The organism is Arthrobacter sp. Y3221087, from assembly GCF_059089905.1.
Window position 1 is genome coordinate 1 of sequence record NZ_JBNHFE010000007.1, and the last position, 55682, is coordinate 55682.

Below are 55682 nucleotides of genomic sequence, written 5' to 3' on the forward strand. Positions count from 1 at the left end.
TTTTAGGGGTTTGGCCGCCCGCGGTAACCAGCTCTTCGCTGTCTCCCTCGCGGCGACTCAGAAAACAATACACCCCCACCCACCCCACCGCAACCCGACCCCACCACCCCACCAAAACCCCGGAAACCCGCGCCAAAACCACCCACCAACCCACCCAGACAACCCCCCGCCGTCGTAAATACTTCCTGTGCGCTGCAGCACAGTGGACGGCTGGGATCGGAGCCGATTGAATCGGGCACGGATAGTGGGGCGGGAGCCTGTGCCGGTAAGCAGGATTGAGGGGAAAGGGGAACCGTGATCGGAATTCTTAACCGGCTGGTAGGGCTCATTAAAGACCACCTGACTGAGGAGCTGGACATTGCCGGCCTGTCGGGCAGTCTCGGCACCAGCGAGTACCACCTGCGGAGGATGTTCTCGTCATTGGCAGGCATGCCGTTGTCAGAGTATGTGCGGCGGCGCCGGATGGCAGTTGCCGCGGCCGATGTCCTGGGCGGCGGCGACCTGCTGGGCATTGCGGTCCGCTATGGCTACGGCTCAGCGGAGGCATTCAGCCGGGCCTTCCGGGCCGTGCATGGTGCCGGCCCTGGCGAGGTCCGCCGGAACGGCGGCCCCCTTCGCACACAACCGCAGCTCAGGTTCCGCCTGACCGTAGAAGGGAACAACCCATGGACACCCGCATCGCAGACAAGTCCGCCTTCCGGCTCGTGGGCCACTCAGCCCGCGTTCCGCTCATCCACCACGGCGTCAATCCGTACATCCAGGAGCACATCAATTCCTGGCCTGAATCCGAACATCTCCGCCTCAAGGCACTGGGCGGAGGGCAGCGACCGCCGCCGACTGGTTCCCCTCCAACCCGTGGCGGCTGAGGCCCGGGCCCTCCATCGTGGGCATACTGGACCGCGCCCCCGACTTCAGCACGGCAACCTGCGAACTATGGCTGCCGGTGGAACGCGCCTGACGAAAAGCGCCGTAGACCATAGCATTTTCCGCAGGACAAACCCGGAAGGTTCAGGCTGCCCAGCCCACTTTCCGGAGCCAGTCCTTGAGCAGCGGCAGGACAACAGAGCTCTGCATCGCCCCGAGATGGTCCAGGCCCGGCAGGACCTGGACGTCCCAGCCGGCTTCGACGAGTTCATGCTCATGCGCGGCCAGCGGGTCACCGATCCGCACCTGCACGCCGCCCCACTGCGGCGAGTAGTCAATCCGGTCTTCGGCTCCGGCGAACGCCAACCGGGGCAGGCCGGCCGGGACCAGCGCCGCGGCGTCGTCGAAATCCTGGAGAACCTCATAGAGGGTGAGGAACTGGCGCGTCTGGTCCTCGTTGGCTTGGATGGAGGCCGAGTCCCAGTCCCCTGGTTCAACCTCCGCGGCGGGCACGGGCAGCTCCCCCGTTGCCCAGGCGGCCGCGTCCCGTACCGCTGCCTCGTGGGCAGCCCGGGTCACGGCCAGCATGCTCTTGTACGGTCCTTCGAGGGGAGGGAACCCTCCCATGGCAAGCGCACCCAGCCGGTCAGTCCGGAGAGCGAGCTGGAGACCACACAGTCCCAGCCAGGAGTAGCCGTAGTAGGCGAAAGTGGCTGCCCCCGCGGCGTCGGCGATGGCAAGCAGGTCGGCGGTCACATTCTCCGGGGTCAGCGTGTCCGGGGCCGGGAAGGCCATCCGGTGCGCCTCGTAGTCCACGGCGATCACACGGTTCGCCGCGGAAAGCCCCTGGACCAGGTTCGGCCCCAGGTCCGGATCAGCGCCCCACTGCCGGATGGTTTCGGCTTCCTCCGGCGAATGCCCGGCAAGTGGCACCGGCAGCAGGAGGTCCGGCCCGCCTCCCTGGATGGTGACGGGAATGGTGCTGCCGTCATGCAGTACAGCAGCGGCGGTTGGTGCCATGGCTACTCCCTTGGTTGAGGACCGGCGGTACTCGCGGACGTACCCCTACTCCCCCATGCCGGGATGCACCGGAACATAGTCCACCTTGTTGCCGGGGTTCTTGCGCCCGGACTTTGTCCGGTCGTATCCCCGCGCGTCCAGGCCGTTCTTCGCCCTGAACTCCGCCAGTGCCGCGTCATAGGCCTTGTTGAGTGCCTGCCCGGAGAACTCCCCCGTGCTGCCGTCAGCGAAGGCAATCCTGATGCGGACGCTGGCCGGGTAGTGCCGGGTCATCCGGACGAAGCCGTCCGCGTCCTGCTGAAGAGTGATCAAGGGGAACCTGCTTTCGTCGGTGGACCGGCCTCCAGTTTGACGCAGGCAGAGGCCGCGTGGATACAGCGGGCCGGCAGTTCCGTCAGCAGGTAGGCGGACGATAGAGTCACCGCATGCAGATGCGCCTTGAAGTTGTCCAGGTGCCGGTGTCGGATGTCGACAAGGCAAAGTCGTTCTACGTGGAGCAGATGGGCTTCGTCCTTGACCACGATGTTGAACACATCCCCGGAATGCGGGTGGTACAGCTGACTCCACCCGGATCGGCAGCGTCGATCGTCATCGGCACCGGCATGACCGCCATGGAGCCAGGCACCCTCGAGGGCCTTCAACTGGTAGTTCCAAACCTCACCGCCCTCCGCGGCGAACTCCGGGCCCGAGGCGCGGACATAAGCGACATCCGAAACATGGGCGGCGTGCTGTTTGCACATGTCAGCGATCCGGATAGCAACCGCTGGGTCCTGCAGGAGGAAACGCCGTCGGACATCCGCGAGGCGCACCACTCCTAGCCTCAAGGCAGCCCTGGTCGTGCTGCTCACAAATGTTTGCCCTGCGCAACCATCCAGGAGCATAATCATTAGCAGAACTAATTAGCACTGCTAACGATTACCGCCCAGGAGGCGCACCCGACCAGATGACCGCCAGCCAAACGAAAAACCACGCCCAGGCAGCCCCCACCTCCCCCGACACCCTCGCCATCGACCTCCGCACTGCCGTGATGCGCACCTCGCGCCGGCTCCGCGTCGAGGCAACCGGCGAGGTGATCACCCCCGGCCAGTACACCGTCCTGGCCCTCCTCAACGGCGACGGCCCCAGCACCCTGCGCGCCCTCGCGGACAGCGAGCACGTGCAGGCCCCGTCCATGACCCGGATCGTCAACGCCCTCGCGGACCAGGGCTTCGTCACCAGGGCGCCGCATCCCGACGACGGCCGCCAGGTCCGCGTGGACATCACCGACGCCGGAAAGGCAGTCCTCGCGGAGGCGAGGGAGCAGCGCACCGCCTGGCTGGCGCAGCGCGTGGCCGGACTCAGCGAAGAGGACCGCGGTATCCTCAGCCGCGCCGCCCGCATCATGCAGGAGATGAGCGGCCGATGAGCGCCATGTTCCGCGCCCTCGAAAACCGCAACTACCGGATCTGGGCCGGCGGCGCGCTGGTGTCCAACATCGGCACCTGGATGCAGCGGATCGCCCAGGACTGGCTGGTCCTGACCGTCCTCACCAACCACGACGGGGCCGCCGTCGGCATCACCACGGGCCTGCAGTTCCTGCCCATGCTGCTGCTCGGCCCGTACGGCGGCGTCCTGGCCGACCGCTACCGCAAACGCAGGATCCTGCTCTGGACCCAGCTGGCCATGGGCATCACCGGCCTGGCCATCGGGCTCCTGGTGGTGACCGGCACCGCCGAACTCTGGCACGCCTACCTGGCGGCCCTCTGCCTGGGCATCGCCAGCGCCATCGACGCCCCCGCCCGGCAGGCCTTCGTGTCCGAACTTGTGGGCCAGGACAACATCTCCAACGCCGTGGCCCTGAACTCCGCCTCGTTCAACACCGCCCGGCTCACCGGCCCGGCCATCGCCGGCGTCCTCATCGCCTGGGTGGGCACCGGACCGGTCTTCCTGCTCAACGCGGCCAGCTACGCCGCCGTCATCATTTCGCTGTTCCTGATCAACACCTCCGCGCTGGTCCCGACCGTCCGGGCCGAACGCGGCAAGCACCAGGTGGCCGAAGGCGTCAACTACGTCCGGCGACGCCCGGACCTGATGCTGATCATGGTCCTGGTGGGGATCCTGGGCGCGTTCGGCATGAACTTCCCCATTACCAACGCGTTGATGGCCACCACGGAGTTCGGCGTGGGACCGGGGGAATTCGGCCTCCTCGGCTCCATCATGGCGGTGGGCACGCTCGCCGGCGCACTGCTCGCCGCACGCCGGTCCGGCCCCCGGCTGCGGTTCCTGCTGGGCGGGGCGCTGGGCCTTGGCGCCTTCACGCTCCTGGGCAGCGTGTCGCCGTCGTTCTGGCTCTACGCCGCCGTGCTGATCCCCGTGGGCCTGGCGTCCATCACTTTCCTGAACAGCTGCAACACCAGCATCCAGCTCTCCGTGGAGCCGCAGTTCCGCGGCCGGGTGCTGGCGCTCTACCTGGCCGTCCTGCAGGGCGGCACGGCGGTGGGCGCGCCGCTGATGGGCTGGATCGGCAGCGAGTTCGGCGCGCGCTGGTCCGTGGCGGCGGGCGGCATCGTGGTCCTGCTGACCGGGCTTGCGGCGGTGGTCGTGGTCAGCCGCAGGAGCCGGCTGACCTTCCGCGGCGCCCTCCGGATAGCGTTCACTGGCAAGCGTGAGCCTGCCATCTAACCTTGGCTGCCTCAGCCAAGCGCTGAATTCCGGCTGGTGGAGGGCCTTGACGATGGCCCGGCGTCCTTGGGTATAGGGGTTATTGTCCACTCCCGGTTTAGGTATAGGGGTTATTGCCCATTGCCTGAAATTAGGTACAGACGATCGTTGTGCGTTCTTCCGCTCCAGGTCTACCCTGTGCGTATCTGGAATTAGCCATCGTTGTTTCTGGGGATCGACGCTGGCTTTAACCAGCTGGACACATCGAAGCCCCAATAGAAACAGCCAAGAAAATGCAAGCTAAGTCCGATGGCTTAGTAAGGCCCCCGTCCTCGCCGCAAGCGCCGCACCGAGTCGGCTCGATAATTCCTGCTGCGCTTGGGCCGCCTGCAATGACGGCTATCCAGAGCAGCGTTCATTAGGCGTGGCCAATCCGCGGTTGCGGCAGTGCCCGACTTTCCAGTTTTTCCTCACACCGGAATTGTGTCGCGTGGAATAACTGTTTTAACAGGAATTATCGTTTTGATAGGGGCCGGGCTGATGTTCTGGCGTAAATTCATGGCGGCTGCTTCGTCCATTTTGGTTGGAACCGCTATTCTCACTCCGCTATCGGCCCACGCCGCAGCGACCACCTCACTGGCCATGGACGCCTTTGTACAGGCGGACAGGGCAGCCACCAACTTTGGGACCAGCATTCGTCTGTCCACCGAGGGCAGGGCATACATCTGGCGGAACACACTACTACGCTTCAATATCCAGGTTCCCGCTGGCGAACGCGTTGTCTCAGCCAAGCTCCGGTTATTCTCGGAGGCCTCCGCATCTTCCAGTGAGTTCGTGGATATGTTTACTACGTCTGGCGGCTGGACCGAACGAGGCGTCACCTGGAATAACGCCCCGGCTCGAGGGATATGGCTGGGAAAGGTTGGCGGGTTCGCAAACGGCTCTTGGGTGGAATGGGACGTTACCAAAGGCGTAAGCCCAACGGGTGGCGAACAGAACTTCAAGCTGGAAAGCAACGCACAGAAGTGGATCGGCTTCAAGTCGAAGGAGTCTCCGGATTCCGCCCGGCGTCCAAAACTGGTGGTGACCATGGGACCCGCTACGGCACCGCCAACCGAGGCGGCGGTAGTCCACGGCTGGGGCGCGCCGGTGGCTGGTGATGAATTCAATTACGCGGGCGGGCCGGACGCCACGAAGTGGATTGTCTACAACAGCCCCGGCCACGCGGGTAACGGTATACGGAGCCCGCAGCAGGTTACCGTCGACGGTTCCAAGATGGTCATGAATGGGACCCCGGATGGCACGACCGCAGGAATGGGCGCGAGGTTTGCAAACCAGAAGTACGGGCGGTGGGAAGTCCGCGCGGCCGGATCAGGTGACAACGAATACCATCTGGTATCCATCCTGTGGCCCGACAGCGAGAATTGGCCGTGCGACGGCGAAGTTGACTACGCGGAGACCACCGGCGACTGGAACGTCATACAGTTCTTCCACCACTATGGCTGTTCGAACTTGCAGACGCAGGCGATCAGGCCTATTGATGTCAGCCAGTTCCACAATTACGCGGTCGACTGGTCACCGAGGGGGATCGTCGGTTATGTCGATGGAGTGAAGTGGTTTGAGGACTACGACCCAACACATCAGCCTCCCGGCCCGATGCACCAAACCCTGCAACTGGACTGGTTCCCGGACAGCACTGCCAATGGCGCCGGTGAGATGCGGGTGGATTGGGTCCGCGTGTATGCGGCAGCCGCAACCGCCTAGAAGAGCCGGGCACGACGGCGACGCCGGACTTCCGCATCCCCGCACCCTGGGAAGGGGTGCCGGGGAGGGAAGTGCCGGCGTCGTACTGCTTTGTGTACCCGAACCTACATGGACGAGATGTTGAGGATGTTGCCCTCGCTGTCCAGGAACCAGGCGCCCTTGCCCACGTCATCCATGGTGGCGACGCCGTTCTCGGTCTTGAGGCCGGGCTGGTCATACTCTTCGAAGACCACGCCGCGGCTCCGCAGTTCCTCAACCTCGCGGTCGAAGTCCTGGGCCACCCAGCCCATCTGCGTGTTCTTTGCGGTGCCGGCATTGTCCGTCTGGTAGATGAAGAACGTGCTGTTGCCGCACTTGTAGAGCAGGTTGTCCGGGCCCATCTCCTGGACGGGTTCAAGGCCCAGCTTGTCGCGGTAGAACTCCCGGGCCCTGTTGATGTCCTTGGCGGGCAGTACAGCCATAACGTCCAGATCCTTGAGCATGGTCGAATCTCCTTGCTGCGCATTGATGGCGATGCTCTCCCCCTGTGCCGGCCGTGCCGTTTCCGGACAGGCCGCGTGCCCGCCCTTTGCGCCGACTGCCGGGGCGGCCACCTGGGATCCGAACCGCTGCGCCAGCCATCATCAGCGCGGGAGTCCCCGAAGCTTACGAAGCCATTATGGAACCGAATCAGCGCCAGCGAAATAGGGCAAAATGTGGCCATCGGTGTTTCGGCTCAGGGGGTCTTGGCGTGGATAAATCGGTCCCGCTCGAACGCATGGTTTTCTTCAGCGACGCGGTGTTCGCCATCGCCCTCACGCTCCTGGCGCTGGACCTCAAGCTGCCCATGGGCATCCCGCCGGAACGCCTGGCGGCCGAGCTGGCGGGCGCAATTCCGGAACTGCTGGCGTTCGCGCTTTCGTTCCTGATCATCGCGCGGGTGTGGATGTCCCACCACAACGACTTCTTCCGCATCCGGGACTTCAACCCGCAGCTCGCGTGGCTGAACATGCTGCTGCTGTTCTTCATCGTGATGCTCCCCGCGCCCACCGCCGTCCTCAGCGACTATGGCGGAAACCCGAGTCCATGGCCCAGCGTGCTGTACGCCGCCACCATCTCCGGCGTCTACCTGACGCTCGCCGGCATGTGGACCTACGCCTGGCGCAAGGGCCTGACCGATGACACGGTGGACGACGTCGAGCACCGGCGTGTGTTCCTGGCCAGGCTCACGGCCCCCGCGGTGTTCCTGCTCAGCATCCCGGCAGCGTTCGTGCTGGGCAGCAATACCCCGTTCCTGTGGTTCCTGATCATCCCCGCTGCCCTCCTGATCCGGCGGCTCACAGCTCGCCGCTCTCCGGCCGCCGCCCAGTAACGGCGCAGTAACGCCTGCCGCGGCATAATGCGGCAGTGAACGAGGGCCTGCACCGCTTGGCCGCCCCAGCATGGGCGGCGGTCCTCGCGCTGCTTCTGCCCGCCTGCTTCGCCAGCGATGACGACGGCGGGATCCCGGCTTCCGGAGGCTCCGCAAGTTCCACAGGCGCCACGGCTTCTTTGAGCCCTTCTTCCGCTCCGTCCCCAAACCTGCCACCCCCACAACCGCCGGGTCCCCCGGTGCCCAACCAGCCACCGGCGCCGGAGGCCGTGGTGCTCGACTGGCTGCCCGTCGGCCCGGTGGGGCGCGGCGACCCCGTCTGGTACGTGGACCTGAAAGGCCTGAACTGCACCACCCAGGGAGATCCCGCCACAGCAACCACCATGCTGGAGCTGGCACCGACGCTGTGCCAGGGCCTCAACGGCGACCAGGCCGCCTGGGCAAGTGGCGCCGCGGCCCTCGCCACGATCCCCGCACCAACCCTGGCAACGTCCGACTGCTGGTCCATGGCTGCCTACGAAGTGCTGCAGAACATTGCCGGCTTCCGCCGGCAGAACCCGGCCGTGCCGTTCACCCTGGTCCCGAGGCAGGGCACGGCCTGCCCCGCGGACCTCAAGTTCCTCGAGGACGATATGCGGAACTCACCGCCCGCCCCCGTGTGCGCCGGCGCGGCGCTCGTCCTGGTGGGAACCCTTGAAGGCCTGCCGCCAGGGTCGATCCGGTCCGTCAGCGTGGGAACGGCCATCGCAGCCGTGGGGTTCCGGAACAGCCCGGACGATTTCAACTATCCGCCCGGCGACCTTTACTTCCTGGCCCCGCCCATTGAAGCGGCGGGCCCCGTCACGGTCAGCGTTGCCGTGGCCGACGCCGACTATCCGGTGCAGGGGACCGTCACCCTGGACTACGCGGACCCACGCACGTGCCTGCCGCCGTCGGGCACCGCACCATGACCGAGGGCAGTGGCGGTGAGCGTTCCTCCTGGTCGCGCGCCTTTGGCGTGGTCGCCGCCGTCGGCCCGCCGCTCACGGTGGCAACGGCGCTGCTCTTCTACTTCGGCTGGGCCCGCGCGGATGCCCAGGCCGCCCACATGGGCCTGAACGTGAGCCTGTTCGGGTACTCGGTGCAGGATTACCTCCTGATCAGCATCAACGCGCTCTTCGTGCCGCTGGTGTCCATCCTGGTCCTGGCCGTGGTGTGGCTGGCCCTCGACCGCTGGCTGCGCCGGTGCATCGCGGAGGACCGCGGCCGGGCGGCCATCGTCCGGGCGGCCGGCATCGGCGCCCTGCTGAGCGGGCTGCTGGTGGGCACCAGCCTGCTGCTGGCCATCGCGGAGCGTGCCAGAGCAGCGCTTTACACCCCGTACCTGATGGCGTTGGGCGTGCTGGTGGCCACCTGGTGCGTCCATCTTCGCCGGCTGGGCCGGACCGGCACACGCCCGGACCTCACCGCCGAGCAGCGCGCGGTGGAAACCACCCTGGTCCTGAGCATCGTGACCCTGCTGCTCTTCTGGGGAACCGCCGACTTCGCCCAGGCACTGGGCCGGCGGCTGGCAGTGGACTACGAGCAGGGGGTGCAGTACATGCCCCGCGCCGAGGTGTATTCACCCAAACCGCTGGGCATCGGCTCGGCCGCGGTCAGGGAGGTGAACGTTGGCACCGCGGACGCGGCCCTCTACCGGTACGACGGGCTGCGCCTGCTGGTGCTGAGCGGCGGACGCTTCTTCTTCCTCCATGACGGCTGGACGCCGCAGAATGGAACGGTGATCGTCCTGCCGGACGACAACTCCGTCCGCATCGAATTCAGGAGATGATCCTGGCCATGGACTACGCCAAGGACCCACGCGTTGACCAGTACATCGACGCCCTCCCCGAGTGGCAGCAGGCGGTCTGCCGGCAGGTCCGCGACCTGGTGCATGCCGCGGATCCCGGGGTGGAGGAGACCATCAAGCGCACGGTGCAGCCCTACTTTGTGCTGAACGGCAATATCTGTGCACTCCTCGCGGCCAAGGACCACGTCAACGTGTTCCTGTACGACGGCGGCCTGGCCCCGGACCCGCAGCACATCATCACCGGCGGCCACCGCAACCAGACGGGGCGCACCATCGCGTTCCACAAGGCCGATCCCGTGAACGGGGAGGCCCTGCTGGACATCTTCCGGGCGGTGATCGCGGACAACCGGGCCGGCGGCTGGCGGAAGCTCAAGGGCCGGGCGTAACGGCGCCGTTCCGGCGCTGGTACCGCAGCAGGACCACCCCGTTGCCGAAGCTGCGGCTCTCCACCAGATCCAGGTCCGCGGTGAAGTCCGGCGACTGGAACACCCGCCGGCCCTGGCCGATCACCACGGGGTTGACGTAGATCCGGAACTCGTCCACCAGGCCGTGCCGCATGAACGTTCCGGCAAGGTCGGCGCCGCTCATGATGAGGTCGCCGCCGGCTTCCGCCTTCAGTGCCTGGATTTCTTCAGGAACGACGCCGGCAAACACCTTCGCGTTCGGGCCCGCCGTGGTGAGGGCGCGGGAGAAGACGAACTTGGGCAGGCGGCGCCAGATGCCCGCGAACTCGACCATGGCCGGGGTGCTCTCCGGATCCTGGTCAGCCGTCGGCCAGACTTCCTCCATCAGCTGGTACGTGACCCTGCCTTCGATAATCCCGCCCATCGCCCCAATCTCGTCATTGAAGTGCCGGAGCAGCTCCTCGTCCACCCGGTGCCAGCTGATGTCCCGGTCCGGTCCTTCGAAGAACCCGTCCACGGATACGGCGTTGGACAGGATGATCTTTCCCATGGGATCCCTACTTCCTGATTTCCGCCTGCCGCAGCCCGACAATGTCCTCCACCACGTCATCCGGAATGGGATGCTCCGCGGTGAAGCGGATGGTTCCCTTGGACAGCGAAAAGCCCGCCAGCCGGCCGGCCACTGCCTCCACCGCCTCGGGCGAGAACGGAAACACCGAGAGGTGCTTGGCGGCGGCCACCACTCCCAGCAGCGGCTTTCCGTCCAGCTTGAGGGCGGGCATGCCGTAGCTCATGCCCTCAGTGGCCTCCGGCACCAGTTGCCGGGCAATTTCAATGACGTGCTGCAGGCACTCGCGTTCCGCCTCCGGCAGGTCCGCCAGTGCATCGTCGACGACGCCCACGGCCGCCCTAGCTCTTCTTCTTGGCTGCCACGGCGGAGGCCAGCGATGCCAGCCCGCGTTCGAAGTCGGACCCCACCATCTTGTCCATATTGACGAAGAGGGAGAACAGCTTTGCCGGGAGGCCCTTGTTTTCACCGGTCATCACCCAGCTGACCTCGGTGCCGCCCGGCGCTGGCGTGAACGTGAAGGTGGTGGGGTTCAGCGCCTTGAAGGGCTTGGTGAATTCCAGCCTGACATTGATGCGGCTGGACGGCACCGACTCGACGATCTGCATGTTCCCGCTGCCGGCCTTGCGGTTGCCGCTCCACTCGTAGCCTGCTCCCACGCCGGAGTCCGGGCCGAAGTAGCGCCGGCTCATGCCGGGATCCACGGCCTCCCAAGGGGACCAGGTTGTCCACTGATGGAAGTTGTTGACCAGCGGGAAGATATCTTCGGGGGCGGCAGGAATGACGGCACTGCGGCGGACTTCATATGAGGACATGGCCCCAGCTTAGGAGCCGGGGCCACGCCTGGATAGGTCAACGGAGAACTACGTTGGCGGGTTCCTTGCCGTCCAGCAGCAGCCCGATCTGCTTCCTGATCAGCCGGACCATCCGGGGGAACATTGCCGAACTGGCGCCGCCCACGTGCGGGGTGATCAGGACGCCCGGGGTGGTCCAGAGCGGGTGGCCGGCCGGCAGCGGTTCGGGGTACGTGACGTCCAGCGCCGCGCGCAACCGCCCGGACGAGGTTTCCGCCAGAAGCGCGTCGGTATCGGCCACCGGCCCGCGGGCCACGTTCACCAGCAGCGCGCCGTCCGGCATGGCAGCCAGGAACTTCGCGTCCACCAGTTGCTGGGTCTGCTCACTCAGCGGGACGCTGACCACCACGATCTCGTGCAGCGGCAGCTGCTCATACAGTGAATCGATGCCGTAGACCGTTCCGCCCTCGTCCTCGCGTGCACGGCTTGCCATCCGCGTGACCTCGGCCTCGAATGGCAGGAGCCGGGCCTCAATGGCCTTGCCCACTCCCCCATAGCCCACCAGCAGCACGCGCCGGTCCGCCAGGCTGGCCCGCTGGCTGTTGTCCCAGGTGCCGGAGGCCTGGTTCCGGACGAAGTCCGGGATCCCGCGCTGGCTGGCGATCATCATGCCCAGGGCAAGCTCTGCGGTCGAGGTCTCATGGACACCGGCCGCGTTGGCGAAAACGCAGCCGGACGGCAGGACCTCAGCGACGCCGTCGTATCCGATCGACTGGCTCTGGACAAGCCCGACGTCCACGCCCTCCAGCGCGGCAAGCGCCGCCGGCTTGCCCATGTATCCCGGGACGAGCAGGTCCAGCCGGCCCTCCGGGGCAGGGCCCGTCAAGTCCCAGAGCACAAAGTCGACGCCGTCCGTGGGCTCGAGCGCGTCCAGCAGCCTCTGGTCGGGCAGGCACACCCGCAGCCGCGCGCTCACGCGGCAACCATCAGCTTCACGCCGGCGGCGCTCAAAGCCGTTTCGATTTCCCGCGGCGGCGGCGCGTCCGTCACCAGCACGTCCACCGCGTCGAAGCCCGCCAGCCGGGCCAGCGCGTACCGCAGCATCTTCTGGTGGGTAGCCACCACCACCACCTGTTCTGCCGAATCCATAAGGGCGATCTTAGTGGCGCGCTCAACGTCCCTTTCAATGTAGAACGCCTCGTCATGGATACCGCTGACGCCGATGAAGGCCGTCTTGGCACGCAAGCCGGCGGCGGCCGTGACCGTCATGGGGCCGTTGAACGCCTGGCTGTCCAGGAGCAGCTCTCCGCCAAGGCAGATGGTCCGGGCGGACGTGAGCTGCAGGCAGCGCTGGATGGCCGGAGCCGAGTGGGTAATGATGGTGCCGGTGAAGGACGCAGGCAGCTCGTGGGCGATCTGGTACGTGGTGGTCCCGGCGTCCAGGATGATGGCGTCACGCTCACCGATCATGGACAAGCACACCCGGGCCACCCTGAGCTTGGCATCGGCGTCCTCCCGGACCCGGGCGGCGAAGTCAGCGTTCTGCCCGTGCCCGTGGACGGCACTGACACCGCCGTGGACCACCCGGACCAGCCCCAGCTTGGCCAGCACCCGGGTGTCCCGGCGCACCGTCATGTCCGAGACGGCAAACCTCTCTGCCAGGTCAGTGGTGGAAATGAACCCCCGCCGGCCGAGCTCGTCCAAGATGCTGCGCTGGCGGGACGTCAGCGGCGCCTCTTCCCGTGCGATGCTCATGGCCCCTTCTTTCCTGCCTAGATCCCGGACACCAGCCTGGCCCGGTGTTGCAATTCCAACACCAAATCTACTTAACGACCTACCCCGGCACCGGCATTCGCAAGCTCAACGGGGCGCCCTTCCGCGATGGAGCGCTCGGCGGCCAGGCCCATCCGGACCGACTGCAGGCCGTCGGCAACGGTGACTTCCACCGGGCCTTCGCCCAGGATGGCCTTCCGGAAGCCCAGGTGCTCGTAGTAGGTGGAGCCGTGGTGCGCGCCGGCGGCCAGCACTGCCTCGTCCACCGGGACCTCGTGCTTTTCCGGGCCGAGCGGTGAGCGCGGGCTGAATTCCACGGTGGCTTCGGCTTCGTCACCGGGGATCCAGTGGTTGGCCGCCACCGGGATCAGGGTCTCGATCTTGGCCGCGTCACCCACGATGGAGATGCGTTCCTGGAACTTGGACCCTTCGGCGAACATGGACAGCTCCAGCAGGGCGCGCTTCCCGCCCTTGAAATCCACAATCACATAGGCGTTGTCCACCATGTCCGAGACCCGGCCGTCGTACACCTCGTCCATGTGGTTCACATCGTGCCCGCCGCTGGCGTAGACGCGGGTGGGTTCGTCCTGCAGGATCAGGCGCATCAGGTCGAAGAAGTGGCAGCACTTTTCCACCAGGGTGCCGCCGGTGCGCTCGGCGAAGCGGTTCCAGGCGTCAACCTTGTGCAGGAATGGGAAGCGGTGCTCCACGATGGACAGCATGTAGATGTTGCCCAGCTTGCCGTCGTGGGCGGCCTGAATGACCTCCTGCACCGGCGGCATGTAGCGGTATTCCATGGCCACCCACACCGGCGCGGTGTAGTCCGCAGCCAGCCGTTCGAGTTCGTCCGCCTGCGCGGCGGTGGTGCACACGGGCTTTTCCACCAGTACCGGCAGGTTTTTGCCGCTGGCGAAGATGTCCTTGAGGATTCCCAGGTGGGTGTCATTGGGGCTGGCGATCACCAGCGCATCCACGAGTCCCGAGGCGAGCAGGTCCTGGTGGGAGGCGAAGGCCTGCACCTCATATCCGATCTCCCGCGCGGTCTCTTCCAGGGAGGACGGCGTGGGATCGGAGACTGCGGTGATGCGGCTTCCCGGGATCAGTGCAAGGTTCCGGACATGTTCGCGGGCCATGTGGCCGGCCCCGATAAGGCCATAACGAATGGTCCGGACCGTTTCCGCAGAAGGCAATGACATGAGTTGCTCCGTTTCTCTACGTTGAGTGGGCGGGACCGCGGCGTTGCATCCCAAACAGAACTATACAGAAAGTGTTGTTATTCCAACATAGCGTGTGTATATTTCTTCAGTACCAGCCGAAACTACAACGAGGTGGAACGTGCCCCAACCGTCAACTGGAACCCTGCTCTTCGTAGGCTGTGCCACCCTTGACTCCATCGCCCTGGTGCAGGATTTCCCCGCAGCAGACAGCCGTACGGTGGCGTCAGACTTCGCGACGGCAGGCGGTGGCCCCGCTGCCACGGCGGCCGTTGCGGCGGCGCGGGCCGGAGCCCGGACAGCCTTTGCGGGCGTCCTGGGCACCGACGAGGAAGGCGACCGGATCGTGGCCGGCCTCGAGGCCGAGGGCGTGGACACCTCCGCCGTCATCCGCGACCCCGCCGTCAAGACCGGCGCCAGCGTGATCGTGGTCAGCCGGGCCACCGAAAGCCGCGCCATCGTCACCCGCCCTGTCCCGCCCGTCAGCTTCCCCGCCGGCAGCCGCTTCGCCGAACTGCTGGCTTCCGCATCCTGGGTGCACGTGGACCACCTTGGCTGGAACGCCGTGGCGGGCGTTGGCGCGGACGGACTCAAGATCAGCGTGGACGCCGGAAACCCCATCCCGTCCTTCAGCCCGCGGGGCGTCGCACTGTACGTCCCCACCATCGAAAGGCTCCGCGCCACGTACGGCGAGGACTTCTCCCCCGGGGACCTCCTGGGGAAGGCGATCGACGACGGCGCCTCCGCCGTCGTCGCCACCGCCGGCTCCGAAGGCGCCTGGGTCCTGGAACGCGGCGGCGAGCCGGTCCACGTTCCCGCCACCCCGGCCACCATCGTGTCAACCCTGGGCGCCGGCGACGTGTACCACGGTGCCCTCCTCGCCGCCGTCGCAGCGGGCCTGCCCCTGGTGGACGCCGCCGCCTTCGCCGGCCGCACCGCCGCAGCATCCTGCGCGGGGCTGGACGGCCGTTCCATGATCCCCCGCCAGGCCATCAGCCCTGTCCCTGCTTAACCATCGTTCCCAGCACAACGCCTAGCTGAAAGAAGCAGCCCATGAGCCCCACAGACCTTTCCCCGCTGCAACGCCCGTCCGGCGCGTTCGCCATGCTCGCCGTGGACCAGCGCGAAGCCATGCGCAACATGTTCGCCGAGCACACGGACCAGCCCGTCACGGACGAGGACCTCCGGAACTTCAAACTCGAGGCCGCCCGCATCCTCACCCCCTACGCCTCCGGCATCCTGATCGACCGGCAGTTCGCCCTGGACCAGGCCATCGAGGCAGGCGTGGTGGACTCGAACTGCGGCCTCATCGCCTCCGCCGACCACTTCGAATCCGCACACGGCGAACTCGTGGGCGAGGTGACCATCGACCGGCTGGTGGATCCGCACAAGTACGCGGCCCTGGGCGTGAAGGCGCTGAAGCTGTTGGTGCTGTACCGCCCCGACGAGCCCGCCGAAGGCCGGGTGGAGATGGTCCGAGAGTTCGTGGAGCGCTGCAAGTCCGCCGGCCTGATCAGCATCATCGAACCGGTCTCCCGCAAGCCCCTGGCCGGCGGCGACTTCGACTGGAACGCCGGCATCCTGGCCGCCGCCAAGGAACTGGGCAGCCTGGGCGCCGACCTCTACAAGGCCGAGGTCCCCTACAAGGGCCAGGCCTCCGAAGCCGAAGTCCGCGCCGCCTGCGCCGAGCTCACCAAAGCCATTGACGGCCCCTGGGTGGTCCTGTCCTCCGGGGTCCCCGAGGACGTGTTCCCGGACGCCGTGCGGTGGGCCTGCCTGGAAGGCGCCTGCGGCTTCCTCTCCGGACGCGCCGTCTGGGCCTCCTGCATCGGCGCCCCCGACGTCGTCGAGTCCCTGTCCACCGACGCCGTCCGCCGGCTGCAGCGCCTCTGCGCGGTGGTCGACGACGTCGTCTCCACCCAGCGGACGCATGCATGAGCACACCCGCCGACCTCCAGGGGATTCCCGTCACCGTCGGGTGACCCCCTTCCAGCCAGCAAATAAGGCACAGCAACACTCAACGAGGAGACTATTGTGAGTCAGATTTCACGCAGGCAGGCCATCGCCGTCCTTGGAGCCCTGGGGTTCGGCGCCACCGCGGCAGCATGCGCCGGACCGGGCGGCTCCACCACCCCCGGCGGCGCCACCGGCCCGGCCGCACCGGCCACCGGCGACATCACCGGCAAAGTGTCCTTCGCCCACTGGCGCGGCGAGGACAAGGCAGTGTTCGACGAACTGATCAAGCGGTTCGCGGCGATGCACGACGGCGTGGAGGTGGCCCAGGACATCTCCACCTCCAACGACTACAACGCCCAGGCGCTGCAGAAGCTGCGCGGCGGCTCCATCGGCGACGCGTTCGCCACCTTCCGCGGCGCACAGTTCAAGAACTTCACCGAGGCCGGCATCTACACCGACCTCAAGGGCAGCAAGGCCGTCTCCAACTACGAGGACAGCCTGCTCTCCGCCGGAAAGTCAGGCGACAACGTCCTGGGCCTGCCCTACCAGGTGGTGTTCCCCATGCCCATGGCCAACGTGGACCTGTTCGACAAGGCCGGCGCCGACCTCGCCCCCAAGGACTGGGACTCCTTCCTGGCCATGTGCGAGAAACTGGCGTCCTCCGGCGTCGTGCCCATCTCCTGGCCCGGCGGCGACGTGGGCAACGGCGGGCAGCTGTTCAACTGCATGATCGCCAACAACGGCCCGGTGGATGACATGGCCGCCCAGATTGAGCAGGGCAAGCTGAAGGTCACCGACGACTGGTTCATCAAGATGCTCAACCAGTACAAGGACCTGGTCCCGTTCCTGCAGCCCAATGCCACCGGCACCGCCGTGGAGCCGGCGCAGAACCTGTTCTCGCAGGGCAAGGCCGCCATGCTGGCCACCGGTTCCTACCACATCGCGGCGGTCCGCGGCCTGGGCGCCCAGTTCCCCATCGAGCTGGTGTTCCCCAACACCTCGGACGGCAATGCCAAGTACGAAGGCGTCTACAACGCAACGTTCATCCTGGGCGTCAACTCCGCCAGCAAGAACCAGGCGGCCGCCGCGGCGTGGATCGACTTCCTGTCCGAGCCGGAAAACGCCGCCTACTACGCCAACGAGACGGCACAGCACGTGTCCGTGAAGGACGTGGAGTACACCAACCCGGACCTGAAGCGCCTGAGCCCGTGGCTGGAGAAGAACAACGCCCTGGCCGCCCGGTTCCAGTTCCTGAACCTGGACGTCCGCAACGCGGTGGAAGCCAGCGCCACGGCCGTCATCTCCGGTACCAGTCCGGAGCAGGCAGCCGAGGCCGCCCAGAAGATTGTTGACGAGCGGCTATGAGCACCCACACCGGAACGGCGGCCAAGCGGAAGACGCCGCGCCGCCATACCGGCGCCGACGCAGCCAAGGTGCGCCGCCGGTCCCCCACCCGGGTGAATCCGGCGCTGTACCTGTTCCCGCTGCCCGCCGTCGCCGTCATTGCCTTCTTCCTGGTGATGCCCACGCTGCAGGCTTTCCAGTACGCCATCACGGACTGGAACGGCTTCTCCGCGGCCTTCAACTACGTGGGGCTGGACAACTTCGTCCGGGCGTTCACCAGTGACTCGCTGTTTATCAACGCGATGACCAACAACCTGAAGTTCATGCTGCTGGTGGTCATCGCGCAAACGGCGTTCTCGCTGGTCCTCGCCCTGCTCCTGACGAAGAATTCCCGCGGCAGCATCCTGCTCCGCGCCCTGTTCTTCTTCCCCACCATCCTGTCCTCCGTGTCCGTGGCCTTCATCTGGAAGTTCATCTACGACCCCAACTTCGGCCTGGCCAACTCGGCCCTGGGCGCGGTGGGCCTGGACGCCCTGCAGGGTTCCTACCTGGGCAACAACGCGCAGGCCCTGTACTGGGTGGCCGTCACCCAGGTGTGGTTCCACGCCGGGCAGATGATGGTGGTGTACATCGCCGGCCTGCAGTCCATCCCGCGTGAGCTTTACGAGGCCGCGGAAATGGACGGCGCCGGCCGGTGGCAGCAGTTCAAGTCCATCACCTGGCCGTTCGTGGCCCCCGCAACCGCCATCGTGGTGGCCTACACCACGGTGCAGTCGTTCAAGGCCTTCGACCTGATCCTGGGCATCGCGGGCAACCCGCCCAAGGGCTCCCTGGACATCCTCTCCACCCGCATCTACAGCACCTTCGCCAACTCGGAGTTCGGCTACGCCGCCGCCCAGTCGATCATCTTCATGGCGATGATCGCCCTGGTCACCTGGCTCCAGCGCCGGCTGCTCCGGCTGACCCCGAAGGGGGAATGACAGCATGCTCGCCTCAATCAGCCGCCGTGCCATCCTTGGCATCTACGCAATCATCATCATCGTCCCGCTGACGGTAGTGGGCTTCGGCAGCTTCAAGTCCACCCAGGAGCTCTTCGCCGGACCGTTCAGCCTGCCGCAGTCCCTGTCCCCCGCCAACTACGCGGAGGTGATCGGCGGCCAGGACCTCGGATCGTCCTTCATGAACAGCGTGATCGTCACCGCCATATCCGTGCCGGTCACCCTGTTCCTGGCCAGCCTGGCCGGCTACGCCATTTCCAGGTTGAAGGGCTTCATGTCATGGGCCATCTTCGGCTTCCTGGTCCTGGGCATGGCCATCCCCGCGCAGGCCAACATGGTGCCGCTGTACGTGCTGTTCGGCCGGCTGGGGCTGCTGGACAGCCTGGCCGGCCTGATCCTGGCCAATGTAGTGTCCACGCTGCCCATCGCCGTCTTCATCTTGGGGGGCTTCATGCGGACCCTGCCCAAGGAGCTCTACGAAGCATCATCCATCGACGGGACCGGGCCCTGGAAGACCTACGCCTCCATCGCCCTGCCGTTGTCCGCACCGTCCATCGCCGCCGCCGCGATCTTCCTGTTCGTCATCCACTGGAACGAGCTGCTCTACCCGCTGCTGTTCATCCAGTCCCCCGGCAACCGCACCCTGCCGCTGGCGCTGCTGAGCTTCCAGGGCGAGTTCCAGACCGACTACCCGCTGCTCTTCGCCGGGGTCATCCTGGCCTCCCTTCCCGTGGTGGTGGCGTACGTCTTCCTGCAGCGGTACTTCGTTGCAGGCATCACCGCCGGCGCCAGCAAGGGCTGAGCACCCCGGTCTCCTGCCCGCCCAACGAAAGGCATCATCCGTGAATTTGAAATCAGCCGGCCACCTGGTGAACGGCACCTGGCACGCCGCCGGCGGCACGAAGGACGTGACGGACCCCGGCAACGGCAGCACCGTGGGCGAGGTGGCCTGGGGCACCGGCGAGGACGCTACCCGGGCCGCCGACGCCGCGGCGCAGGCGTTCGGGTCCTGGTCCCGCACCACGGCCCGGAACAGGGCCGACCTGCTGCGCAACGCCGCCGACCTCCTGGCCGAACGCCGCGACGAACTCGCGCACACCCTGGCCCTCGAGGCCGGCAAGCGGCTCCCCGAGGCCCAGGGCGAGGTGGACTTCTCCGTGGAGTACTTCCGCTGGTTCGCCGAGGAAGTCCGCCGCGCCACCGGCACCATCAGCCCGCCCGAGTTGCAGGGCCGCCGCCACCTCAGCAGCCGGAAGCCCATCGGCGTGGCGCTCAGCCTCACGCCATGGAACTTCCCAGTGTCAATCCAGGCCCGCAAGCTCGCCGCCATGCTCGCCGCCGGCTGCACCGTGGTGGGCCGGGTGTCCGAGAAGGCGCCGCTCGCCGCCACCGGCCTGTTCGAGGTCCTGCACGACGCCGGGTTCCCGGCCGGCGTGGTCAACCTGGTCCACGGCCCCTCCCGCGAGATCACCGCGGCCCTGCTGTCCCACCCTGCCGTGCGGGCCGTCAGCTTCACCGGATCCACCGGCGTGGGCCGACAGATCATGGCCTCCGCCGCCGAACGCGTGGTCCGGCCATTGCTGGAACTGGGCGGCAATGCCCCGTTCATCGTCTTCGAGGACGCGGACCTGGACGCCGCCGTCGAAGGCGCCGTGCTGGGCCGGCTCCGCAACACCGGCCAATCCTGCGTGGCGGCCAACCGCTTCCTGGTCCAGGACAGCATCGCCGACGAATTCGCGGCACGGCTTGGTGCGCGCTTTGATGCCATGAGCATCGGGCACGGCGTTCCCGACGGCGGTGCGCCGGTCCCGGACCTGGGTCCGGTCATCGACGCGGACCGGGTGTCCGCCGTGCAGGCACTGGTGGACGACGCCCTGGATCGCGGTGCGCGCCGCGTGACACAACGGACCGACGTGCCGGGCCAGGGGTCCTTCCTGGCTCCCACGCTGCTGGCCGATGTTCCCGACGACGCCCCGCTGGTTGGCGAGGAAGTGTTCGGCCCGGCGGCCGGCGTCGTCACCTTCGCCACGGAGGAAGAGGCAATCCGGAAGGCCAACGCCACCGAAATGGGCCTCGCCGCGTACGTCTGGAGCGGCAGCCCGAAGCGCGGCTGGGAGATCCCGGAACAGCTCGAGGCCGGCATCGTGGGCGTCAACGACCCCCTGCCATCCGTGGCCTTCGCACCCATGGGCGGCGTCAAGCAGTCAGGCCTGGGCCGTGAAGGATCAAGCCTGGGCCTGGAGGAGTTCGAGGAGGTCCAGTACGTGGCCTGGAGGCCGTAAGTGCTGACCACCGGGCTGGTGCTGGGCGCCGTGGTGGTGGGTGCCGGGATGCAGCGGATCACCGGCATGGGCTTCGCCCTGGTGGCCGCCCCGTTCCTGGTCCTGCTGCTGGGCCCGGTGGAAGGCGTAGTGCTGGTGAACGTCTGCAGCGCTGTGACGGCCGGGGCCATCATCTTCCGCGTGGTCCGGGACGTCGACTGGCAGCGGTACCTGTGGCTGGCGGCCTCGGCGCTGCTCGGCATCATCCCGGCGGCATTCCTGATCCGGCTCATCCCGCCGGCGGTCCTGGAGATCTCCATCGGGGTGATCCTCGCCGTCGGGCTGACCGTCCTGCTGGTCCTCAAATCCGCCACCCTTCCGCCGCGGCGGCGCTATCTCCTGGCCGCCGGCGGCCTGAGCGGCTTCATGAACACGGCAGCCGGCGTGGGCGGGCCGGCGGTCAGCATGTACTCCATCGCCACCCGGTGGCAGCACAAGTCCTTCGCTGCCACCATGCAGCCGTACTTCTTCACGATCGGCGCGCTGTCCCTGGTCTCCAAGGTGGTGACTGCGCCGGCCACCTTCCCTGCCCTGCCCTGGGGCATGTGGGTGGGCGTCGCCGTCGCCTGCCTGGCCGGACTGGTGCTGGGCGACGCCGCCGCAAGGTTCGTCCCCGCCCGCGCGGCGCAGATCCTGCTGATCATCCTGGCGTACCTGGGGGCGGCCGCCACCATCATCCGCGGCGTGCTCGACGCCGCCGGGTGACCCCAACGATTTCACCTGCACCTGTATCAGAGAGAGGAAATAACATGACGTGGCTGAACAGTGCCGCTCACGCACGATGGCTCGAGGCCGAGACCGACCGGCTGATCAATTTCGCCGTGGCGTCGAAGGTGCCCACGGGATTCGGCTGGCTCGACAACTACGGCAAGGTGTTCGCCGACAAGCCGACCCATCTTTGGATTACCGCGCGGATGGTCCACAGTTTTTCCGTTGCTGCCCTGCTGGGACGGCCCGGCGCGGGGACCCTCGTGGACCACGGCATCGCGGCGCTCAACGGGGGCTTCCATGATGACGAGTTCGGCGGCTGGTACGCCGAGATCAACGAAAACGGCCCGGTGAACGACATCAAGTCCGGCTACCAGCACTCCTTCGTGCTCCTCGCCGCTGCCAGCGCCGTGGCTGCAGGGCGCCCCGGCGGGCAGGAACTGCTGGACAAGGCGCTGCAGGTAGCCGACACGAAGTTCTGGGACCACAAGGCCAACATGTGCTTCGACTCCTGGAACCGGGAGTTCACCGAAACGGAGGCGTACCGCGGCGGGAACGCGAGCATGCACTCGGTGGAGGCGTACCTGATCGTGGCCGACGTGACCGGGGAAAACCGCTGGCTTGAGCGGGCCCTGCACATCGCCGAGGTGCTCATCCACCAGTTCGCCCGCAACAACAACTACCGGGTGTTCGAGCATTTCGACCCGGACTGGAACCCGATGCCGGAGTACAACACCGATGACCGGGCCAGCCAGTTCCGTGCGTACGGCGGCACCCCCGGACACTGGGTTGAGTGGGCGCGGCTGCTCCTCCACCTCCGTGCCGGGCTCGAAGCCCGCGGCCTGGCGGTCCCGGACTGGCTGCTGGAAGACGCCCGCGGCCTGTTCGACGCCGCCATCCGCGACGCCTGGCAGCCGGACGGCCACCCCGGCTTTGTCTACACCGTGGACTGGGAAGGGAAGCCCGTAGTCACCACCCGCATCCGTTGGGTGCCCGCGGAGGCAATCGGAGGGGCTGCGGCCCTGTACATCGCCACCGGGGAAAAGCAGTACGCGGACTGGTACGAGCGCATCTGGGACCATGCCGGCGACTGGTTCATTGACTACGAGCACGGATCCTGGAAGCAGGAGCTCGACGAGAACGGCAATGTCACTTCCACCGTCTGGTCCGGCAAGGCGGACATCTACCACCTCTGGCACTGCCTGGTGGTCCCCCGCCTTCCGCTGGCGCCCGGGCTCGCCCCGGCCGTGGCCGCAGGCCTGCTGGACGCCCGGATCAGTGCGAACGAGCCGGCCAGGGAACCTGCCGGCCGCTAAGGGCGGAGCCCCGCCGCTGTCCCGGGGCTCCGCCTACAGCCGGCGCTGCCGGAACATCGGGAACTGTCCGCGCACCCGCTCCACCGTCTCCGGCAGGACCTCAACCACCCGGACGCCGGGCTCCAGGCCAAGGTCCGCCTCTGTCACGCCCATCGGGTCCACCAGCACGCTGCGGCCCACCGAGACCGGCGGAGCCTGGCAGACGCCGGCCACGTAGACGCTGTGCTCGATAGCCCGGGCCGCGTTGAGGGCCAGCCACTGCCCGGTCTTGTGCGTGCCCGGCACCCACGACGAGGGGACCAGCAGGACGGCCGCGCCGGCGTCGGCCAGGGCCCTGGCGAGTTCCGGGAACCGCAGGTCGTAGCAGGTCAGCAGGCCGAACCGCAGCCCGCCGGATTCAAAGACGACCGGCTCCAGGGACGGGCCGGGGCTGATGAACCGGGATTCGTCGAAGCCCTGCGCGTCGAAAAGGTGGATCTTGCGGTAGGAAGCCAGCCGGCCGCCGTCGGCCCCGAACGCCACCAGGGTGTTGTAGGCCTTGCCCGGATCCTCCGAGGCTTCCACCACGCCCGCCACCAGCGCGATGCGGTGGCGGGCGGCGGTGGCGGCCAGTTCCCGGCAGACCGGGCCGTCCAGCGGCTCGGCCACCGCCGGGAACGTGGCGTCCACGATCTTCTTTTCGTAGGTGGCGTACTCCGGGAAGGCCACCAGGCCGGCGCCGTCCGCGGCGGCCTGCGCGGCGAAGCTGTCGATCGCCGCGAGGTTCGCCGCAATGTCCGTGCCGGATGCCAGCTGCCCGAGCGCTATCTTCACGCCTGCCCTTCCCGTTGCACTCCCGGAGGCCCGTGCTAGACCCCCGCCTCCACCGTGGCCTTCTCGGTGCTGGCCATCTCCGGCGGCGCAGCCCGGAAGCCGCGCGTGATCAGCGCCAGGACCAGCGCACCCAGGATGAGCCAGGAGACTCCCAGCGTAATGGCGTTGCTGTCCAGCCGGGAGAGCAGGTAGGTGCAGATGACGGCGCCGACAACCGGGACCGCCACGTAGGACAGCGGGTTCAGGTTCTCCCCGGCCCGCCGCCGGCGGAGGTAGTGGAACACCACCGAGACGTTGACCAGCGTGAAGGCGGTGAACGCTCCGAAGTTGATGAACGACGTGGATGTGGCCACGTCCAGGAACAGTGCGATCAGGCCGACGGCGCCGGTGGCCACCAGGTTCAGCACCGGGGTGTGGAACTTCGGGTGGAGCCTGCCGAAGACCGCCTTGGGCAGGACGGAGTCGCGGCCCATCGCGTAGAGCAGGCGGGAGGCGCTGGCCTGCGCGGCGAGGCCGGAGGCAAACTGCGCCACCACCAGGCCGGCCAGGAACACGGCACCGAACAGCTGCCCGCCGATCTGCAGGGCGATGGAACTGGCCGCTGAGGCCGAGTCCTCGAACACGCCGCCCGGGTGGACCAGCTGGGTCACATAGGACACCGCCACGAAGATGCCGCCGCCGATCAGGGCGATGAGCATGATGGCCCGGGGCACGGTGCGGCGCGGGTTCACGGTCTCCTCGGTGAGCGTGGTGACGGCGTCGAAGCCCAGGAAGGAGTATGCGGCAATCGCGGCGCCGGCCGAGATGGTGGCGAAGCTGGCGGTGTCGTTGAAGAACGGCTGGCTGCTCACCAGTCCCCCGGCGCCGGAGGTGGACACCACGTTGCCGATGGCAAGCGCCACGAAGAACACCAGGACCAGCAGCTGGAACGCCATCAGCACGTAGTTGGCCTTGTCCGCCACCTTGATGCCCAGGATGTTCAGCAGCGTGGTGATCACGATGAAGCCCACAATCCAGACACCGATGGGGATGCCGGGGAACTGCGCGCTCAGGTACGAGCCGCCGATCAGCCAGATGACCATGGGCAGGAACAGGTAGTCCAGCAGCACCGCCCAGCCCACCATGAACCCGACCCGGGAATCGATGGACCGGCGGACGTACGTGTAAGCGGAACCAGCCACGGGGTGGGCCACGGCCATCCGGCCGTAGCTGTGCGCGGTGAAAAGCATGGCGGCCATCGCCACCAGGTACGCGGACGGGGTGGCGCCACCGGTGGTCTCGGCGATGAGGCCGAAGATGGCCAGGACGATCAGCGGGGTCAGGTACGCCAGGCCGAACAGCACCAGCGAGGGCAGCTTCAGCGTGCGGGTGAGGGTGGTTGTCACGGTGTTTCCTTAGGGCTTGTAGGACGGCGGTGTCCAGGTGGCCGGGTTGATCCGGCCCTGATAGACGGAAAGTTCGACGGCGGCCTCGCCGTCGCGGAACTGGGACCAGGGCCGGTTTAGGTTCTCCGTGCCGTGCGTGCGGACCTGCTCGACGGCGGCCAGGTCCAGGTCCGCTGCGAGCAGGACCGGGGCGTCGTCGGGGGCCTCGACGATAGTGTTGCCCTCCGGGTCCACGATGATGCTTCTGCCCATGCCGGTGGGGCCCGCGCAGTTGACGCTGACCATAAACACCTGGTTCACGATGGCATTGGCCTTGGCGAGGATCAGTTCCTGTTTGCGGTCCGGGGTGGTGGTCTTGACCACGTTCAGGATGATGTCCGCGCCCATCCACGCCAGCTGCCGGGACACCTCGGGATACCAGGCGTCGTAGCAGATGTTCAGCCCGACGCGTCCGATGCGGGGCAGGTCCACGGTGGTGAACCGGTCGCCGGGATCGTAGGGCTCGAACGGGCGCCACGGGAAGATCTTCCGGTAGTAGCCGGCGAGCTCCCCCTCCGGGGACAGCACCAGCTGGGTGTTGAAAAGTTGGCCTTCGGGCCCGCGCTCGCAGACGCTGCCTGGCACGAGCCAGATCTTCAGGTCGGCGGCGAGTTCCTGCAGCTCCTTGACGCGCGTTCCGTCCAGGGGCTCGGCCGAGTCCCGCAGGACCTCGGTGCGCTGCTGGTCCGGAAAGGAGTCACCGAAGAGGTGAAGTTCGGGGAACACCAGCATTTTGGTATCGGGCTTGGTGTCCAGGGCTGCCTGGACCTCTGCGGCGAAGGCGGATATTGGTTCGCCGATCAGCCGGGGCGGGGCCTGGGCGGCGAGGAGGGGAAGGACGCGGTGCATGGTGTTCTCCATGGAAGGGGCTGTGATCTGCACTATATTAGATCAGAATGATCAAATAAACGGAAGGGGGCAGGTTTGGACCGTAAAGTAGCGGGTATGACGCCCCACATGGAGGAGACTTCCGCCATCGGTTCACCCGCGCTCACCGGTATGGACCGCCGGAGCGCGATCGATGCGGTGCGGCTCCGGATCGGCATGGCCATCTCACTGGAGCTGCTCAAGCCGGGCGAGCGGCTGCCCGATCAGGAGGACGTGGCGCTGGGCCTCTCCGTCAGCCCCATCACCGCGCGGCGGGCACTTGCCAGCCTCGCCGAACAGGGCGTGCTGGTGCGCCGCCGGGGCCGCGGGGGCGGAACCTTCGTAGCCGACCATCCGCCGCGCGACGTCCTCGCGGAGCTTTCGGCCTCCCCCGCCGAGTCCCAGGCGGTCAACAAGCTGGTGGACCGGCGAATGCTGTTCGAATGCGCAGTCACCCACTACGCCGCCATCAACGCCACCGTTGAACAGCTGGACGAGCTGGAACGGCTGACCCGGGACATGGCCGCGGCAGCCAACTGGTCCGACTACCACCAGTCGGACGAGCAGTTCCACCAGCTGGTGGGATCCTCCTCGGGGCTGGGGACCGCCGTCGGGGTCTACCACGAGACCCTCGCGGAACTGTACGACTACTTCATCCCCTACCCCATCGACCTGCTGCACAAGTCCAACCAGGACCACATCGAGCTCGTCAAGGCCCTCCGGAACGGCGATGTCCCGGCCGCGGTGGAGGTCTCCCGGCGGCACGTGGACATCCTGCACCGGACCATGTTCATGGGGCTGGCAGGCACGGCCGGGACGTAGCCGGGGAGGCGCGCAGGAGGACCTTGTCATGTACGTGACAGCGGTCCCGGTCCTGTAAATTTAAGGAAGGAATTTGTCCGGCCAGCAACGCCGCGTTCCACTCCCTCCCCCTTGAATGGACCCCCTTCGCATGCCTTCCGCGATGCCCGCGCCTGCCCCTGCCCGATTCCCCTATGCCGCGATGGCGGTCCTGGCCACCATCGCCTTCACGGCCATCACCACGGAGCTCCTGCCCTCCGGCCTGCTGCCGCAGATCAGCAGCGGGCTGAACGTATCCGAGCCCGTGGCCGGCTACCTTGCCGCCGCCTACGCCGCCGTCATTGTGGTCACGGTGGTTCCGGCCGCGCGGCTGCTGGCGGGGATCCCCCGGCATGCCCTGCTGGTGGGCCTGGTGGTCACGTTCGCGGCCAGCAACGCCTGGGTGGGCCTCGCCCCGGATTTTACGACGGCGATGATCGCCCGGATGGTGGGCGGACTGGCGCATGGCCTGCTCTGGACCACCATGGCGCCGTTCGTCACGAGGGTGGTTCCGGCGGACAAGGTGGGCAAGGCCCTGGCCATCGTATTCAGTGGCAACAGCCTGGGGCTGGCCATCGGCGCGCCGCTGGGTACCGCGCTCGGCGGGTTCCTCGGCTGGCGGGCCGGATTCCTGGTGCTGGCGGGATTCGGCCTGGTCCTGGCGGTCCTGGCTTTCTTCCTCCTGCCGCGGGTCCAGCGGATCTCCGACGCCGCCCGGCCCTCCATGCGCCGTGCCGTCACCCAGCCCGGGGTGAAGGCGGTAGCCACCGCCTGGCCGCTGCTGGTCCTGGCGCACTTCGCGCTGTTCACCTACATCGCCCCGTTCGTGCGAGAGGCCGGCCTGCCGGACTACGCCATCAGCCTTTCCCTGACCGTCCTCGGCGCCTCGGGCCTGCTGGGCATCTGGGTGGCGGGCCTCACCGTGGACTCACATCCGCGGCGATCGCTGATCATCACGACGGCGGCAATCGCCGCATCGATGTTCCTGTTGCCTTTGGCTTCGGGCAACCTTCCGCTGGCCCTTGTGCTGATGACGGTCTGGGGCGCGGGGCTCGGGGCAATCGGCATCTACAACCAGGCGGCCATCCTTCGCGCCGGCGGCGAGTACCAGGAGGCGGCCAACGGACTGACCGTGCTCACCATCCAGCTGGGCATCACCGTCGGTGCACTGTATGGCTCCGGTGCCTTGGTTACCGGCGGCCCGCTGCTGGTTCCGGTTGCCGCAGCACTGCCGGTGGTGGCGGCGCTGGCCATCACACTTGCCGGCAAGCGGCACGCTTACCCGCCGGGACCGCGGGAGCAGGTGTGGCTGGAGCCCCGCCCGGTGACGGCGGCCAAGGTGAAGGATCCCGCCTAGGCCAACACCTCCGCCGTCGCCAGCAGGATACTGCGCTGGCTCCCGTAGTGAACGCGCAGGGAGCCGGCCAGATCGTGCAGCCAGCCGGGGCCAGCCGGGTTGATGTCCAGAACATGGGGAGCCTCCAGCAGCTGCTGCGCGGCAAAGTCTGCCCGGGGCAGGACCAGTTCCCGCGGCCCGAGCCCGATGCCTGACGCGCACTGGTAGCCGTCGAGGAAGGCCGCGAGGAGCTCCGGATATTCCGGGAATCCGGGCTGCGGTCCCAGCAGGTCCCGCGCCGCCGAGGCCACATCCGCCGCAGCCGTCATTACCCTGGCTTCGTCGAAATCGAAGCCTGTAAATCCCCTGTCGGTCCAGCGGAGGTTGTCCAGTTCGAAGTCGCCATGGCCCATCACCAGCGGCACCGCCGGACCGGCGGCCATGAGCCCGGCCAGGCGCTTCGCCGCCTCCTCCAGTTCCGGATCCGCCATCACGGACGCGGCTTCGGCCAGGGCGTCGAACGGTGCCGGCGCCTCCGGTTGAAGTGGAACGGCCAGGGGGCCCGCGGCGTCCTGGAAGGCTCCCAGCGCCGCGCCCCAAGCCGCGGCAGCACCGGCGTCGATCCCTTCAACGTCCAGCTCATCGCCGTCCACCTTGCCTGCCACGCTGGCGTACATGTCTCCGAGCGGGGTGCGCACCAGCTCCAGGGCGGCGCCTGCCAGGGAGGGGAAGGATTGGGCGACGGCGGCACCGGCAGCCGCCAGACGCGAATGGAACCGCGAGCCGCGGGCAAGTCGGCCTCCTGCAGGCTCTGTTGCCGGCGCGAACCGCGCGTACAGGACCCCCCGGGGATCGGCTCCCGGCGGGGCAACGAACACGTGGGCCGCGGACGAACGCCAAAAGCGGAGCGTGCCCTCGGGCATGCCCCACCGCTCACCCACGGCATCGGCAACCGGCGAGCGCCATTCGTGATCTACGGTGTCCCGCAGCGCTGCGATCTGGCTCAGGGGCAACATGGAGGCAATTTTGCCATGAGGCACGGAGCTCAGGCCGACAGTTTGGCCACCAGTTCGCCGCGGCTGCCCACCCCAACCTTCCCGTAAATCGCCTTCAGGTGGTCGTGCACGGTGTACGGGGAGATGAACAGGTGCCCGGCTATGGCAGCGCTGGAGCTGCCGGACATGAGCTCCAGGCAGACCTCCTGTTCGCGGGGCGTCAGGCCGTAGGCCGAGAGCAGCAGGGTGAGCACCTGGCGGGTGGACGCGGGCTCCACGGTCACCACCATCTGCCGGGGGTCGTCGCCGGTGATCAGCCGGCTGGCCTGCAGGACCACCCAGCTGCCGCCGGCGTCCCGCATGCGGGCCCGGGCCGTGCCGGAGGGCGCGGCTTTTGCCTGTGCGACCACCGCGAACAGCACCATGCTGAACTGGCCGGGGGCGGCGTCGTCCAGGTCCTTGAGCCACGAGACCGCGGCCGGCGTCGCTGCCCGCAGCTCGCCGTGCTCACCGGCCAGGACAATCACGGGTCCGTCGGGCTGCCACAGCTGGTTGCGCACCCGGGCCGCGACCCGGGTGGCGGCGGCGAGCGCGGCGGTGACGGCAGCCAGGAATTCCACCTCGCGGTCGCTGAAGTCCCGGCCGCCTTCCCGGAACAGGCTGCCCACGCCCCAGCACGACTGGTCCACCCGGAACGTTCCGCGGAGCTCATGCACCAGGCCAATGGGACGCAGCAGGTCGTTCACCCGCACGCTGCCGGCCACTTCATGTCTGGGGGCGTCGGAGATCCGTGCCACCGGAACGGGACGCAGGGCGAGCCGGGCGAAGGTGTTGGGTTCGGTGCCCTCATATTCGGACTGGGCGAAGCGGATAGCGTACTCTTCCGTGACGGGCCAGGGCCGCCAGTTGGTCACAGAGTTCATCACCATATTTTCAGGGTCGACGCCGGCCCAGCAGGCCTGGTCGAAAGGCACCGACTGCCGCACCAGCCCGAGGGCGGCGCGGTAGAGGTCCGCCAGATCCAGTCCGCCGGCGGCAAGCACCGCGATTTCGCGGCGGGCACGCTCCGCGCGCTCCTCCCACATAGAACCAGTATCCGCCGCAGGGGACGGCCTGCAATCCCCTGTTTTGGGGATGGGACCATGCGCTGGCTGCGCCTACCCTTCGAGCATGAACGTGGTGTCCCAGGTATTCGCGGTGCTGGCTGTGGTGGTCTACGTCGGCGTGTTTCCGATAGAGAGTTTCCTGCTCTGGCGGAAACCGTGGGCGCAGAAGTTCCTGAGCACGCCGCCGGAAAACGTCCCCGCCGTGATGATGTGGGCCATCCCCACCGGCTACAGGAACCTGGTGGTCGCGCTGGGCGTGGTTGCCGGACTGGTCGCGGTGAACATCGGTGAACTGGTGGTGGGCTACACCCTGGTGGTCTACTGCTGCCTCAACATGGTGCTCACCGCGCCCACCATGCTGCTGGCGGACCTGCAGGGACACTATCCGAAGAAATGGGAGAGCGTCCCTGGAACGCTGGCCGCCACGCTGCCGGCCCTGCTCGCCCTGGTTTTCCTGCCCCTTGGGCCATAGGCGTCCGGCACCGGGCACACGCTATTGACCGCCCCGGGGGGCCGCCAGATACTTGGAGTGCCGTTGCCAATCGTGCCCGTTCAAGGTGCGCACTCCACGTTCATCCCGGCCGGATCGGTGAGGACCCGGCACTGTATCCGGCGAGGTCAGACCATGGAACAAGGCCGTTCAGAAGACCAGATCACCCAGGCACTGGAAGGGTTGCGCAGCCAGCTCAGCGGCAGCCTGCTCCAGCCCGGCGACGCCGGCTACGAGGACGCGCGCCGGGTCTGGAACGGCATGCATGACCTGCATCCCCGGGCCATCGCCCTGGCCGGTTCCGTGGCGGACATCGACCCCGTCCTGGCCGCAGCCCGCAGCACCGGACTGGTGCTGGCCGTCCGGGGCGGCGGACACAATGTGGCCGGGCACGGCAGCGTGGAGGGCGGCCTGGTCCTGGACCTGAGCAGGCTGCGTGAGGTTGCGGTGGATCCGGTTACGCGCCTGGTCACCGTGGAGCCGGGCGCAACCCTGGCGGACGTGGACAGGGCGACGGTGGAGCACGGCCTGGCGGTCCCCATCGGGGTCATCAGCGCCACGGGCATCGCCGGACTCACCCTCGGGGGCGGCGTCGGCTGGCTCACCCGGAGCAACGGGCTGGCGCTCGACAACCTGAACTCGGTGCACATCGTCACGGCCGCCGGCGACCACCTCCGCGCGAGTGAGCATGAAAACGCTGAGCTTTTCTGGGGAGTGCGCGGCGGCGGCGGCAATTTCGGCGTCGTTTCCTCCTTCACGTTCCGCGCCCGGCCGCTTCCCCAGCCCGTCCTGGGCGGGAACCTCTTCTATGCTCCCGAGCACTGGAAGGACGCCCTAGCCGGTTTCGAGGCCTGGACCCGGGACCTGCCGGACGAGATGAACCCGATTGTCAGCTTCATCGCTTTTCCACCCGAATTCGGACTGGGCGACGCCGTCTGGATGGTCATCGGGTGCGCCTGGGCGGGCACCGACCACCAGCCCGGACTGGACCTCATCGACCAGTTGCGGAAACTCGCGCCGCCGGACCAGGAGGAGGTGGGCCCGGTTTCCTGGATCGAGTGGCAAAGCGCCATGGACAGCCTCTTCCCCACCGGCTCACGCGGCTATTGGAAGAACGTCTCCTTCTCCCGGCTGGACCGGGAAGTCATCGACGTGGTGGCAGGTATTGCCTCTCAGGTGCAGTGGCGGGGCACCGGGATCGACATCCACCTCCTGGGCGGAGCCTTCAGCCGGGTGCCGGAGGAGTCCACCGCCTACCCCAACAGGTCCTCGAGGTTCCTGCTGAACGTCTACGGCTTCTGGTCCGACGCGGACGACGACGTACGCCTCACCGAGTTTGCGCGGCAGGCACACGCACGGATGCAGCCCTTCGCGGAACAGGGTGAATACCTGAACTTCCTGGGCGGCGAAACCCGCCAGGACCCGGACGCCGCACGCCTGACCTACGGTGCGGACAAGTACGGGAACCTCATCGGCCTCAAGCAGCGGTACGATCCCGGCAACCTCTTCAGCCGGAACCACAACATCCAGCCCCGCCAGCCGTCCACCACCCCCTAGTTGAGGCCCCGCGGGACGGGAAGAGCGATGGAACCCCTTGATATGTGACCATTTGGTCACCTATTATGAAGGCATGGACGACGTGTTCAAAGCACTCGCCGACCCCACCCGCCGGGACCTCCTGGATGAGCTGTTCCGGGAGGATGGCCAGACCCTGAGCGCACTTGAGGCACGGTTCGCCATGACCCGGTTCGGGATCGCCAAGCACCTCCGCCTGCTGGAGGATGCGGGCCTGGTGGTGACCCGCCGTCGGGGACGGGAAAAGCTGCACTTCCTGAACCCGGTACCCATCCGCCTGGTCCACGACCGCTGGGTGAGCAAATACGCAGAACCATGGGCCGCTGGCCTCAGCGACCTCAAATCCAGATTGGAAAGTCCCATGGAAAAGATCTTCGAGATTTACATCAAGACCACGCCCGAGCGGCTGTGGGAAGCCATTACGGACAGCGACATCCGCAGCAAGTACCAGTTCGGGAACACCATTGAGTCAGACTGGACGGCGGGCGGTCGCTTCGTGATGAACAACGTCAAGGCTGACGCACCGCTGGGTGAAGGCGAAAACCTGGAAGTGGACCCGCCCCGCCGGCTCGTCCAGACCATGCGGGCGCTGTGGGGCGAGGACGTCAAGGCCGAGGGGACCTCCAAGATCACCTGGGAGATCGAACCCGTGGGCGACTCATGCCGGCTGACCGTCACCCACAGCGACCTCCGCGAAGGCGCCAACGAGCAGCTCTACGGCGGCTGGCCGATGATCCTGTCCGGCCTGAAGACCTGGCTGGAAACGGGACAGAAGCTCACCACGCCCGGCTCGCTGATGTACACCTAGGGCTCGACGACGGCGGCGTTCCGGTACGGCAGCCGCAATCTTCGCAGGGACGCGGCGGGCTCAGGTCCGCCGCGTGCCGTCCCACCTGCGCTGGCGCAGCTTCCGGCTGGCCACCAGGGAGCCGCCCATGAACAGCACGCCCAGGACCACCGCGGCCACCCCAACGTAGAACCAGCCGCCCCGGGTGAAGATCATCAGCGCAACACCGATGATGCCCAGTCCCTTGGCGGCGATATCCAGGTACAGCTGAACCTTCGGAGAGTCCATACGTCCACGATAATCCCGGCGTGCTAGTTCCTGAGGCTTCTGTCCAGGAACGCGAGCGTCTGGGTCCATGCGTCGGCCGCAGCTTCGGCGTTGTAGGTGTACCTGTTGGTGTCATTGAAGAAGGCATGGCCCGTCTCCGGATACACCACGGTTTCAAAATCCACGCCCGCTGCCGCCATCCGCCGCTTCAGCCCGGGCAGATCCTCCATCAGGGCAGTGTCCTTCCCCCCATAGAACGCCAGGACCGGACAGGCGATGGCACCCAGCTCCGCGTCGTTGAACTCAGCGTGGCCGTAGAAGGGAACGGCCGCACGCAGCCTGGGTTCGGCTGCGGCCAGGGAAAAGGTGTAGGTCCCGCCCAGGCAGAAGCCCGTCGCGGCCACGCGGCCGGACAGTCCCGGCACACCGTCCAGGTGGTCGAAACAGATCCGGAGGCCGTCAACCGCGTGCTTGGCATATTCCGGCGAGCGCATTGGCGCCATGTGCTTCCGCATCCGGGGCTGCGCGTTGCTGCGCTGTTCGGGGTCGAACACCGCTTTTTGAAGCTCCCCGCTCAGGTCCGGCACGCCCCCGGCTCCGGACAGCAGGTCCGGCGCGACCACCAGGTAGCCTTCCGCGGCATACCGGTCCGCGACGTCCTTGATGTGGTCCACCAGGCCCCACACCTCATGCACCACCACCAGGCCGCCCTTGGGTGTTCCCGGGGGCTCAGCCACATAGGTCTGCACCGAGGTTGCGGCGTTTCCCAGAGTCATCATGTTTCCCATGGGGCCAGCATGGCACGGCGTCCAAACGCTTCCTAGGGGTGGCGCTGGGCCTCCCGCTGCCGCCACAGCAGGCTTACGCAGAACGTCACCACGCACAGGACCAGCATGGCGAGCACCATTCGCGCCCAGCTTTCCTGGTCCACCCCGCCGGCCGCGAAGACGCCGATCATCACGGTGGCGGTAATGGCGCCCACGTACCGGCACGTCTGGTAAATGCCCGCCGCCACTCCCCGCTCCTGCGGCCGGGTGGACACGAACATGCCCTGGTTGGAGGCAATCCCCACCGTCCCGTAGGGCACGCCCATGAGGGCGGTCATCACCACCACCAGCGGTATGGCCAGCGTTCCGGTCAGCAGCCACATCAGCCCGGCCGCAGCGGTCAGCAGTACGACGCCGGCAAGCAGGACGCGCCGTACCCCGAACCTTCCCATCGCCTTGACCGCCCATGGCGTGGCCGCCACGGACATCCCGGCCAGCGGCAGCATCAGCAGGCCCACAACGCCGGGATCGTAGCCGCCGGCTTCCTGCAGCAGCTGCGGCAGGCCAAAGAAGACGAAGTAGTAGACGCTGCTGAATACCGCGAACGCCAGGTACACCAGCATCAGCGGCCGGTTCCGCCCCAGCAGGCGAAGGTCCAGGAACGGCCGGTTAAAACGGAGCTCCCGCCAGGCGAAGACGGCAGCGATCACTGTTCCCGCGCCCAGCATCCACCAGCGGTAGCCGGGCAGCACATTGAGCGCGGCCATCATCACCAGCATCAGCGCGGCCACGAACGCCAGGATTCCCGGGATGTCCGAGTCCCGCAGCAGCTCGGCCACGCTGCCCCGCTCCCTGGCCTCGTCCGGCGGGGCGGCCTGCCGGACGACCAGCAGCGCGGCCAGCGCGAGCGGAACGTTGACCAGGAACAGTGCTTCCCAGCCCACCAAGCTCACCAGCAGGCCGCCGACAACGGGCCCGACGGCGGCTGCGGACGTGTTTGCCATCTGCAGCCGTCCCAGCGGGCGGGCCGGTTCCATTCCGGCGCGGTGCGCGATGGCACCCACCATCACCACGGCGCTTGGATAGGCGGTGGCTGTGCCGAGCGCCATCACCGCCCGGGCAACGCAGAGGAGGGCGAAATTCGGGGCGAACGGTGCCAGGGCACACGTGACGGCCACCAGGGCCATGCCCAGCATGAACATCCGGCGCGGTCCGAACCGGTCCGCCAGCCTCCCCATCACCGGCTGGCCCGCTGCGGAGGCGAGGTAGAAGGACGTGACCACCCAGGTGACGGCGGCGACGTCGAGCCCGAAATCGGCGCGGAGCACCACAAGCGCCACGGCGATCATGGAGGAGTTGAGGGGGTTCAGTGCCGTGCCCAGGCTGAGGCCGGCAACGGCCAGGGCAGTCCGGGGGTTGTTGCTCACGGTAAGAGTCTGGTGCAAGGTGCGGCCGGGAAGCCACTTTGGCTGCCTGGAGGCGTCCTCCCGGTCCCCGGGGCTGTTACTTCCCGGCCGGGGTCAGCGGGAACAGGGCGTCCTCCACCGCGCCGGTCAACTCCCGGATGAGCTCCGCCTGTTCCGGTTCCTCGAAGCCTTCGGGGTTCTCCGTGTAGACCACCAGCGCGAAGGTGGAACCCCGGTAGGTCAGGAGCGCTGCGTCATGGAGTTCCCCGTCCATTTCCCCGTATTTGTGCTGCACCTCGATGCCGGCGCGGGAGCCGGCGGGGATAAGGTCGTCGTTGTTGGTGTCTTCCATGTATCCGAGCAGCTCCGCCGTGTTGGCTTCGTTGAGCAGCTCCCCCGAATGCAGCTTCTTGAGGACCATGGCCATGTCTGCGGCGGTCAGCAGGTTCTGTTCAGGATCGTAGGTGACGCCGATGGAGGCCGCGTAGTCGATCAGCCGGGGGTAGCCCACGGCGTCCATCAGCAGCAGCCACGAATCGTTGTTGCTCTGGTTCACCATGGCCTCCATTTGGAAGGCGGCGTCGTAATCCCCCATCGGGTCATCAAAGCTGGCTTCCCCGGTTTCGACCAGATGGTAGAAGGCTGCCGCGGTGATCAGCTTGGCGGTGCTGGCGGCCGTGAACACGCCGGTATCACCGAACGCCAATTCGGCATCACCCGAGACGTCCGCCAGCGCGACTCCCACCCGGTAGTCGCCGGCCTCGTCGAGGAGGGACTCAACCTTGTCCTGCAGCGAGTCAGGGGCGGCAGCCACCGGCTTGACCGGGACCGGGGCGGCGGCCGTGGGCGCAGCGGTCCCGCCGAACGGCTCGGACCGGATCACGGCCAGGGCGATGGTGGCAACGATGACCAGCGCGACGGCGCACAACAGGAGCGCCGCCTTCCTCCGTCCGTGGCGGACGGGGAGAACTTCCTGTTCTACCCTGGGCTTTACTGGGTGCACCGGCATACGGGCTCCTGTCACAACTCAACGATCCGGGCATCACGCCCCAGCACGCGATGTGATGCCGATTAGATCACCAGCTGTTGGGAGCCGGCTGATAGCCCGCCGGAGTGTCGCGGCACTGGCCGGGACGCGCGTAATCACCATCGCCGCGATGCGTGTCGTGGCGCTGCTCGCTACCTGGCGCGGGCGGCCAGCGCCGTGTCCAGGAATTCAAGGTGCGCAGGCTTGACCGCCACCACGCTGCCGGCGTATTCGGGGTGCTTGGCCAGGAACTTCTTGATGAACGGGCACACCGGGACGATGCCCGTCCCGGCGGCCACCGTCTCATCCAGGGCCGCCGTGGCCAGCCGGCCGGCCAGGCCCTGTCCGCCATATTCCTCGTTGACAACTGTGTGGTAGAAAATCCGCTGCGGCGACCCGCCGCCGTCGTACGCCTTGTACGCAGCCTTCCCGATCACGTTCCCGGCGTCGAGGATCTCGAAACGTTCGCGCTCGGCGTTGTGTCGGACGGTGATGTCACTCAAGGGGATCTCCTTCGATGCGGTGCGGCCTCTGTGACAGAGTAACCCGGTCAGCTGCGTCTCTATTTCCGCACTGGGGGCCTGCACCCCGGTGACTTCCGTTCCAAAGCCTTGTAGTGTCGGCACCGGACAGCAATACCGGCACATTTCGATGGCGAGGAGCGGACCATGGCAGTCAACGACGACGAGGCACAGGTACTGGACCAGTGGAGCAACCGGCTGGCGCAGGCACTCCAGATACTGGACATGAAAGTGGACCACGAGCTGCTCCTGGACCTTGCCCGCAAGTCCGCGGATAACGTCATCCACGCGGCGGCGCCGGTCACCACGTTCCTGGTCGGCTATGCTGCCGGGCTGGACGCCGGGACGGGCAGCGCCGGAACCAGGGAGGCCTCGGCGGCTGCGGTGGAAAAGGCCGCCCGGACCGCTTTCCAGCTGTGCGAGGACGGGCACGACGGCGGTCCCGCGAGCCGCGGCTGGGCGGACACCGCACAGTAACAGGCGACATCCCCGCCTGATGGACGACTCCCCGCCAAATGCCATGGGGAAAAGTCTCTAAGACGGGGATATGTTGATCCGGTGCTGCCCGCGGCCAGCACATTAACCCCAGGCGGTGGGCTCCTCCTCCAGCACAGGCGCGGGTTCGAGCCGCACGATGACTGCTTTCGACGCCGGCGTCTGGCTTCCCTCCGCCACGCTTTCCAGCGGCACCAGCACGTTCGCCTCCGGATAATATGCCGCCGCACAGCCGCGGGCCGAGGGGTAGGAGACCACGCGGTAGTTCCGCAGCACCCGGTCCACTCCGTCGGAGTACACGCCGTGGATGTCGACGTGTTGCCCGTCGGACAGCCCCAGCTCCGTCAGGTCTACGGGGTTCACGAACACTACCTCGCGCCCCTTTTTGATGCCTCGATACCTGTCGTTGTGGCCATAAATGGTGGTGTTGAACTGGTCGTGCGAGCGCATGGTCTGCAGGATCAGGGTTCCCGGAGGCCGCTCCACGTGCTCCAGCTCGTTGACCGTGAGCATGGCCTTGCCCGTGGGCGTGTTGAACGTCCTTGAGTCGCGGGGCCCGTTGGGCAGGATGAACCCGCCTTCCTGCCGGATCTTCCGGTTGTAGTCCTCGCAGCCGTTCACCACATGGGATATGTGGTCCCGGATCAGGTCGTAGTTCTTTTCAAACCCGGCCCAGTCTGCCGAGGTCCGGTCACCCAGCGTGGCCGCGGCGAGCCGGCAGACGATGGCCACTTCGGACAGCAGCCCCGGTGCCACCGGCTCCACGGTGCCGTGCGAGGCATGGACTGCGCACACGGTGTCCTCCACGGAGACGAACTGCGGCCCGGACTCCTGCCGGTCGATCTCCGTCCGGCCCAGTGTGGGCAGGATCAGGGCCTCGGCACCCGTCACTCCATGTGAGTGGTTGAGTTTAGTGGAAATCTGGACCGAAAGCTCAGTCTTTTCCATCGCTTCTTCGGCAGCGTGAGTGTCCGAGATGGCCCCCACGAAGTTGCCGCCGAGCGCGATGAAAGCCTTGATGCCGCCGTCGCGCATTGCCCGGACGGTTTGGACGGCGTCGAGTCCGTGGTCGCGCGGCGGCTCGAAATCGAACTCCTGCCCGAGGGCGTCCAGGAAGGCGGGGGGCATCTGTTCCCAAATGCCCATGGTCCTGTCGCCCTGGACGTTGCTGTGCCCGCGGATGGGCGAGGCGCCGGCGCCCGGCTTGCCCATGTTGCCGCGGAGCAGGAGCAGGTTGATCATCTCCTTGATGGTGGCCACGCCCTTTTTCTGCTGCGTGATGCCCATGGCCCAGGTGATGATCACCCGGTCAGCTGCGATATACCGGGCTGCCAATTCCTCGATCTCTTCCAGGCGGAGCCCGGTGGCTTCCAGTACCGTGGCGTCGTCCAGCCGGGCAAGGTGGGCCCGCAGCTCCGCCAGCCCGTCGCAGTGTTCTTCGAGGAATTTGTGGTCCAGCACCGTCCCGGGATGGGCGTCTTCGGCCTCGAGCACTCGCTTGGAAATGGCCTGCAGCAGCGCCATGTCGCCCCCGATCCGCACCTGCAGGAACTGGTCCGCCAGGTCCGTGCCGTGCCCGATGATGCCCTTCACCTTCTGCGGGTTCTTGTACCGCATCAGGCCGGCCTCCGGCAGCGGATTGACCGCCACGATCTTGCAGCCGGCTTCCTTGGCTTCCTCCAGGGCGGTGAGCATCCGCGGATGGTTGGTGCCGGGGTTCTGCCCCATGACGATGATGAGGTCCGCCTTGGCGAAGTCGTCGTAGGACACCGTTGCCTTGCCCACGCCGATAGTCTGGCCCATGCCCCAGCCGGAGGACTCGTGGCACATGTTGGAGCAGTCCGGCAGGTTGTTGGTGCCGTAGGCGCGGATGAACAGCTGGTAGAGGAAGGCGGCCTCGTTGGAGGTCCGGCCGCTGGTGTAGAACGCAGCCTGGTTGGGGTCAGGGAGCGATTTCAGCTTGTCGGCGATGATGCTGAACGCCTGGTCCCAGCTGACCGGCCGGTAGTGGTCATCCCCCGCCGGTTTGTACACCGGCTCGGTGAGGCGGCCCTGCATGCCCAGCCAGTATTCCGAGCGTTCCCGCAGCTCGCTGACCGGATGCTCTGCCCAGAACTCCGAACCGATGACCACCGGCGTTGCCTCCCAGGTCACCGCCTTGGCCCCGTTCTCGCAGAACTCGAACGTCTTGCGGTGGCCCGGGTCCGGCCAGGCGCAGCTCATGCAGTCGAACCCGTCCTTCTGGTTCAGCGCCAGCAGGGTTTTCCGCGACCGCTCCACGCCCATGTGCTTGAGCGCCGGTTGCATGGAGTAGTAGACGCCGGGCACCCCGGCAGCCCAGGTTTTGGGGTGGCCGGTCACTTCGAGTTCAGACTCGTCGGCTTCTTCGACCTTTGGGTTCTTGCGCGTCACGCTGCACACTCCTCGGCTGATTCCTGGTCCCCATTGCCTTCGGCATCCGCCTGCGGACCAGCTTCCTCCACAGTTGTTCAGCAGGTCTTGGAAGTCAAGGGATGGACGACGGCGGCCCGCGGCTGGCGTAGGCTGGTTCCCACGGCTGAAGCAAGCGGCCGCGGGACCCACTGCGCGGAGCTGCCTTTCATGTCCGACGATTCTGCCCTCGCCGCCCTCGCGGCGTCTTCGTTCTCCCTGCCCGGGCTGCGGGACGGCCAGCTGGCCGGTATCAGCGCCCTGGCTGCGGGCCGCGACGTCCTGGCCGTGATGCCCACCGGATACGGGAAGTCCGCCATCTACCAGGTGGCAGCGCAGCACCTGCACCACACGACGGGACGTCCCGCCGTGGTGGTGTCACCCCTGATCGCACTGCAGGAGGACCAGCAGGATGGCCTGGCCGATGACCTGGGCGCCGGGGCCGCCGTCGCCATCAATTCCTCGCACAGCGATTCCGAGGTGGCAGCCGCCTGGCAGGCTGTCGAGTCAGGGGAAGCCACCTTCGTGTTCCTCGCCCCCGAGCAGCTGGCCAAGGGGGAGACGGTGGACCGCCTGGCCGCCCTGGACATCTCCCTGTTCGTGGTGGACGAGGCACACTGCGTTTCCTCCTGGGGCCACGACTTCCGCCCCGATTACCTTGGCCTTGGCAGCGTCCGTGAACGGCTGGGCAGCCCGCCCGTGGCGGCACTCACTGCCACCGCGGCTCCGCCCGTCCGTGACGAGATTGTGGCCCGGCTGGAAATGCGGGACCCGCTGGTGCTGGTGCACGGTTTTGACCGGCCCAACATTTCCCTGGACGTGGTCCGGCACCAGGAGGACAAGGGCAAGCGGAAGGCCGTGCTGGAGCAAGTCGCCGGGTTCGCAAGGGACGGGCAGGGGCTGCTCTACGCCGCCACCCGGAAGGACACCGAGAAGTACGCTGCCAAGCTTGCCGGGCTGGGGCTGCGCAGCGAGGCGTACCACGCGGGCAGGACGGCCGCGGACCGGGAGCGGATCCACGAGCAGTTCCTCCAAGACGGGCTGGATGTTGTGGTGGCCACCACCGCCTTCGGGATGGGCATCGATAAAGCGAACGTCCGGTTTGTGGTCCACGCGGACATTCCGGAGGCACTGGATGCCTTCTACCAGGAGATCGGCCGGGCCGGGCGGGACGGGGAGCCTGCCGAAGCCGTGCTGCATTACCGGTCGGAGGACCTGGGACTGCGGAAGTTCTTCACCACCAGCTCCCCTGACCCTGAACGGCTCATGGCGGTGCTGAACGTCCTCAAGGCCGCGCACGCGCCCACGCCGAAGTCATCCCTTGCCGAGCTGACCGGGTTTCCCGCCCGCCGGGTCACCGGGCTGCTCAACCAGCTCGAGGAGGCGGGCGCCGTCACCATCGGCAAGCGGGGCGTCCGGCTGGACTCCAAAGCCAAGCTGCCCGCCCTGGTGGACCGCGCGGTCGAACTCGCCGAGGCCCGGCAGCGGGTGGAGCAGTCCCGCCTCACCATGATGCGCGCCTATGCGGAGACGGACGGCTGCCGGCGGCAGTTCCTGCTGGGCTACTTCGGTGAGGACCTGCCCGAGCCCTGCGGGAACTGCGATGGCTGCACCGCGGCGGCCGGCCGGCAGGAGGCGGCGGAAGCTGCGCACGACGGCGGCGGACCGGACAGGAAGGCACAGGCAGGCAAAAAGGACGCGCCAAAGAAGAAGGGCCCGTCAGGGAAGAAGGCGCAGGCAGCCAAAAAGCCGGGCGCGAAGAAGCACGCCGATGATCCCTTCCCGCTCCAGTCCACCGTGGTGCACAAGGAATGGGGACCCGGCCTGGTCATGCGGCACGAGGATGACGTCATCACCGTCCTGTTCGAACAGGAGGGGTACAAGACCTTGTCGCGTTCCGCCGTCGTAAAGCATGAACTGCTCAAGCCCGCGTAGGCTTGAAAGAGACTGACGACGAAAGGCCTGCCGCGTGGAAATACCCTCCATAGTCTGGATCCTGACCATCGCAGGAATCGTTGGCCTGCTGGCCTTCGACTTCTTCTTCCATGTGCGGAAGGCCCACACGCCATCCCTCAAGGAAGCCGCCGTCTGGTCCGCCATCTATGTGGGCATCGCGGTGCTTTTCGGGCTCGGTGTGCTCATCCTCGGCGGCACCACCATGGGCGCGGAGTATTTCGCGGGGTACATCACCGAGAAGGCGCTGTCCGTTGACAACCTCTTCGTGTTCCTCATCATCATGGCCAGCTTCCGGGTGCCGCGCGCCGACCAGCAGAAGGTGCTGCTGTTCGGCATTGTCTTCTCGCTGATCGCCCGCACGGGCTTCATTTTCCTGGGTGCGGCGCTGATCAACAGCTTCTCCTGGGTCTTCTACATCTTCGGCCTCATCCTGCTGATCACGGCCGGCAACCTGCTCCGGCCCAACGCCCACGACGACGAGTCCGAAGGCCTGGTGGTCCGGCTCGCCAAGAAGTACCTCCCGGCGTCGGCCCATTACGACGGCGACAAGCTCTTCACGATGGAGAATGGCAAACGGGTCCTCACCCCAATGCTGCTGGTGATGGTGGCGATTGGCGGCACGGACATCCTGTTCGCCCTGGATTCCATTCCGGCTATCTTCGGCCTGACCCAGAACGTGTTTATCGTGTTCACCGCAACGGCCTTCTCCCTGATGGGCCTGCGGCAGCTGTTCTTCCTGATCGACGGGCTGCTGGACCGGCTGATCTTCCTCTCATACGGCCTTGCCGCCATCCTGGGCTTCATCGGCGTCAAGCTGATCCTGCACGCCCTCCACGAAAACACGCTGCCGTTCGTCAATGACGGCGAGCACGTGAACGTGGTGGAGGTGAGCACCGGAGTTTCCCTGTCCGTCATCCTGGGGGTCCTGGTGGTCACGGTGGTGGCCTCCATCTTCAGCCCCAAGGGCAAGGCCAAGAATGCCGTCTCCGGCGCCAAGCGGCATGCCGTGGAGTACCTCGACCTCAACTACGAGACGGACATGGTGGAACGGGACAAGCTCTTCGCGAAGATGTGCCGCGAGGAGGACCAGATCCGCAAGCTTCCGGAGAAGTACAAGCGGCTGATCCGGAACGAGACCGAGTTCCTGGAGCTGCTCCGGAACGCCCACGACGAGCACGACAAGGCCCAGGTCCGGGCGGACGCCAAGGGCTGACCGCTTAATTGTCGGGCCCTCTTGCTACGTTTGGTGCAGGTGCAAACCAGGGCCCCAGGAACCGTCCTCCGGCCCGGCTGTCAATGGGGAGGCCCCGTGTTTCTGCTCGAAGCTGCCAGCGCTGGCGCGGCTCCGGACCTGGTGTTTTCCGCCAGCGACCTGGTGGCCGCGAGCGAGTGTGAGTACCGCGCGCTCCGCATCCTGGACGAAAAGCTGGGCCGCGCCCCGAAGGCGGAATTCCCGGCAGATGAGATGCGCGTGCGGGCCGGCGAACTGGGTGACCGGCATGAGCAGGCGGTCCTGGCCAGCCTGATCCGGAAGTACGGTGAGTGGGACGCCAGCCGGGGCGCCGGGGTCTACTCCCTGGAACGCGGGGAAAACCTGCGCGGCGAACTGCAGGCCAAGCATGCGGAGACCGAGTTGGCACTCCGGTCCGGTGCCGACGTTGTCTTCCAGGCCACGTTCTTCGACGGCGAGTTCCTCGGCTATGCCGACTTCCTGGTGAACGAGGCCGCAGGTACCGGGAACCCGGGGCGCTACGAAGTCTGGGACACTAAGCTCGCCCGGCATGCCAAGGTGGGCGCCCTGCTGCAGCTCGCCGCCTACGGGGACCAGCTCATCGGAATGGGACTGGATCCCTCCCCCGTCGTCACGCTGGTGCTGGGCACCAGGGTGGGTGAGGACTGGCTTCGCAGCAGCCATTCCCTCCCTGACCTGCTCCCCGTTTTCCGGGAACGACGCCGGCGCTTCCGCCAGCTGACTGCCGCCCACCGGGGAGCCGGGCTCCCCGTCGAGTGGCAGCAGCCCGGCGTTGTGCACTGCGGGCGGTGCGATTACTGCGCCGAGCAGGTGCAGGTTCACCGGGACCTGCTGATGGTTGCCGGGATGTCAGTGGTGCGGCGCCGGAAGCTCCACGCCGAGGGCATCACCACCATCGACCAGCTCGCCGCCATGCCGGTGGATGGAGCCTCTGATTCCGTGGCAAGACTGCGGTCGCAGGCCCGCATGCAGCTGGGACTGGACCGGGTTGACGGGTCGCGGACTTTCACCAAGGACGGGCATCAGCACACCGTCTCCTACACGGTCCTGCCGGACAACACCATCAATTCGCTGCCCGCCCCCAGCCCGGGCGACATCTTCTTCGACTTTGAGGGTGACCCCCTGTGGCAGGACCCGGCCACCGGCGTGTGGGGCATCGAATACCTCTTCGGCGTCATCGAGGCCCCCGAGCCCGGTCCTGCCCGGGACCCCGTCTTCCGTCCGTTCTGGGCCCATTCCCGGTCCGGGGAACGGCGTGCCTTCCTCGATTTCCTTGACTACGTGGAGGAACGCCGGGCCCGCTACCCGGACATGCATGTCTACCACTACGCCTCCTACGAGAAGACGGCCCTGCGGAACCTTTCCCTGGCCCACCAGGCCGGCGAAGAAACGGTGGACGACTGGCTCCGGCAGGGCCTCCTCGTGGACCTCTACGCCACGGTCCGGCATTCGCTGCGGATCTCCGAGGCGTCGTACTCCATCAAGAAGCTGGAACCGCTGTACATGGGCAATAACCTGCGCTCCGGCGACGTCAAGGATGCCGGCGCATCCGTCGTCGCCTACGCGGCCTACTGCGCGGCCAGGGATGCCGGCCACCAGGAGGAGGCCGGCAGGATCCTTGCCTCCATTTCCGACTACAACCAGTACGACTGCCTGTCCACTCTCCGGCTGCGGGACTGGCTCCTGGAGATCAGGGACCGGGCGCGGGACGAAGTCCAGGCAGCCGGTGCCGAGGCCGTGGAAGCCCGGCCGGGAACCGCAACCGCGCAGCGCAGTGGCGGGCGGGAACGCCACGACACGGTGGACGAGGCACCCGAGGAGGCCGCGCTCCGCGAGTACCTGGCGGGCCTGCCGGACAACCGGCCCTGGACCGAGGACGAACGGGCCGTAGCCATGGTGGCAGCGGCCACTGGATACCACCGCCGCGAGCGCAAGCAGTTCTGGTGGCAGCACTTCGACCGGGTGGAGGCACCGCTGGAAAACTGGTCGGAGCAGCGGAACGTGTTCGTGGTGCAGTCCGCCGAAGTGTCAGCGGACTGGGCGCTGGCCAAGCCCCGCGAGCGGATGCGCACCCGGGTTCTGCGGCTGCGCGGCACCATGACGGAAGGCTCGGATTTCCGCGCGGATTCCACCTGGTGCCGGCTCTATGACGCTCCCCCGCCGGACGGGATGGCGGCGCCGGGTGCCGCTCCCGGGGCCAGGGCCTTCACATTTGGCACCATGATCAGTGAACTCTCCCCTGCGCCGGACAACCCGGAACATACCCTGATCACCATCGCGGAGCGCGAATCGGGCAAGGTGGCAGCCTACCCGCACCTCCCCGTGGCTCTGACCGAGGACCAGCCACTTGCCACGGCCAGCATCGAGGCAGCCATCGCGGAGATTGCCCGTGCCGTGGGATCGTCCCTCCCGTCCCTGCCCGCCCAGCCGGGGCTGGACATCCTGCGGAAGCAGCGGCCACGGTTCCGTTCGTTGCCCGGCCCGGTGGAAGTCCGGCAGGCCCCGGACGGTTCTGCCGGTTATGCCGCCGCCATCACGGCATCGCTGCGGGACCTCGACAGGTCCTACCTTGCCGTCCAGGGACCTCCCGGCACGGGCAAGACCTTCGTCGGCGCCCACGTGATCGGCCAGCTTGTGGCCGAGGGCTGGAAGGTGGGTGTGGTGGCGCAGTCCCACAACGTGGTGGAAAACCTGCTGTGCAGGGCCGTCGAGGTTGGCGGCGTCGACCCCGCGGTGGTGGGCAAGAAGCTGGCCGCACCGCATGAGGTGCCGTGGACCCTAACGTCCGACGGCGACGTGGCACGCCTGCTTTCAGCGCCCGGCGGGTGCCTGGTCGGCGGAACAGCGTGGACCATGACAGGGAAGGAAGTTCCCGCGGGGTCCTTGGACCTGCTGGTGATTGACGAGGCAGGGCAGTTCTCGCTGGCCAACACCCTCGCCGTTTCCCGTGCCGCCACCCGGCTGCTCCTGCTGGGGGACCCCCAGCAGCTGCCGCAGGTGACTCAGGGCGCGCATCCTGAGCCCGTGGACGAGTCCGCCCTGGGGTGGCTCGCCGCCGGCCACGCAACCCTGCCAGCGTGGTTGGGCTACTTCCTGGCGGACAGCTGGCGGATGCACCCCGATCTGTGCCGGGCGGTGTCGCAGCTCAGCTACGAGGGGAAACTCCAGTCGGCTCCGGCGGCGTCGCTGCGCGAACTCGAGGGTCTTCCGCCCGGCGTCGAGACCGTGTTTGCGGACCACACCGGCAACGCGACCAGCTCCAGGGAGGAAGCAGCCGAGGTGGTCCGCCAGGCACAACGCCATCTTGGTCTGAAATGGACCGCGGGTGCAGAGAGCGAAGCGCGGCCGCTGGACCAGCAGGACCTCCTCGTGGTCGCTGCCTACAACGCACAGGTCCACCTGGTCCGGAAATATCTGGAAGAGGCCGGCCTGCCCGGGGTCCGCGTCGGAACGGTGGACAAATTCCAGGGCCAGGAGGCGCCCGTGGTACTTGTCTCGATGGCGTGCAGTGCTGTGGCGGAGGCTCCACGTGGCGCAGAGTTCCTGCTCAACCGGAACCGGATCAACGTAGCCGTATCCCGCGGCCAGTGGCGGGCGGTTATCATCCGCTCCCCCGAGCTCACCAGCTATATGCCGCACCGGCCCGCAGCGCTCGAGGAACTAGGCGCCTTCATCGGCCTCAGCCCGCGCGCTGATTAACGGCGGGGCACGCCTGGGCCAGGCGGCAGTCAGCGTGCCCGGAAGCTCTGGAAGCCTCCCTCGGCCGCAGTGAGGGATTCCTCGACACGTTCCACCCTGCCCGGGGTCCGGTCGGATTTCAGCCAGTCGAGGAGTGCATGGACCTGCTCCTCAGGGCCCTCCGCGACTACGGCAACCGAGCCGTCGCTGACGTTTCGCACCTCGCCGGTCAGGCCCAGTTCCTCGGCCTTGCCCATCGTCCAGAAACGGAAGCCAACCCCTTGCACAACGCCGAACACGCGTGCACTCAGCCGCACCGTGCCCGTCGAGGAACCACCCGGTGCTGAACCCGCTGGTGAACCGTCGTGGCCGGCCATGGGTAGACCTCCTCAGGATCGCCGCCCTGCCCCCAACTGGGTAGCAGTAAGTGTCGTTATGGGCGTTCAAAACGACATTTGCTGCGACCCAGTTGGGCTGGGCGGACCGCTTAGTTGATGGTGATGTCGCGGGTGGCGTGGTTGTAGCGGATGGTGACCGTGCCACCGGGGTGGTGCAGTTCATGGTTGGGGCCGTCGAACGTGCCAAACGCGCCGTAGTTCTCGTCCCATGAGCGGTTCAGGGCGATCTTGAAGGTGTAGTGGCCGGCCGGCAACTCGGCGCTCTTCTTCCACAGCTGGTCCAGGAAGTCGAATTCCATCTGGGCCTCATCGTACTGGGGGGCCCAGTTTTCCGGTGCGCCCAGGATGGTGTTGAAGTCACCGGCAAGGGCCACGGCTTCGGGCTGCGGGTGCGTCTCAACGTCCGGTCCCTCGAACGCCTCGGCGGCAACAGAACCGGCGGCAACAGGCTGCTTGGCCGGCGTCTTGCCCTTGACTGCCTTCACTACAGGCTCAACGGCTTCTTCAAGTGCCTTCGCCGCCTTGCCCACAACGGCTGCTGCCTTCTTGGCCGGCGTCTTCCTGGCAGCGGTCTTCTTGGCCGGGGCTTCCTTGGCCACAGACTCAACGGGAGCCGCGGCCACCTTCCGGACAAAACCATCGGGAGCGGTGGGAACCGGGGTGTCGGCAGGAACGGGCGTGCCGGCGTCGAGCGCGGTGGCGAACGAAACAGCATCGGGGTAGGCCACGGTGGCACGCATGCCGTCCTCGGTGATGGTCCAGCCGGAGCGGCCCTTCACCAGCCAGCCGGCCTTGACCAGCTTGGCGGTGGCGGTGGTGAGCGTCTTGTGGCCGCGGGGAATACCGCCGCTGAGCAGTTCGGCTTCGTGCTCGTTGAACGGCACGCGCGCAGTCGCCTCGGCGAGGACCTGGCCCGCGTTCAGTGCATCGCCTGACCACACGCCTTCGGTCAGGACATCCAGGACGGTCTTGAGTCGAAGGAAAGTGTTTTCTGCGGTGGACTTGGCCATGATTCCCCTTTTATAAAAGCGATCGGTCATAGGCATCTTGCCAACTGCCCGTAAAATCGCGCGACTTTAATTGGTTAACTCTGCGTGTCGTGACCGACTATGAAGCGGATCCCGCATCAAAGTGAGGCGAAGGTCTCGGGTAAGGGCTGTTGCATAACCCTCATAGCGCCGGCATGGGTGCCGCCTTGCAGTCCCCGGACACGCCTGCGGCACCCAGTTTAGCCGCACTGCCATGCAGTTGTTGCCTGGGACACAGCAGCGTCAGGGCGTGGCTTCCCCGCCGTTCAGTTCCTCCAGCAGTTCGGCCTTCCGCTCGTCGGATGCGAAGGACGAATGGATGGAGTTCGCGGCCAGGCGGGCCTTGTCAAAGTCGGAGAGATCGAAGACTGCCTTTAGCTGGGCAAAGTTGTCGTCCACGTAGCCGCCGAAGTATGCGGGATCGTCAGAATTGACCGAGACGTTCAGCCCCGCGGCGAGCATGGCCGGCAGCGGGTGGTCGGCGAGGGTGTCCACGGCACGGAGCCGGACGTTGGACAGCGGGCAGACCGTAAGCGGAGTCCGCGCATCCACCAGGCGCTCCACCAGGTCGGGATCCTCCATGCAGCGGATGCCGTGGTCGATGCGCTCCACGCCCAGGACGTCCAGGGCTTCGATGATGTACGACGCCGGCCCCTCCTCGCCTGCGTGCGCGGTCAGCCGGAGGCCTGCTTCGCGGGCCTTGGCATAGAGACGTTCGAATTTGGCAGGAGGATTGCCCACCTCGGCGGAGTCCAGGCCGATGGCCCCGATGGGCGCCTCCATGGCGAGCAGTCCGTCCAGGACCTCCAGCGCCGAGTCCTCGGGGAGGTCGCGCAGGAAGGCGGCGATCAGCATGGTGGAGATGCCGAAGTCCTCCTGGGAAGTGGCCAGCACCGATGCCACCCCGTTGACGCAGGTCTCCAGGGGAATGCCGCGTGAGAGGTGCGCCTGCGGGTCCATCATGATCTCGGCGTGCCGGACGCCGGCCGCAGCTGCGCGCTCAAGGTAGGCGTGGGTCAACGCCGCAAAGTCCTCTTCGGTCTGCAGCACGGCCATGTTGGCGTAGTACAGGTCCAGGAAGGATTGCAGGTCACTGAACTCGTACTTTTCCCGCAGCTCGTCCAGCCCAGAGTACGGCAGCGTGATGCCGTTGCGTTCGGCCAGGGCGAAGATCAGCTCCGGCTGCAATGTTCCCTCGATATGCAGATGCAGTTCGGCCACCGGGAGGACCCGGGCCGGGGCGCCGCCTTCTGATACGTCAGCTTCAATTCCGGGCGCGGCGGTGCCGCCGGCAATGTTATCCATCCGGTCAGGATAGTGCCCCGGCAAAATTTCGCCCACCGGCGGATCACCGGCAGTGCGACACTCCCGGCAAGATCTCGATTTGATAACCCTCCGGCCATGTCCTAGCGTGAAATGCATACCCGCCCAGCGGGTGCATGAATGCCCGGTGCTGCCTCCACCAGAACTGCCCAGCGGCAGCCACCGAAGTTGACCTCTATTTGTCAGGGGCGGGCAGTGGCGCGACGATCTCCGGGGACGGAACCAGCGCCGGTGGCCTTCAGGAGCATCACCACATGAAGAACACTACCTTCCGTACTGTCGCGCGCCGTGGAGCCACCGTGGCAGCTATTTCCGCCGCAGGCCTGGCACTCTCCGCCACGGCAGCCAACGCGACCACCAGCACTTCCACGTGGGACGCTTTGGCTCAGTGTGAAAGCGGCGGCAATTGGGCCACCGATACCGGAAACGGCTACTCGGGCGGCCTGCAGTTCAGCCCCAGCACCTGGTCAGCATACGGCGGAACCGGCTCACCGGCGGACGCCAGCCGCGAGCAGCAGATCGCCGTTGCGGAACAGGTCCAGGCCTCCCAGGGCTGGGGCGCCTGGCCCTCCTGTTCGGCGCAGCTCGGCCTGAGCGGCGGCGCCACCGGGACCGCACCGGTCCAGCAGGCACCAATCCAGCAGGCACCGGTGCAGCAGATGCCGGTCCAAACCGCCCACGTCCAGGCCGCTCCGGCAACCCAGGTTCCTGCCGCCAAGCACGTAACAGCGGTGGCGCTCAGCGGAGAAACCTACACGCTGCAGGCCGGGGACACCCTGAGCATCGTGGCGGACAAGCTGGGCATCCAGGGCGGCTGGCAGCAGCTGGCGGACGCAAACCTGGACACCATCTCGGACCCGAACCTTGTCTTTGAAGGACAGGTCCTCCAGCTTCCCGCATAGAAAGCTGCCCGGCAGCCCATAGCTGCCCCAGCCCTTCGGGCTTCCCAATCAGGTCGGCGATAGACAAATTCCGTTGACCACAAAGACGACGCCGGCACGCCCCCACGAGGGGAGTGCCGGCGTCGTTCCCTTAATCCAGCAGCGCTTAGCTGGCTGGCAGCTCGCGGACGATCCGCACCTTCCAGGCGGAGTCATCGCTCGTGTCCAGCAGGGCGACTGTGCCATGGGCCAGGTTCAGCGCCACCCGCTTGACGGCGAGCAACTCCAGGTAAAGGTGCTCGTTCATCCGGCTGGGGGTATCGATCATGTACTTCACGGCGTCCCGGACCTTGCGGTAGTTGGCGCTGCGTTCCCGGTGCATGTGCAGTTCCAGGGCCGACTTCTGCTTGATTCGCGGTTCGTGCCGGTTCAGCAGGGTGACGGCGGTGTGGACACCCACGACGAGGGCCAGCGAAACCGCATAGATCCACCAGCCGCTGGAGAGCAGGAACAGCGGCAGGTTGCCGATGGCCACAATGGCGATCACCACGCGGAGCGCTGCGATGCGGCGCATGGTTTTGGCCACTGCGGCAATGCCGTCGCGGAAGCGGTGCTGCTCCTTGCGCGCGGCGTGGGGATCGATGGTGAACTCATCGAGGACCAGGATGCCCTTTGCTTCCGGAGCCAGCATCTGCCCGAAACGGGGCAGGCTGGGGGAGGCGTGTGCGGGGGTCTTTTCAGGTGTTAGTGTCATGAGGGAGCTTCCAAAACGCGGGGGTGGTTGCGGAGATCTTAGTGGTTTCAACCTGCGCCCGTATGCATGCGTCCACTATTTGGACACCCGCAAGGCTCCCGCTGTGGCCGGCGGCACTGCAATTGGAACATCCGCCGGGTGCCGTCAGACTGAATGAATGCAAACCTTCCTCCCGTACCCTGACTTCCGGCAGAGCGCCGCAGCACTGGACACCGCCCGGCTCGGCAAACAACGGGTCGAGGCGCTGCAGACGCTCCGCGCCCTGGTCATTCCCGGATACGGCTGGCAGACCCACCCGGCCATCCGCATGTGGATGGGCTACGTCCCGGCGCTGACCATGTACGGGCTGGCGATGGTGGATGAATGGACCAGGCGCGGGCACCCGGACAACACGCGAGCGAACATCACCGAGTTCGCACCGCAGGCGGCACACCCGGACTACGCCGGCAAGATTCCCATGCCCCCGTGGCTGGGGGACCCGGACGTCCACCTCAGCCACCGCTCCAAACTGGTCCACAAGGAACCCAAGTTCTACAGCCCGGTCTTCCCCGACGCTGTGCCCGACATGGATTACGTGTGGCCGGAACCCCGGCATGAGTTCTTGCCACGGGAGCCAGAGGGCGACATTCTTTGGATCCTCCGCGACCCGCACGACGCCGTCGATCCCCAGACGCTGGACACGGTGGCGCTTCCGCCCGTGAGCGGCAGCATCGGCGCGCCCGGCGCCGAGGACTACTCCCCCTTGTATCTTGAGGAGACTTCACGCCGCCCGTCCCGGCAACCGCGGAAGGCCCCGGCCAAGCCGCAGGCGAAGAAGCCCACTCGCAAGCGCCTGGCGCAGGAGGAGGCGTTCTCCACTCTTCCGGGCAAGACACCGGTGGCTGTCCCGTTCGAGCATGGACAGAAGTTTGCGGTGGGACAGGTGGTGGGGCGGCCCATCACCCTTGAGGACGGCAGGTTCGGCCGGCACTTCGAGGTCACTGAAATTATTGACCGGTCCGCGTTCGCCTACCCGGCCCTCCTCCAGGACCCGCGCGTGTTCTTCGCCGTTGAGGCTCCCTAGCCATGACGATCCTGCTGGCAGGCTGCGGCGACCTTGGCACGGAAGCGGGCCTTCGGTTCGCCGCACTGGGACACCGGGTGGTGGGTTGGCGCCGCTCCCCCGGGAAACTGCCTGCCGCCATCGAAGGTGTGGCGGCTGACCTGGGCGCCCCGGGCCTTCCGAGCGTCCCCAAGGACACCACCGCCGTCGTGATTGCCGTTGCTGCCGACGCTCCCACGGAGGACGCGTACCGGGCGGCCTACCTGGGCGGCGTCACGCACGTGCTGGACGCTTTGGAACGCGACGGCGTGCGGCCGGCACGGGTGCTTTTTGTCTCCTCGACGGCAGTCTACGGTGACGCAAACGGCGGTTGGGTGGACGAAGGCACTGCCCCTGCCCCGGGTGGATTCTCCGGACGGGTGCTGGTGGAAGCCGAAAATGTGTTGCGGGCCCGGCTGGCAGGAACCGGGACTGCGGCTGTGTCCCTTCGGCTGGGCGGCATCCACGGCCCGGGCAGGACGCGGCTGATCGACCAGGTGCGCAGCGGTTCGGCCGTTGTCCCGGAAGATGTCCGCTACACCAACCGGATCCACCGCGACGACGCTGCCGCCGCAATTGTCCACTTGGTGTCGATGGCCGCCTATCCTGCGCCCGTCTACATCGGCGTGGACGATGACCCCGCAGACCTCGGCAGTGTGCTACGGTTCCTGGCTGCCGCCATGGAAATGCCGGAACCGCCAGTGGGTTATGCCGGACCGGCGCGCGGCGGGAACAAGCGCTGCAGTAACGGCCTGTTGCGGGGCAGCGGCTTCACCTTCGCGTTCCCGTCATTCCGCGAGGGCTACCGGGACATCCTGGCGGGCAACGGCATCCGGCATCCGTAAATGCCGGCGGCTCCCCCGCCAGGCGTTTAGGCTGGCTGCTCAGGGACACGGCGGAGAGCGGAACGGGCAGCCATGGATTTTCGGCACATCATCGAGACGGTCGGGGAGTTCGTCGATTTCGCCGGGGTGGCCGTCATGGTCATCGGCGCCCTGGTGTCCATCCCCCTGGCGCTCCGCGGATACCGGCCGCGGCGCCTCCGTGCCGGCAACGAGGAGCTCAGCCTTTACCGGCTGTACCGGCAATTACTGGGCAGATCCATCCTGCTCGGGCTCGAGCTGCTGGTGGCGGCCGACATCATCCGGACCGTGGCCGTCACCCCCACCTTCGAGAGTGTGGGTGTACTGGCGGTTATCGTCCTGATCCGGACGTTCCTCAGTTTCTCGCTCGAACTGGAGATTACCGGGCGGTGGCCGTGGCAAAAGGAGTCCCCGAAGCCTGGCGATCCTGCCGCGGCACGTGCAGGCTAGGATCCCGAGGTCGGGTGCCAGTACCGCAGGCCGCCGCTGGTGGTGCCGCCGGGCGCCACATCGATCATGGCGTACGGGAACGCCCGGCGGTCCGACTGGTCCCGTCCGCGACCGCGGACGTCGGAACACCACGTGCCGGTGTTGATGTACCGGGTGGAGCAGTCCTCCAGCGGGGACTCCAGGGCCCTGTGGGTGTGGGCTGAAATGTACCAGGCCACCCCGGAACCGTGGGCCTCGAGGGTGCGGGCAAACCGGCCTGCAGCAGCGGGAGCCTCCTCGCTGGCGATGCTCCGTCCGGCGGCCGCAAGGACCATGCGGGAGGCGGTGCGCGGGACCGCCGACACCGTCCGGAACCTGGACAGGCGCGCCAGATCCCGAACCGCCGCCTCGTCGAGGGCAAGGCGCCGGGACTCGGTCTGCAGCAGCACGTCGTAGGCGCCCGACCTGACGCGCCGTTCCGCCCGCTCGGACGCCAGGCAGGCGCGCGCAACGGCTCCGGCACGGCTCAGGCGTGAACCCGATGGTTGGGCGTGCCAGGCGGCGAGCGGCGGCAGGTCCAGCTCGTCGGTGCCGTTGACCGCCGTGCGAAGCACCTCCGGGATGCGGTGCAGGGCGTGGTGCTGGTGCCCGTGCTCGGCGACGAGCACGTGGGGCACGTGCAGGAACCAGGGGTGGACCCGGACGCGCGTGGGCTCCAGGGATGACAGCAGGTCCGCCAGGCTGGCGGCAACGGAGGGCCGGGCCAGCTCCACGTCATGGTTGCCGCATACGAAATGCAGCTGCACGCCGCGGGCCGCGCACTCCTGCAGCGCCCGGAACGTGCCATCGTGCCGGGCAAGGATGGCCTTGAGCCGTGCCAGGCTCTGGTCCTCACTGAAGCCGGCCAGCTCGAATGTGTCACCGACGAAGACCACGTGCCGCTCCGGCCCCGCAGCCGCAAGCACCTCGTTCCGCAGGAATCCGGGCAGTTCCCTGCCCGGGTGGCGGGGATCGTCATCCGCAACACCCAGGTGGAGGTCGCTGAGGAGCCACCACCGCGCCCCGCGGCTCATGTGATCAGCTCCCACACGCGCGGAATGAAAAGGACCAGGAAAACCACCCAAACGGCGGCGACTGCGGTTCGACCGACCGTTCGGCTGACAGTCCGGCCGAGGAGCTTCGGGCGTCCCGGGTGCCCGGAGTCCTGTCCGGTATGACGCACCTCGAGCGCGACGAGGGTGATGAGCAGGGCGGCGGCAGCAAGCAGTCCGGGAAAATCGATCATGCCGTGGCCTCCTTGCGTGCCCGGGCCAAGCAGGCGAGGACAGTGATGGCGCCCATCGCGATCACGCACGCCTGCCATGACCACACGGTGAGGTAAAACATCGCCGCGGAGACGGCCGTGAGCATGGCGAGGCCAAGCGCCAGGACCAGCAGCGCGAAGAACGCGGCGTCGGTCACCGGCGTGAGCCGGGCCAGTGCCTGCCCCGGGAGGAGAACGAGGACCGCAATCGCCGCCAACGCCTGCAGCGGTGCAGGCAGCCCCACAAGGGTTACTAATGACAGCGCGATGGCAACGAGGCCAAGCGCCAGGGTGGGTCGGCTGACTCCGCCGCTCATGGTGTCACCCGGTACACGCGTGCGTCGGTGTTGCTGAACACCAGCTCCACGCCATCCTGCGCCTTTAGCCACTCTTCCATCTCCTGCATGTTGCCGGTGGTGCTGTCGCCCTGAAGCACGAGGCTGGCCTCTGCAGAACGCATGAGAAGCACGACGGCGCCGGCTGGGTTTTCCCGGGCGTAGCCATAGAAGGTCGGGCCGCAGGTTGCCGCGGTCAAGTCCTGCCGGCACAGGTCTTCGATTGCCCGGTAGGGGTGATCGAGGTAGGTCTCGGTGCGCCACGGCGTCGGGTGGGCCGCCGAGAGAATTGCTGCTCCAGGCGGTGCCAAGCTCTCCGCTGTGGCAACGGCTGCCATCTCATCGTCCGTGAAGACGTCATACTCCGCGTTCCCGAACCGGCCTGTCACCGT

Annotated in this window: 57 protein-coding genes and 1 pseudogene (1 of these 58 running past the window's edge); 30 read left to right on the forward strand and 28 right to left on the reverse strand. The window is 67.1% G+C overall.

Going from position 1 to position 55682, the window contains the following annotated elements:
- Positions 1–294: 294 nt before the first annotated feature.
- Positions 295–958: pseudogene (locus AC5RUO_RS16815) on the forward strand (helix-turn-helix domain-containing protein).
- A gap of 50 nt (positions 959–1008) precedes the next feature.
- Here AC5RUO_RS16815 and AC5RUO_RS16820 read toward each other — a convergent pair.
- Together AC5RUO_RS16820 and AC5RUO_RS16825 are read right to left on the reverse strand one after the other, a co-directional pair.
- Positions 1009–1884 carry an alpha/beta hydrolase gene (locus AC5RUO_RS16820; RefSeq protein WP_494011589.1) on the reverse strand — a complete coding sequence of 292 codons (876 nt, stop codon included), beginning with the start codon at positions 1882–1884 and terminating at the stop codon, positions 1009–1011.
- Positions 1885–1929: 45 nt separating this feature from the next.
- Positions 1930–2196 carry a hypothetical protein gene (locus AC5RUO_RS16825; RefSeq protein ID WP_494011590.1) on the reverse strand — a complete coding sequence of 89 codons (267 nt, stop codon included), beginning with the start codon at positions 2194–2196 and terminating at the stop codon, positions 1930–1932.
- Positions 2197–2309: 113 nt separating this feature from the next.
- On the opposite strand from AC5RUO_RS16825, the gene AC5RUO_RS16830 reads away from it, so the two are divergent.
- The 4 genes from AC5RUO_RS16830 to AC5RUO_RS16845 all read left to right on the forward strand — a co-directional run bounded on the left by AC5RUO_RS16830 (position 2310) and on the right by AC5RUO_RS16845 (position 6288).
- Positions 2310–2702, forward strand: coding sequence for a VOC family protein (locus AC5RUO_RS16830; RefSeq protein ID WP_494104116.1), 393 nt, complete (start codon positions 2310–2312; stop codon positions 2700–2702).
- Positions 2703–2827: 125 nt separating this feature from the next.
- Positions 2828–3289, forward strand: a complete 462-nt coding sequence (locus AC5RUO_RS16835; RefSeq protein ID WP_494011592.1) for a MarR family winged helix-turn-helix transcriptional regulator — start codon at positions 2828–2830, stop codon at positions 3287–3289.
- Positions 3286–4545: an MFS transporter gene (locus AC5RUO_RS16840; protein WP_494011593.1), complete on the forward strand. Its 1260-nt coding sequence runs from the start codon at positions 3286–3288 to the stop codon at positions 4543–4545. The genes AC5RUO_RS16835 and AC5RUO_RS16840 overlap by 4 nt, the downstream gene beginning before the upstream one ends.
- A 519-nt stretch (positions 4546–5064) precedes the next feature.
- A complete protein-coding gene (locus tag AC5RUO_RS16845; protein WP_494104117.1) occupies positions 5065–6288 on the forward strand; it encodes a CBM96 family carbohydrate-binding protein in 1224 nt (407 codons plus the stop codon).
- Between the two features lie 104 nt (positions 6289–6392).
- Here AC5RUO_RS16845 and AC5RUO_RS16850 read toward each other — a convergent pair whose 3' ends face one another.
- The gene (locus AC5RUO_RS16850) at positions 6393–6770 is read right to left on the reverse strand and encodes a VOC family protein (RefSeq protein WP_494011595.1); all 378 of its coding nucleotides are present in this window, start codon (positions 6768–6770) and stop codon (positions 6393–6395) included.
- A 248-nt stretch (positions 6771–7018) separates the two neighbouring features.
- On the opposite strand from AC5RUO_RS16850, the gene AC5RUO_RS16855 reads away from it, so the two are divergent.
- The 4 genes from AC5RUO_RS16855 to AC5RUO_RS16870 all read left to right on the forward strand — a co-directional run bounded on the left by AC5RUO_RS16855 (position 7019) and on the right by AC5RUO_RS16870 (position 9853).
- The gene (locus AC5RUO_RS16855; protein WP_494011596.1) at positions 7019–7639 is read left to right on the forward strand and encodes a TMEM175 family protein; all 621 of its coding nucleotides are present in this window, start codon (positions 7019–7021) and stop codon (positions 7637–7639) included.
- Positions 7640–7878: 239 nt separating this feature from the next.
- Positions 7879–8589 (forward strand): hypothetical protein, encoded by a 711-nt coding sequence (locus AC5RUO_RS16860; RefSeq protein ID WP_494011597.1) that lies wholly within the window; start codon positions 7879–7881, stop codon positions 8587–8589.
- Positions 8586–9449, forward strand: coding sequence for a hypothetical protein (locus tag AC5RUO_RS16865; protein WP_494011598.1), 864 nt, complete (start codon positions 8586–8588; stop codon positions 9447–9449). The genes AC5RUO_RS16860 and AC5RUO_RS16865 overlap by 4 nt, the downstream gene beginning before the upstream one ends.
- Positions 9446–9853 carry a DUF1801 domain-containing protein gene (locus AC5RUO_RS16870; protein WP_494011599.1) on the forward strand — a complete coding sequence of 136 codons (408 nt, stop codon included), beginning with the start codon at positions 9446–9448 and terminating at the stop codon, positions 9851–9853. The genes AC5RUO_RS16865 and AC5RUO_RS16870 overlap by 4 nt, the downstream gene beginning before the upstream one ends.
- On the opposite strand, the gene AC5RUO_RS16875 is transcribed toward AC5RUO_RS16870, so the two are convergent.
- From AC5RUO_RS16875 to AC5RUO_RS16900, 6 genes are all read right to left on the reverse strand, one after another.
- Complete coding sequence (locus AC5RUO_RS16875) at positions 9837–10421, reverse strand: dihydrofolate reductase family protein (protein ID WP_494011600.1); 585 nt, start codon at positions 10419–10421, stop codon at positions 9837–9839. The two genes, AC5RUO_RS16870 and AC5RUO_RS16875, sit on opposite strands and share 17 nt — an antisense overlap.
- Before the next feature lie 7 nt (positions 10422–10428).
- Complete coding sequence (locus tag AC5RUO_RS16880) at positions 10429–10773, reverse strand: iron chaperone (protein ID WP_494011601.1); 345 nt, start codon at positions 10771–10773, stop codon at positions 10429–10431.
- A 7-nt stretch (positions 10774–10780) separates the two neighbouring features.
- On the reverse strand, positions 10781–11254 hold the full coding sequence (locus AC5RUO_RS16885; protein WP_494011602.1) for an SRPBCC family protein: 474 nt from the start codon (positions 11252–11254) through the stop codon (positions 10781–10783).
- Positions 11255–11291: 37 nt separating this feature from the next.
- Complete coding sequence (locus AC5RUO_RS16890; protein WP_494011603.1) at positions 11292–12209, reverse strand: 2-hydroxyacid dehydrogenase; 918 nt, start codon at positions 12207–12209, stop codon at positions 11292–11294.
- Positions 12206–12988, reverse strand: a complete 783-nt coding sequence (locus AC5RUO_RS16895) for a DeoR/GlpR family DNA-binding transcription regulator (RefSeq protein ID WP_494011604.1) — start codon at positions 12986–12988, stop codon at positions 12206–12208. Before AC5RUO_RS16895 ends, AC5RUO_RS16890 begins: the two co-directional genes overlap by 4 nt.
- 71 nt (positions 12989–13059) lie before the next feature.
- Complete coding sequence (locus AC5RUO_RS16900; protein WP_494011605.1) at positions 13060–14202, reverse strand: Gfo/Idh/MocA family protein; 1143 nt, start codon at positions 14200–14202, stop codon at positions 13060–13062.
- 139 nt (positions 14203–14341) lie between these two features.
- Here AC5RUO_RS16900 and AC5RUO_RS16905 point away from each other — a divergent pair, with 139 nt between their 5' ends.
- The 8 genes from AC5RUO_RS16905 to AC5RUO_RS16940 all read left to right on the forward strand — a co-directional run bounded on the left by AC5RUO_RS16905 (position 14342) and on the right by AC5RUO_RS16940 (position 22863).
- Positions 14342–15232 carry a carbohydrate kinase family protein gene (locus tag AC5RUO_RS16905; protein ID WP_494104118.1) on the forward strand — a complete coding sequence of 297 codons (891 nt, stop codon included), beginning with the start codon at positions 14342–14344 and terminating at the stop codon, positions 15230–15232.
- Positions 15233–15273: 41 nt separating this feature from the next.
- Complete coding sequence (locus AC5RUO_RS16910) at positions 15274–16158, forward strand: aldolase (RefSeq protein WP_494011607.1); 885 nt, start codon at positions 15274–15276, stop codon at positions 16156–16158.
- 96 nt (positions 16159–16254) lie between these two features.
- Complete coding sequence (locus AC5RUO_RS16915; protein WP_494011608.1) at positions 16255–17541, forward strand: ABC transporter substrate-binding protein; 1287 nt, start codon at positions 16255–16257, stop codon at positions 17539–17541.
- Positions 17538–18500: a carbohydrate ABC transporter permease gene (locus tag AC5RUO_RS16920; RefSeq protein ID WP_494011609.1), complete on the forward strand. Its 963-nt coding sequence runs from the start codon at positions 17538–17540 to the stop codon at positions 18498–18500. Before AC5RUO_RS16915 ends, AC5RUO_RS16920 begins: the two co-directional genes overlap by 4 nt.
- Before the next feature lie 4 nt (positions 18501–18504).
- Entirely contained in the window at positions 18505–19320 is an 816-nt protein-coding gene (locus AC5RUO_RS16925; protein WP_494011610.1) for a carbohydrate ABC transporter permease, read from the forward strand.
- A 40-nt stretch (positions 19321–19360) separates the two neighbouring features.
- Positions 19361–20800: an NAD-dependent succinate-semialdehyde dehydrogenase gene (locus tag AC5RUO_RS16930; protein WP_494011611.1), complete on the forward strand. Its 1440-nt coding sequence runs from the start codon at positions 19361–19363 to the stop codon at positions 20798–20800.
- Positions 20801–21544, forward strand: coding sequence for a sulfite exporter TauE/SafE family protein (locus AC5RUO_RS16935; protein WP_494011612.1), 744 nt, complete (start codon positions 20801–20803; stop codon positions 21542–21544).
- Between the two features lie 44 nt (positions 21545–21588).
- Positions 21589–22863, forward strand: coding sequence for an AGE family epimerase/isomerase (locus AC5RUO_RS16940; protein WP_494104119.1), 1275 nt, complete (start codon positions 21589–21591; stop codon positions 22861–22863).
- Positions 22864–22896: 33 nt separating this feature from the next.
- On the opposite strand, the gene AC5RUO_RS16945 is transcribed toward AC5RUO_RS16940, so the two are convergent.
- Genes AC5RUO_RS16945 through AC5RUO_RS16955 form a run of 3 tightly spaced genes read right to left on the reverse strand, consistent with a single transcriptional unit; the run spans position 22897 to position 25982 of the window.
- Positions 22897–23676, reverse strand: coding sequence for a nitrilase-related carbon-nitrogen hydrolase (locus AC5RUO_RS16945; RefSeq protein ID WP_494011614.1), 780 nt, complete (start codon positions 23674–23676; stop codon positions 22897–22899).
- A gap of 35 nt (positions 23677–23711) precedes the next feature.
- On the reverse strand, positions 23712–25061 hold the full coding sequence (locus AC5RUO_RS16950) for an APC family permease (protein WP_494011615.1): 1350 nt from the start codon (positions 25059–25061) through the stop codon (positions 23712–23714).
- A 9-nt stretch (positions 25062–25070) separates the two neighbouring features.
- Positions 25071–25982: a carbon-nitrogen hydrolase family protein gene (locus AC5RUO_RS16955; RefSeq protein ID WP_494104120.1), complete on the reverse strand. Its 912-nt coding sequence runs from the start codon at positions 25980–25982 to the stop codon at positions 25071–25073.
- Positions 25983–26045: 63 nt separating this feature from the next.
- Here AC5RUO_RS16955 and AC5RUO_RS16960 point away from each other — a divergent pair, with 63 nt between their 5' ends.
- Both AC5RUO_RS16960 and AC5RUO_RS16965 read left to right on the forward strand, forming a co-directional pair.
- The gene (locus AC5RUO_RS16960) at positions 26046–26789 is read left to right on the forward strand and encodes a FadR/GntR family transcriptional regulator (protein WP_494011617.1); all 744 of its coding nucleotides are present in this window, start codon (positions 26046–26048) and stop codon (positions 26787–26789) included.
- Between the two features lie 130 nt (positions 26790–26919).
- Positions 26920–28164: an MFS transporter gene (locus AC5RUO_RS16965; protein ID WP_494011618.1), complete on the forward strand. Its 1245-nt coding sequence runs from the start codon at positions 26920–26922 to the stop codon at positions 28162–28164.
- On the opposite strand, the gene AC5RUO_RS16970 is transcribed toward AC5RUO_RS16965, so the two are convergent.
- Both AC5RUO_RS16970 and AC5RUO_RS16975 read right to left on the reverse strand, forming a co-directional pair.
- Positions 28161–29159 carry a phosphotransferase gene (locus AC5RUO_RS16970; protein WP_494011619.1) on the reverse strand — a complete coding sequence of 333 codons (999 nt, stop codon included), beginning with the start codon at positions 29157–29159 and terminating at the stop codon, positions 28161–28163. The genes AC5RUO_RS16965 and AC5RUO_RS16970 overlap by 4 nt on opposite strands.
- A 29-nt stretch (positions 29160–29188) precedes the next feature.
- The gene (locus AC5RUO_RS16975; protein ID WP_494011620.1) at positions 29189–30223 is read right to left on the reverse strand and encodes a helix-turn-helix transcriptional regulator; all 1035 of its coding nucleotides are present in this window, start codon (positions 30221–30223) and stop codon (positions 29189–29191) included.
- A gap of 85 nt (positions 30224–30308) precedes the next feature.
- Here AC5RUO_RS16975 and AC5RUO_RS16980 point away from each other — a divergent pair, with 85 nt between their 5' ends.
- The 3 genes from AC5RUO_RS16980 to AC5RUO_RS16990 all read left to right on the forward strand — a co-directional run bounded on the left by AC5RUO_RS16980 (position 30309) and on the right by AC5RUO_RS16990 (position 33117).
- Entirely contained in the window at positions 30309–30716 is a 408-nt protein-coding gene (locus AC5RUO_RS16980) for a DUF1304 family protein (RefSeq protein ID WP_494011621.1), read from the forward strand.
- A gap of 153 nt (positions 30717–30869) precedes the next feature.
- The gene (locus AC5RUO_RS16985) at positions 30870–32291 is read left to right on the forward strand and encodes an FAD-binding oxidoreductase (RefSeq protein WP_494011622.1); all 1422 of its coding nucleotides are present in this window, start codon (positions 30870–30872) and stop codon (positions 32289–32291) included.
- 73 nt (positions 32292–32364) lie between these two features.
- The gene (locus tag AC5RUO_RS16990) at positions 32365–33117 is read left to right on the forward strand and encodes an ArsR/SmtB family transcription factor (RefSeq protein WP_494011623.1); all 753 of its coding nucleotides are present in this window, start codon (positions 32365–32367) and stop codon (positions 33115–33117) included.
- A gap of 60 nt (positions 33118–33177) precedes the next feature.
- Here the strand turns inward: AC5RUO_RS16990 and AC5RUO_RS16995 are convergent, their stop codons facing one another.
- From AC5RUO_RS16995 to AC5RUO_RS17015, 5 genes are all read right to left on the reverse strand, one after another.
- Positions 33178–33384 (reverse strand): hypothetical protein, encoded by a 207-nt coding sequence (locus AC5RUO_RS16995; protein WP_494011624.1) that lies wholly within the window; start codon positions 33382–33384, stop codon positions 33178–33180.
- A 23-nt stretch (positions 33385–33407) separates the two neighbouring features.
- Positions 33408–34151 (reverse strand): dienelactone hydrolase family protein, encoded by a 744-nt coding sequence (locus tag AC5RUO_RS17000; protein WP_494104121.1) that lies wholly within the window; start codon positions 34149–34151, stop codon positions 33408–33410.
- 32 nt (positions 34152–34183) lie between these two features.
- Positions 34184–35557, reverse strand: coding sequence for an MFS transporter (locus AC5RUO_RS17005; protein ID WP_494011626.1), 1374 nt, complete (start codon positions 35555–35557; stop codon positions 34184–34186).
- Positions 35558–35633: 76 nt separating this feature from the next.
- The gene (locus AC5RUO_RS17010) at positions 35634–36545 is read right to left on the reverse strand and encodes a serine hydrolase (protein ID WP_494011627.1); all 912 of its coding nucleotides are present in this window, start codon (positions 36543–36545) and stop codon (positions 35634–35636) included.
- A gap of 170 nt (positions 36546–36715) precedes the next feature.
- The gene (locus AC5RUO_RS17015; protein ID WP_494011628.1) at positions 36716–37066 is read right to left on the reverse strand and encodes a GNAT family N-acetyltransferase; all 351 of its coding nucleotides are present in this window, start codon (positions 37064–37066) and stop codon (positions 36716–36718) included.
- A 165-nt stretch (positions 37067–37231) separates the two neighbouring features.
- On the opposite strand from AC5RUO_RS17015, the gene AC5RUO_RS17020 reads away from it, so the two are divergent.
- The gene (locus tag AC5RUO_RS17020) at positions 37232–37561 is read left to right on the forward strand and encodes a DUF6457 domain-containing protein (RefSeq protein WP_494011629.1); all 330 of its coding nucleotides are present in this window, start codon (positions 37232–37234) and stop codon (positions 37559–37561) included.
- 102 nt (positions 37562–37663) lie between these two features.
- Here the strand turns inward: AC5RUO_RS17020 and AC5RUO_RS17025 are convergent, their stop codons facing one another.
- Positions 37664–39991 (reverse strand): FdhF/YdeP family oxidoreductase, encoded by a 2328-nt coding sequence (locus AC5RUO_RS17025; protein ID WP_494011630.1) that lies wholly within the window; start codon positions 39989–39991, stop codon positions 37664–37666.
- A 189-nt stretch (positions 39992–40180) separates the two neighbouring features.
- Between AC5RUO_RS17025 and AC5RUO_RS17030 the strand changes: the two genes are divergently transcribed.
- From AC5RUO_RS17030 to AC5RUO_RS17040, 3 genes are all read left to right on the forward strand, one after another.
- Complete coding sequence (locus AC5RUO_RS17030; RefSeq protein ID WP_494011631.1) at positions 40181–41944, forward strand: RecQ family ATP-dependent DNA helicase; 1764 nt, start codon at positions 40181–40183, stop codon at positions 41942–41944.
- Between the two features lie 34 nt (positions 41945–41978).
- Positions 41979–43178, forward strand: coding sequence for a TerC family protein (locus AC5RUO_RS17035; RefSeq protein ID WP_494011632.1), 1200 nt, complete (start codon positions 41979–41981; stop codon positions 43176–43178).
- Positions 43179–43274: 96 nt separating this feature from the next.
- On the forward strand, positions 43275–46916 hold the full coding sequence (locus tag AC5RUO_RS17040) for a TM0106 family RecB-like putative nuclease (RefSeq protein ID WP_494104122.1): 3642 nt from the start codon (positions 43275–43277) through the stop codon (positions 46914–46916).
- 29 nt (positions 46917–46945) lie between these two features.
- Here AC5RUO_RS17040 and AC5RUO_RS17045 read toward each other — a convergent pair whose 3' ends face one another.
- The 3 genes from AC5RUO_RS17045 to AC5RUO_RS17055 all read right to left on the reverse strand — a co-directional run bounded on the left by AC5RUO_RS17045 (position 46946) and on the right by AC5RUO_RS17055 (position 49626).
- A complete protein-coding gene (locus AC5RUO_RS17045) occupies positions 46946–47272 on the reverse strand; it encodes an acylphosphatase (protein ID WP_494011634.1) in 327 nt (108 codons plus the stop codon).
- 110 nt (positions 47273–47382) lie between these two features.
- Positions 47383–48303: a pullulanase X25 domain-containing protein gene (locus AC5RUO_RS17050; RefSeq protein ID WP_494104123.1), complete on the reverse strand. Its 921-nt coding sequence runs from the start codon at positions 48301–48303 to the stop codon at positions 47383–47385.
- A 261-nt stretch (positions 48304–48564) separates the two neighbouring features.
- Positions 48565–49626 (reverse strand): adenosine deaminase, encoded by a 1062-nt coding sequence (locus AC5RUO_RS17055; protein WP_494104124.1) that lies wholly within the window; start codon positions 49624–49626, stop codon positions 48565–48567.
- A 272-nt stretch (positions 49627–49898) separates the two neighbouring features.
- On the opposite strand from AC5RUO_RS17055, the gene AC5RUO_RS17060 reads away from it, so the two are divergent.
- Complete coding sequence (locus tag AC5RUO_RS17060) at positions 49899–50546, forward strand: transglycosylase family protein (protein ID WP_494104125.1); 648 nt, start codon at positions 49899–49901, stop codon at positions 50544–50546.
- A gap of 145 nt (positions 50547–50691) precedes the next feature.
- On the opposite strand, the gene AC5RUO_RS17065 is transcribed toward AC5RUO_RS17060, so the two are convergent.
- Positions 50692–51279, reverse strand: coding sequence for a hypothetical protein (locus AC5RUO_RS17065; RefSeq protein WP_494104126.1), 588 nt, complete (start codon positions 51277–51279; stop codon positions 50692–50694).
- Between the two features lie 157 nt (positions 51280–51436).
- Between AC5RUO_RS17065 and AC5RUO_RS17070 the strand changes: the two genes are divergently transcribed.
- The 3 genes from AC5RUO_RS17070 to AC5RUO_RS17080 all read left to right on the forward strand — a co-directional run bounded on the left by AC5RUO_RS17070 (position 51437) and on the right by AC5RUO_RS17080 (position 53673).
- Positions 51437–52342 (forward strand): MSMEG_6728 family protein, encoded by a 906-nt coding sequence (locus AC5RUO_RS17070; RefSeq protein ID WP_494104127.1) that lies wholly within the window; start codon positions 51437–51439, stop codon positions 52340–52342.
- A gap of 2 nt (positions 52343–52344) precedes the next feature.
- Positions 52345–53205 (forward strand): NAD-dependent epimerase/dehydratase family protein, encoded by an 861-nt coding sequence (locus AC5RUO_RS17075; RefSeq protein ID WP_494104128.1) that lies wholly within the window; start codon positions 52345–52347, stop codon positions 53203–53205.
- 72 nt (positions 53206–53277) lie between these two features.
- Positions 53278–53673 carry a DUF1622 domain-containing protein gene (locus AC5RUO_RS17080; protein ID WP_494011641.1) on the forward strand — a complete coding sequence of 132 codons (396 nt, stop codon included), beginning with the start codon at positions 53278–53280 and terminating at the stop codon, positions 53671–53673.
- On the opposite strand, the gene AC5RUO_RS17085 is transcribed toward AC5RUO_RS17080, so the two are convergent.
- The 4 genes in view from AC5RUO_RS17085 to AC5RUO_RS17100 are tightly spaced (each overlapping or abutting the next) and all read right to left on the reverse strand, a layout consistent with a single transcriptional unit that may run on beyond the window.
- Entirely contained in the window at positions 53670–54725 is a 1056-nt protein-coding gene (locus AC5RUO_RS17085; protein WP_494011642.1) for a metallophosphoesterase family protein, read from the reverse strand. The two genes, AC5RUO_RS17080 and AC5RUO_RS17085, sit on opposite strands and share 4 nt — an antisense overlap.
- Positions 54722–54937: a hypothetical protein gene (locus tag AC5RUO_RS17090; protein WP_494011643.1), complete on the reverse strand. Its 216-nt coding sequence runs from the start codon at positions 54935–54937 to the stop codon at positions 54722–54724. Before AC5RUO_RS17090 ends, AC5RUO_RS17085 begins: the two co-directional genes overlap by 4 nt.
- Positions 54934–55272 (reverse strand): hypothetical protein, encoded by a 339-nt coding sequence (locus AC5RUO_RS17095; protein WP_494011644.1) that lies wholly within the window; start codon positions 55270–55272, stop codon positions 54934–54936. The genes AC5RUO_RS17090 and AC5RUO_RS17095 overlap by 4 nt, the downstream gene beginning before the upstream one ends.
- Positions 55269–55682 carry the end of a glycosyltransferase gene (locus AC5RUO_RS17100; protein WP_494011645.1) on the reverse strand. Its footprint extends 1368 nt past the window's final position, so only the last 414 of its 1782 coding nucleotides appear in the window; its start codon lies off the right edge, out of view; its stop codon occupies positions 55269–55271. The genes AC5RUO_RS17095 and AC5RUO_RS17100 overlap by 4 nt, the downstream gene beginning before the upstream one ends.

Coding starts and splice junctions, on each gene's coding strand:
- AC5RUO_RS16820 (WP_494011589.1), bottom strand. CDS start 1,884: ATGGCACCAACCGCCGCTGCTGTACTGCATGACGGCAGCACCATTCCC.
- AC5RUO_RS16830 (WP_494104116.1), top strand. CDS start 2,310: ATGCAGATGCGCCTTGAAGTTGTCCAGGTGCCGGTGTCGGATGTCGAC.
- AC5RUO_RS16835 (WP_494011592.1), top strand. CDS start 2,828: ATGACCGCCAGCCAAACGAAAAACCACGCCCAGGCAGCCCCCACCTCC.
- AC5RUO_RS16840 (WP_494011593.1), top strand. CDS start 3,286: ATGAGCGCCATGTTCCGCGCCCTCGAAAACCGCAACTACCGGATCTGG.
- AC5RUO_RS16845 (WP_494104117.1), top strand. CDS start 5,065: ATGTTCTGGCGTAAATTCATGGCGGCTGCTTCGTCCATTTTGGTTGGA.
- AC5RUO_RS16850 (WP_494011595.1), bottom strand. CDS start 6,770: ATGCTCAAGGATCTGGACGTTATGGCTGTACTGCCCGCCAAGGACATC.
- AC5RUO_RS16865 (WP_494011598.1), top strand. CDS start 8,586: ATGACCGAGGGCAGTGGCGGTGAGCGTTCCTCCTGGTCGCGCGCCTTT.
- AC5RUO_RS16870 (WP_494011599.1), top strand. CDS start 9,446: ATGATCCTGGCCATGGACTACGCCAAGGACCCACGCGTTGACCAGTAC.
- AC5RUO_RS16875 (WP_494011600.1), bottom strand. CDS start 10,421: ATGGGAAAGATCATCCTGTCCAACGCCGTATCCGTGGACGGGTTCTTC.
- AC5RUO_RS16885 (WP_494011602.1), bottom strand. CDS start 11,254: ATGTCCTCATATGAAGTCCGCCGCAGTGCCGTCATTCCTGCCGCCCCC.
- AC5RUO_RS16895 (WP_494011604.1), bottom strand. CDS start 12,988: ATGAGCATCGCACGGGAAGAGGCGCCGCTGACGTCCCGCCAGCGCAGC.
- AC5RUO_RS16900 (WP_494011605.1), bottom strand. CDS start 14,202: ATGTCATTGCCTTCTGCGGAAACGGTCCGGACCATTCGTTATGGCCTT.
- AC5RUO_RS16910 (WP_494011607.1), top strand. CDS start 15,274: ATGAGCCCCACAGACCTTTCCCCGCTGCAACGCCCGTCCGGCGCGTTC.
- AC5RUO_RS16920 (WP_494011609.1), top strand. CDS start 17,538: ATGAGCACCCACACCGGAACGGCGGCCAAGCGGAAGACGCCGCGCCGC.
- AC5RUO_RS16925 (WP_494011610.1), top strand. CDS start 18,505: ATGCTCGCCTCAATCAGCCGCCGTGCCATCCTTGGCATCTACGCAATC.
- AC5RUO_RS16940 (WP_494104119.1), top strand. CDS start 21,589: ATGACGTGGCTGAACAGTGCCGCTCACGCACGATGGCTCGAGGCCGAG.
- AC5RUO_RS16960 (WP_494011617.1), top strand. CDS start 26,046: ATGACGCCCCACATGGAGGAGACTTCCGCCATCGGTTCACCCGCGCTC.
- AC5RUO_RS16965 (WP_494011618.1), top strand. CDS start 26,920: ATGCCTTCCGCGATGCCCGCGCCTGCCCCTGCCCGATTCCCCTATGCC.
- AC5RUO_RS16970 (WP_494011619.1), bottom strand. CDS start 29,159: ATGTTGCCCCTGAGCCAGATCGCAGCGCTGCGGGACACCGTAGATCAC.
- AC5RUO_RS16975 (WP_494011620.1), bottom strand. CDS start 30,223: ATGTGGGAGGAGCGCGCGGAGCGTGCCCGCCGCGAAATCGCGGTGCTT.
- AC5RUO_RS16980 (WP_494011621.1), top strand. CDS start 30,309: ATGAACGTGGTGTCCCAGGTATTCGCGGTGCTGGCTGTGGTGGTCTAC.
- AC5RUO_RS16985 (WP_494011622.1), top strand. CDS start 30,870: ATGGAACAAGGCCGTTCAGAAGACCAGATCACCCAGGCACTGGAAGGG.
- AC5RUO_RS16990 (WP_494011623.1), top strand. CDS start 32,365: ATGGACGACGTGTTCAAAGCACTCGCCGACCCCACCCGCCGGGACCTC.
- AC5RUO_RS16995 (WP_494011624.1), bottom strand. CDS start 33,384: ATGGACTCTCCGAAGGTTCAGCTGTACCTGGATATCGCCGCCAAGGGA.
- AC5RUO_RS17000 (WP_494104121.1), bottom strand. CDS start 34,151: ATGGGAAACATGATGACTCTGGGAAACGCCGCAACCTCGGTGCAGACC.
- AC5RUO_RS17010 (WP_494011627.1), bottom strand. CDS start 36,545: ATGCCGGTGCACCCAGTAAAGCCCAGGGTAGAACAGGAAGTTCTCCCC.
- AC5RUO_RS17020 (WP_494011629.1), top strand. CDS start 37,232: ATGGCAGTCAACGACGACGAGGCACAGGTACTGGACCAGTGGAGCAAC.
- AC5RUO_RS17030 (WP_494011631.1), top strand. CDS start 40,181: ATGTCCGACGATTCTGCCCTCGCCGCCCTCGCGGCGTCTTCGTTCTCC.
- AC5RUO_RS17045 (WP_494011634.1), bottom strand. CDS start 47,272: ATGGCCGGCCACGACGGTTCACCAGCGGGTTCAGCACCGGGTGGTTCC.
- AC5RUO_RS17050 (WP_494104123.1), bottom strand. CDS start 48,303: ATGGCCAAGTCCACCGCAGAAAACACTTTCCTTCGACTCAAGACCGTC.
- AC5RUO_RS17055 (WP_494104124.1), bottom strand. CDS start 49,626: ATGGATAACATTGCCGGCGGCACCGCCGCGCCCGGAATTGAAGCTGAC.
- AC5RUO_RS17060 (WP_494104125.1), top strand. CDS start 49,899: ATGAAGAACACTACCTTCCGTACTGTCGCGCGCCGTGGAGCCACCGTG.
- AC5RUO_RS17065 (WP_494104126.1), bottom strand. CDS start 51,279: ATGACACTAACACCTGAAAAGACCCCCGCACACGCCTCCCCCAGCCTG.
- AC5RUO_RS17070 (WP_494104127.1), top strand. CDS start 51,437: ATGCAAACCTTCCTCCCGTACCCTGACTTCCGGCAGAGCGCCGCAGCA.
- AC5RUO_RS17075 (WP_494104128.1), top strand. CDS start 52,345: ATGACGATCCTGCTGGCAGGCTGCGGCGACCTTGGCACGGAAGCGGGC.
- AC5RUO_RS17080 (WP_494011641.1), top strand. CDS start 53,278: ATGGATTTTCGGCACATCATCGAGACGGTCGGGGAGTTCGTCGATTTC.
- AC5RUO_RS17085 (WP_494011642.1), bottom strand. CDS start 54,725: ATGAGCCGCGGGGCGCGGTGGTGGCTCCTCAGCGACCTCCACCTGGGT.
- AC5RUO_RS17090 (WP_494011643.1), bottom strand. CDS start 54,937: ATGATCGATTTTCCCGGACTGCTTGCTGCCGCCGCCCTGCTCATCACC.
- AC5RUO_RS17095 (WP_494011644.1), bottom strand. CDS start 55,272: ATGAGCGGCGGAGTCAGCCGACCCACCCTGGCGCTTGGCCTCGTTGCC.